Origin of the sequence: Novosphingobium profundi (assembly GCF_018491765.1) — a bacterium.
In the GTDB taxonomy this organism is placed as follows: Bacteria; Pseudomonadota; Alphaproteobacteria; order Sphingomonadales; family Sphingomonadaceae; genus Novosphingobium; species Novosphingobium profundi.
The window spans coordinates 114,616-171,911 of sequence record NZ_JABWCU010000007.1; the positions used below are offsets into that span (position 1 = coordinate 114,616).

The window sequence follows — 57,296 nt, forward strand, 5'->3', positions numbered from 1 at the left end:
CGCAAAAGCGGAACCGGAGGAAATGGAAGAGCTCGAAGTCGAGTTCTGAAAGCCGCGACCCCGCCAGGATAGCCCGACAACGCTCTGACATCCCAACGCACATCGGCCACCAAGAAAGGGGCCGGACTGGATCCGGCCCCTTTCCCCTGCTTCCTCGGTGGGAGGAAAGTGTTACATCCCTGATCCGGGACCGTAGGTGATTTCCACACGACGGTTCTGGAGTTCGCGCACCCCGTCGGCGGTGGGGACACGCTGGTTGTCTTCGCCGAAGCCCTGGCTGGAAATCGCCGAACCCGGGATGCCGTGCGAGGTCAGATAGCCCTGGACGCTGTCGTTGCGCCGCTCGGACAGTCCCAGGTTGTAGGTCTTGGCACCCGAGGAGTCGGTATAGCCGGCGAGCATGATCGGCACGTTGTCGCAGTTGCCGTAAGCCGTGATCGCGCTATCGAGGACGGTGGCCGCCTCGGGCGTGAGGTCCGCGCTATCCCAGTCGAAGAACACGATATAGGGCCCCTTGTTGCAGACCACCTCGGGTGGCGGCGGCGGCGGAGGAGGCGGCGGAGGCGGTGGCGGGGGCGGCAGCGGCTCCGCCTTGGGGCCGAAGTTGAAGCCCAGCGTCGCCATAAGCGAATGAGAAGTCCAGTCGCTGTCGTAGCGGGTATCGTAGCTATTTATACGATAGTCCGGGACGTTGAAGTAGCGATACTTGATGCCCAGATCGACCGTGTCACCCAGAGGGAAGCGCAGGCCAGCCAGAATCTGCCAGGCGAAATCCCAGGTGTCACCGCTGATCAGATTGGCCGATCCTGACGTGGTGTCGACCCGGACGAAATGGTCGACACGGGCCGTGCCCACACCACCGCCCGCGAAAATCTGTATCCCGTCGTCCTTGCCAAAGTCCAACAGCGCGTTGCCCATGAAGCTCAACGCGGACGAGTGGCCATCAAGCTCGTCGCTGCCGTAGATCGGAGAAAGCGCATCGGCCGCCCCGAACTTCTTGTTGCCAAGACTTCGAAAGCTCCCTTCGGCCTCGATGCGGAACCCGCCGAAGTCGTAGCCGAGAACCCCGCCGACGTCATAGCCGGTATCTGACTCGAGCCGCGCGTTGCCAAGTCCCGGATAGTCAACCGGATCAAACTTGAAGTCGTCCGAGATAACGGCGCCGCCATCGATTTCGAGATAGACGCTGTCGTCACGGGCCCAGGCGCTGGTCGCCAGGATCGAAGACGACAGGGCCATCGCAAGCGTGATTTTCTTCACGGTTTACCCCTGCCTATTGAACGGTCAGGTATAGTTCCCATGAGCGCTCAGCCGAGACAATCGCGGTGCCCCCTAGTTCTCAATGTAAAAGTACCTATGCAGCTCACCCCGAGGATGAAACCACCTGCCTCATGGACGAATAGCTCCTCAGTATATTGAACATGTTCGAAACGACGATACATTTTTTCGATAATACAACCTGATAAGAACCTGGTTCGGGAGAAACCGCGCGCCTCCACACACCGCGATGCCATCGGTCGGCCGAGGCCTGTGAAACCGGCAGGCTGGCTCGTTCCCGAGGAATTTCCCCCTCCCCGAGCAGCCCCACGCGCCACCCGCTGACCACACTTGCATTGACCTTGACGAGTCGCGCAAAGGCGTGAAGCGGGCACGTGACCTCGGATTGCCTGCGATGGACCGCCACCGCCGCACCGACAGCAAGTCACTTGCATTTGGCCCGCAATCGGCTAAAGGCGCCGCTTCCCGCACGTCCGCAACGGATTCGCACAGGATACTTGAAGAAAGCCGGAGGGGCCCCGCAATGGTGCGGCAAGCCAGCGATCGGTTAGACAGATAAAGGATGCAGCAAGTGCCGCTTTACGAGCACGTGTTCCTGGCACGCCAGGATCTGAGCCAGGCGCAGGTTGATGCGCTGGCCGCCGCCGCCACCGAGATCGTCGAGAACCACGAGGGCAAGGTCACCAAGACCGAGACCTGGGGTCTCAAGAACCTCGCCTACAAGATCAAGCGCAACCGCAAGGCGCACTTCGTGATGCTGAACATCGAGTGCCCCGGCGACACCATCGCCGAGCTCGAGCGCCAGACGCAGATCAACGAAGACGTCATCCGCTACATGACCATCAAGGTCGAAGAGCACGAGGGTGGCCCCTCGGTGATGATGCGCAAGAACGACCGCGACCAGCGTCGCCGTCGCGACCGGGAGAACTGATCCATGGCACGTGCATTCTTCCGCCGCCGCAAGTCCTGCCCGTTCTCGGGCAAGAACGCGCCGAAGATCGATTACAAGGACGTCCGTCTGCTCCAGGGCTTCATGTCCGAGCGTGGCAAGATCGTCCCCAGCCGCATCACCGCGGTGTCCGCCAAGAAGCAGCGTGAGCTGGGCCAGGCTATCAAGCGCGCCCGTCACATCGGCCTGCTGCCCTTCATCGTCAAGTAAGGGAGGCTCAGTCTCATGGATATCATCCTCCTCGAACGCGTCGAGAAGCTCGGCAACATCGGCGACGTCGTTTCCGTCAAGGACGGTTTCGCACGCAACTACCTTCTTCCCAACAAGAAGGCCCTGCGCGCCAACGAAGCCAACAAGAAGGTCTTCGAAGCCAACCGCGCCAAGATCGAAGCCGACAACGCTGAAAAGCGCACGGCCGCCCAGGCTCACTCGAGCAACGTCGAAGGCAAGCAGGTCGTCCTGATCCGCGCCTCGTCGAACTCGGGCCAGCTTTACGGCTCGGTTTCGGTCCGCGACATTGCCGAGGCCCTCAACGCCGAAGGCGCTGAAGTCGGCAAGCAGATGATCGTGCTCGAGCGCCCGATCAAGACGCTCGGCGTGTTCGACGTTCGCGTCACCCTGCACCCCGAAGTCACCGTCACCGTCCAGGTCAACGTTGCACGTTCGACCGACGAGGCCGAACTGCAGGCCCAGGGCGTCGACGTCATGGCTGAAATGTTCGAAGCCGACACCACCGGCTTCACCGAGGCCTACGATCCCAATGCCGAACCCGGCGAGATCGTGACCGAAGACGCCGACGAAGGCGTCGAGGACAGCGAAGAGCAGGCCTGAGCCACTCTTTCCTGACCGACAGGAACACGAAAAGCCCCCGCCCGGATATCCGCGCGGGGGCTTTTTCGTGCCTTCGGTCCGTCAACTCTGACGACAACGGAACAAGCCTCCATGCTCTCCACGCCCCCTGCATCCGACAGCCCCATCGACCTCAAGGGCGCACTACGCAAGGACGCCGCCCTCGCAGAGACCCTCCTGCACCTCAACAACCTGCATGCCCGCGAACTTTCGTGGCTCGACGGCCCGACACTCACCCGACTGATTGACGAGGCCTTCCTGGCCGCCCGGATCGGACATATCGACGCCGCGATCATCGTCCTGGACCAGGATGCGCCTTACGATAGCCCGAATTTCCGCTGGTTCGCCGAACGCCACACGCGGTTCGCCTACATCGATAGGGTCGTTGTTGCTACTCGCGCACGCGGACGCGGCCTGGCCCGCCGCCTCTATGCGCATGCCTGTGACGCCGCACGCATCGCAGGCCACGACAGGCTCGTCTGCGAGATCAACGCCGACCCGCCCAATCCGGCCAGCCTCGCCTTTCACGAAGCGCTGGGCTTTCGCCGCGTCGGCACGGCACGTCTCTCGGCCGACAAGACCGTCGACTATTTCGAGATCCGTATCTGACGCCCGGCCCCATACACCAGAACCTGCCCAGAACCTGCAGGGCCGCTCCGCGTGGTGATCGTATTCCCTGCCCTTGCACTGCAACACAGATTGCGTAATTACAGGCGATGGAAAACAGAATAGATCACATCCATGCGGAATTGGTCCGCATCTACGAAACCGCCGTTGCCTGCCTCAAGGCCGACATTTCCGCCTTCATCGAGCACGGCACCCTCCCCCCCGCCGAACGTCGCACTGCAAATCTCTGGACGTATCCCGAGCTGACGGTGCGTTACCGCGGCAACGAGCGCGACGTCGTGTTCGGCCGCGCCTTTGGACGGCTGGTCGAACCGGGCACTTACGCCACCACGATCACCCGGCCTCACCTTTTCGCCGATTACCTGAAGGAACAGCTCGCCCTCCTCGACGCGGAGTACGAGATCGAAATCGAGGTCTCGCGCTCGACCCAGGAAATCCCCTTCCCCTACGTCCTCGACGGCCTGGGCATGGGCACGGTCACGCCGCAGGAACTTGCGACCCACTTCCCCAGCACCGATCTCGCGATGATCGGCGACGAGATCGCCGACGGGCTGATGATCTTTGCCGAGAACGACCCCAAGCCGCTGGCGCTGTTCGACGGGTTGCGCACCGACTTCAGCCTCGCGCGCCTCGCCCACTACACCGGCACGAGCCCGGACCACTGCCAGAAGTTCATTCTCTTCACGAACTACCACCGCTATGTCGACGAATTCGTGGACTGGGCCGGAGAACAGATCGGCAAGGACGGCTATGTCGCGCTTGCCGGCGCGGGCGGCCTCTATCTCGATGAGGCTGCGCCCAACGCTCGCGCGCGGCTCTCGGACACGGCCTGGCGCCGCCACCAGATGCCCGCCTACCACCTCGTGCGAGAGGACCGGTCGGGCATCACTCTCGTCAATATCGGCGTGGGACCATCGAACGCAAAGACGATCACCGACCACCTCGCGGTGCTGCGCCCCGAGGCCTGGCTGATGATCGGCCATTGCGGCGGCCTTCGCGAGACGCAGCGGATCGGCGACTTCGTCCTTGCCCACGCCTACTTGCGCGACGACAAGGTGCTCGACCCGGTCCTGCCACCCGAAATTCCCTTGCCCGCCATCGCCGAAGTGCAGCAGGCCCTGGCCGAAGCCGCCGGGATCGTCAGCGGCGACAGCGGCGCGAACCTCAAGAAGCGCATGCGCACCGGAACGGTCGTCACCACCGATGATCGCAACTGGGAATTGCGCTACACCGCCTCGGCGCACCGCTTCAGCCTGTCACGCGCGATCGCGATCGAGATGGAAAGTGCCACCATCAGCGCGCAGGGGTACCGCTTCCGCGTCCCCTATGGCACGCTGCTGTGCGTTTCGGACAAGCCGCTCCACGGCGAACTGAAGCTCCCGGGCCAGGCGAACCGTTTCTATGAAGAAGCCATCGCGGGCCACCTCAAGATCGGCCTGCGCGCCTGCGAGATGCTACGCGCCGAGGGCGACAGCCTTCACAGCCGCAAGCTGCGCGCTTTCGACGAGCCTCCGTTCCGCTGAGATTCGGACACACCAGCCTGCATCGACGAGGGGCGATGCGATCGAGACTCGGCACCGCCGAACTCCCGGTCGCACCGCCCCTTTCCTTTGGCCGGAACTCCGATTTCAGAGATATAAAATTTCCGATTTTCATAACAAATTATGGATTCCGGGTATATTTTTGACCATATTGAAAAATATACAAATGCACATAGGCGTTAATAATTGCATTTCTGCCTAATTTGCAACCACAAGGCAGGCGCGAGCCACCCCGGAATAATCCATCGGCCCAAGCCAACCCCCTATATTCTTCCATTGACCTCGCAATACTATTAATCCAATAATAAATTGATATTCTCGCGTAGACACGCCCAGAAATATAAATTGCAAAAAATTCTCAGCTTTTGCTCCTATCATTTTGCAGGAAGATTTCATCTAAATTTCACCTTAACTACATGAAATTTCATATTGTTTCATAATTAGTCTTATATTGGCCACACAGCCCGATTAAATAGGAACATTCGGAACTTTTGACTGGCTAAGCGAGCAGTCGAGGCTCAGTTCCCTGCCCATCCCTCACCCCGGGTCGCATCCGGCTGAGGTCTCACAGCAGGGAGTACCACTCTATATGCGTATCAAGCGCATCCTTCTGGCCAGCACGCTGCTGACCATCGTGCCCGTCGCCGCCCAGGCGCAGGACACCGCCCCGAGCGACGACACCGCAACCGCTGCGGATGCGCCGGGCAACGCGATCATCGTCACGGGCTCGCGCCTCACCAATCCCAACCTCGAACAGGCCGCGCCGATCATGGCCGTGACCTCGAAGGACCTCGAGCTGACCGGACAGGTCAACATCGAGAGCGTCCTCAAGGATCTCCCGCAGCTGCTTCCCGGCTCGACGGCGGCTTCGAACAACCCCGGCGGCGGCGTGTCGACCGCGAACCTGCGCGGCCTCGGCGCCCAGCGCACGCTGGTCCTGGTCAACGGCCGCCGCTACGTCTCGTACGACACGAACCAGGTCGTCGACCTCAACACGATTCCTTCCGCGCTGCTCGAACGCGTGGACGTCGTCACCGGCGGCAAGTCGACCGTCTACGGTTCGGACGCCGTCACCGGTGTCGTGAACTTCGTGACCAAGCAGGACTTCGAGGGTCTCCAGGCCAATGGCAACTATCGCCTCACCGGCTACGGCGATGGCGCGCAGTATTCCGGCGGCATCCTTGCCGGCAAGAACTTTGCCGACGGACGCGGCAACATCACGATCTATGGCGACTACATGCGCCGTGACGCGATCCTCCAGTCGGCCCGCAAGTACACGGCGACGACGCAGACCGACGACGGCAGCGGCGGCCTGACCTCCGGCGGTTCGAGCTACACGCCCGCCGGTTCGATCTCGCTTGACGGCACGCGCTACAAGTTCGACCAGAACGGCGACTACTCGAACTACACCTCGTCCGACGCCTACAACTACGCCTCGGAAAACTACCTGCAGGTTCCGCAGAAGCGCGAACTTCTCTTCGCTCAGGGCCATTTCGACGTCAGCGACCACCTGACGATATACACCGAAGGCCAGTACATCCATAACCGGGTGAAGAACCAGCTCGCGCCGACGCCGCTTTCGGGCAGCTACGCGCTCGACACCGATTCCTCGTACCTCTCGAGCTCCAGCCAGTCGCTGCTCTCGGGCTACGACACCGATGGCGACGGCTACACCACCGCCTCGGTCTACCGCCGCCTGACCGAAGTGGGCGATCGTATCTCGGTCATGGACAGCAAGGCCTACCGCGGCCTTCTCGGTGCCCGTGGCAACATCTCGGGTGACTGGGACTACGACGCCTACTACAGCTTCGCGCGTACCAAGCAGACCGAATACCAGTATGGTAACGTGTCGGCCAGCCGCGTGGCCCAGGCTCTCAAGACGACTTACGATTCCGACGGCAACCTGGTCTGCTCGGACACCAGCAACGGCTGCGTCCCGCTCAACATCTATGGCGAAGGCAACATCAGCCAGGCAGCCGCCGACTTCATCTCGATCGATACGGTCAACCACTCGACCATCACCGAGCAGGTGGCTTCGGGCGCGATCACCAACCAGAACCTGTTCGATCTGGGCGCTGGCCCGGCCGGTATCGCGCTGGGTGGGGAATACCGCAACGAGCGCGGCACCTACAACCCCGACGAGGCGCTCGTCTCGGGCGACGTGATCGGCTTCAACGCCAGCGACGCCACCTCGGGTGGCTGGAACGTGTGGGAACTGTTCGGCGAAATCAACGTGCCGCTGCTGGCGGACATGCCCTTCGTCGATCACCTCGATTTCAACGGTTCGGCCCGCTATTCGAAGTACTCGACCTCCACCGGCGCAGTCGGCACGTATTCGGCCGGCCTCGTCTACGCTCCGGTCAAGGACATCGCGCTGCGCGGCCAGTTCTCGCGTGCGGTGCGTGCACCGACCGTGCACGATCTCTACAGCGGAAGCTCGGAAGGCTATGAGACGGCCAGCGATCCGTGCACCACGGACGCCGCACTCACCAACTCGAGCCTGAACGCGAGCTGCCTCGCCTCGGGCGTTCCCTCGGGCAAGATCGGCACCGAATACAACGGTGGCGACACGCAGATCGACAGCTATGTCGGTGGCAACAGCTCGCTGCGCGAAGAGACGGCGGACACCTGGACCGTGGGCGCCGTGCTTACGCCCAGCTTCCTGCCGGGCTTCTCGTTCACGGCCGACTACTACCACATCAAGATCAAGAACTACATCACCTCGGTCGGCACCTCGAACATCATCGCAGCGTGCTACGGCACCGCTTCGAATGGCTGGACGCCCTACGACAGCAGCTACTGCTCGCTGCTGCCGCGTGACGAGACCAGTTACACGATCACCGGCGCGGTCGACAACCTGTCGAACTCGGGCGGCGTGACCACCGATGGCGTGGACTTCCAGGCCAGCTACACCCACGAGCTCGGCTTCCTCGCCGATCGCGACGGTCGCCTCGACCTCAGCTTCGCGGGCAGCTACCTCAACAGCTTCGACTTCAACCCGTTCTCGTCGATCCCCTCGCTGGCCTACAACTGCGCGGGCAAGTTCGGGCTGCTGTGCGGCAACGTCTACGCCAAGTGGAGGCTCAACGGCCGCGCCACGGTTTCGACCGACAAGGCCACCGTCTCGCTGGCCTGGCGTCACCTCTCGCCGGTGGGCGACGACGATGTCTCGACCGACTACAGCGTCGAGCGCATCAAGGCCTACGACTACTTCGACCTCTCGGGCCAGTTCCAGATCGGCGACAAGCTCACCTGGACGCTGGGCATGAACAACATGTTCAACAAGAAGCCCCCGATCCTGGGCGACAACCAGGAGCAGTCGAACACCTATCCCTCGACCTACGACGTCTACGGACGCACGTTCTTCACGAGCATGAAGGTGAACTTCTTCTGATAGGGCTGCCGGAGAGGGACCGACCACCTCGCCCTCTCCGCCCCGAACCCGAATGTCCTACAAGGACGTCCACGTCATGGCCCGGCCGCGCTTGCGTGTCCGGGCCATCGGCGTTTCGCACAGCTGTCGTGGGCGAACCCTTGCCCTTCTCCACCATTGAATCCCGTCCGAAGACAATGCATACTTGCTAATGATATTCGCTCGCATTAGCAGACGTGCGCGACGAAAGATAACGGGGTTTTATGAAAACGACAGCAACCGCCCTCGGCCTGGTGCTCGCAGCACTGGCCTCGCCGGCTTTCGCGGACGACAATGCCGCCGCCGCAAATTCGGCCGCGGACAGCGGTGACCGCATCATCGTGACGGCCACGGGCTACTCCTCCGCGACCTCGACGACCAAGACCGACTCGCCGATCATCGAATCGCCCCAGGCGATCTCGATCATCAGCGCCGAAGAGATCGACTTGCGCGCCTCGCCCAACATTGCCGACGCCCTCGCCTATACCGCCGGTGTCCAGGCCGAGCCTTCGGGCCAGGACAGCCGCACCGACGAGATTTCCGTGCGCGGGTTCGGTGCAGGCGGCTTCTCGTCGAACAACAGCTTCGTGGATGGTTTGCGCCTGCCGACCGGCGGCCAGTGGACGCGCACCGGCTTCGACACGTTCGCCCTCCAGCAGATCGAGGTCCTCAAGGGCCCCTCGGGCGCGCTCTACGGCCAGACCGCACCGGGCGGCGTGGTCAACCTCGTGACCAAGAAGCCGACCGACAGCTTCCAGGCGCAGTTCATGCTTCAGGCGATCGGCACGACCGACCTTGGCAACTGGAACTACGAAGCCGCCGCCGACGTGTCCGGGCCGATCACCTCGACCTTGTCGGGCCGTGTCGTCGCGCTCTCCCGCTACGGCGGCACGCAGATCGATGGGGTGGACCAGGGGCGCCAGTACATCTCGCCGAGCCTGACCTGGAAGCCCGACACGGACACCACCTGGACGCTGCTGGGCCAGTACCAGCGCGACGAAGGCGGCTCGACTTTCCAGTTCCTGCCCTCGACCGGTTCGCTCTACGCGAGCAACGGCAAGTACATCGCCAACGACGCCTTCATCGGCGAGCCCGACTGGAACACCTTCGACCGCAACCAGTACCTGGCGGCGAGCTTCTTCGAGCACCGCTTCGGCACCAGCGGCCTCACCTTGCGCAACAACACGCGCTACACCCACATCGACACGCTCTACCGCGCGGTGGTGCTATCGGGCGATACGTACACCACCTGCCCCTCGACCATCAGCGGCTGCATCGCGGGCCAGACCATCGGCCGCCGCGCCGTCCAAGGCGACGGCTGGAGCGACGGCTGGGCGACCGACACCCAGCTGCAGTTCGACACCACCACCGGTTCGGTCGAGCACACCCTGCTGGCCGGCGTCGACTACTTCCACACCGACTGGACGCACTACCGCGATCTCGTCACCTCCTCGCTGGTCCTGCCCGTGCTCGACATCTTCGATCCGCAATCGCGCGGTTCGGACGGCTTTGCCGACAACCTGAACGCACAGGTCTACTCGTCCTCGGTCAGCAAGCAGACCGGCGTCTACCTCCAGGACCAGATCTCGGCGGGCAACCTGCACGTCACCCTCGGCGGGCGCTACGACTGGGCGAAGACCTCGACGACCGATCTCACCGACTTGTCCTCCTTCACCAACAAGGACGACAAGTTCACCTGGCGCGCGGGCGCGGTCTATCTGTTCGACAGCGGGCTCGCTTTCTACGCCAGCTACGCGCAATCGTTTCTGCCCGACACGACGGACCCCGATTCGACGCTCGGTGGCGAGCCATTCGAGGCCCTGACCGGCGACCAGTACGAAGCCGGCATCCGCTACCAGTCGGGCGACAGCCTCTACCTCACGCTGGGCGCCTACCAGATCACCCAGCAGAACATGTCGACCCCCGATCCTTCGGGCACGCTGTGCGGCAGCCGCACCTGCTACGTGCAGACCGGTGAGGGCCGCGTGCGCGGCATCGAGTTCGAAGGCAAGGGCTCGCTGCCCTGGGGCACGGCCGTGATCGCCGCGCTGACGTATACCGACAGCGAGGTGACCAAGGACAACACGACCTACACCGTCGATGGCGAGACGCTGAGCGTGGTGGGCAACAAGCTCGCCCAAGTGCCCGACTGGATGGCTTCGCTCTTCGTCAACCACACCTTCCGCGGCGGCGCGCTCGAGGGGCTCTCGCTGGGCGGCGGGGTGCGCTACACCGGGGTCAGCTACGGCACCACCACCAATGTGCTCGAGATCCCCGACTACACGCTCTACGATGCCTTCGTGCGCTATGACTTCGGCAATGGCGTGCGTGCCTCGATCAACGGGCGCAACATCGCCGACAAGCGCTACGTGGCCACCTGCACGGCGGCTTCGGCCTGCTACTACGGTCAAGGCCGCAGCGTGACGGCGCGCGTGGACTTTCGCTGGTAACATGGCGATCCGGTTCGGCCTGCTGGCCCCCCTGGCCCTTTTCGCCGCCCCACTGGCGGCCGAACCCTGGGCGCTGCCCCGTTCCGACGTGGTCGAGACGGCCGCGCCGGACGGGCACGTCTACCGCGTGCTCGTCGCCTGGCCCGAAGGACCGCCTCCGCGCGAGGGCTGGCCGGTCCTTTGGGTTCTCGACGGCGTGGACAACTTTGCCGTCGCCACCGTGACCGCGCGGCGCCTCGCGCAAGCCGGGAAACGCAGCGGAGTGGAGAACGGCGTGATCGTCGCACTCGATTCCGGCTCACTCGCCCGGCGCATAACCGATTATACCCCGCACGTACCCGGCTACGTCATCGCCCCAGGCAAACCCGCGCACGGCTTTGCGCTGGGAGGGGCCGATCGCTTCCTCGACTTCATCGATGCACGGCTGCGCCCGATGCTGGCCGAGCGCCTGCCGATCGATCCGCGACGCCAGACCCTCGCCGGTCACAGCTTTGGCGGCCTCCTCGCGCTGCACGCGGCGCGACAGGGCCGCAACTACAGCGGCTTTGCCGCCGTGAGCCCCTCGCTCTGGTACGGCGATGGCGAATTCCCCGCCCATCCCCCCACAAGCGCCGCGCGCCGCGCCTCACGCCTGCTCGTCGCCATCTCTCCCGAAGCCGGAGACGCAGGACAGGCAGGACGAGACGTCGCCCGCGATCTGGCCGGCGACTGGCAAGCCGCCGGCTACGACACCCAGTTCCTCGACTTGCCCGGGCAGGATCACGGCTCCACCATGCTTGCGGCGATGTCCGCCATCATCAAGACCGCCTTTTCCAGCGAGGAAACGCCATGCTGCTAGTCTGGACCGGCCTTTTCGCCACGCTGGCGGGCACGATCGCCCTCTACGGCGCCGCGCCCCACCAGAAACTCCTGCCCCGACGCCCCCGCCCCGCACCCTGGCTGTGGAGCGGGATAGCGGGCTGCGGCCTCGGCCTTGCCCTCCTGCTGGGTTGGGCGGGTCCGGCCACCGCCATCTTCATGTGGCTGACCACCGCCATGACGAGCTGGTCGCTGGTGCCGCTGCTGTGCGCCTGGCTTCGCCACCGCAAGGAGAACGCATCATGAGCCCGCCCGAACTCACCAGTCGCAACTGGCTGGGCAAGGCCGCCGCCGGCGCGATCCTGGGCTATGTCCTGGCGCTCGGCATCTCAGGTCTTTGCTATTGGGCACTGGGCGCTGCGGGCCAGGGCCTGTCCACCCGCGCGCAATTCACCATGTGGCTCATCTCGCCGATCTGGTGCCTGATCCTGAGCTTCTGCTTTCTGTTCCGAAGCGGCCTGCGCGCCTGGGCGGTGCTTAGCCTGTGCTGCGCGCCCGTCTGGCTTGCGCTCTACGCTACGGGAGCGCTGTCATGAAACTGCGCACCGACATCGTGAAGATGTACAAGGAGATCCACGGCTGGGTCGGGATCATCTCCGGGCTGTGCCTGTTCGTCGCCTTCTACGCAGGCGCGATCACCATGTTCGAGCACTCGCTCCAGCGTTGGGCGAGCCCGGCCAGCACCCTGCCCGCCCCGGTCGCGCTCGAACGCGTTCCCGAACTGGTCGACAAGGTGATCGCCGCCGATCCGCGCGCGGCAAAAGCCTATACCGTCCACCTCCAGACGGGCACCGAAGAGCCCGCACGCGTCTCGTGGAGCATCGCCAGCGACAAGCGCGACGAGCACGCCCCGCAGACGACCTTCTACGGCGCGCTCGATGCCAAGGGTCAACTCGTCGTCCAGAGCGCAGGTCCCTCGCCGGTCGGAGGCTTCATCGACCAGCTCCACCAGCAGGCGGGCCTGATGATCGGGACCGAGCCCGGCCTGCTCCTGATGGGCGTCGTCTCGCTGCTCTATGCGATCGCGCTCGTCTCGGGTGTGATCGTCCTTCTGCCGAGCCTGGTGAAGGACCTCTTCGCCACGCGCCTTGGCCGCAATGCGAAGCGCATGTGGCTCGACCTGCACAACGTGCTCGGCCTGTTCAGCCTGCCCTTCCACATCATCATGGCGCTGACCGCCGTGGTCTTCGCCTTCCACGATCCGTTCTACGCCAGCCAGGGTGCGACCTTCTCGAACGCGATGGAGCGCCCGGCGCGCCCCGCCGGAAAGCCGCCCACCCCACCGGGCCCACCGCCTGCCCCGGTTTCACCGGCCACGGTGGTGGCATCGCTCGCGCACGAACTTCCGGGCTTCACCCCCAAGGAGCTGCGCTATGGCACGGCCCCCAATGGCACGCCCTCGCTGCAGGTGCGCGGCGAAGACCCGCGCTACGGCAACCGGGGCCCGAACTTCACCGTGGCGATCCTCGATCCCGCGACGGGCACGGTGACCGGGCCCGACTATCTCGGTGGGCAGCAGGACGGCTGGGGCGCGCTTCTCACCGGCTTCTTCACGCTGCACTTCGGCAGCTTCGGCGGCATCGCGATCCGCTGGGCCTATTTCGTGATGGGACTGGCCGGCGCCTTCCTGTTCTACACCGGGAACCTGCTCTGGGTGGAAAGCCGCCGCAAGCGCGAGCGGCGCCAGTCCGGCCCGGTCGTGCAAAGCCGCGCGACACGCATCCTGGGTGCGCTGACCGTGGGGGCGCCGCTGGGCTGCGTTGCCGGAAGCGCGGTGACGATCGCGGCCGCCAAGCCCTTGGCCGCGGTGGCCACGCTCGGCCTTCACAGCGCGATCTACCACGCGGTGTTCTTCGGCTTCGTCGCCTGGGCCCTCGTTCGCGGAAGCGCCCGCGCCGCGATCGAACTCCTGCCCGGCGCCGCACTTGCCCTGCTCACCATCCCGCTCGCCAGCCTTGCCTTTTCGGCGCGCTTCGAAACAAGCGTCCCCGCGCTCGATGCCATAGCGGTGGTCGCTTGCGGACTTCTGGTGCTGATCTGGCGCGCGACGCTCACCCGCGTGCGCCAGGGGCCCCGAGACAGCGTCTGGAGCCTCGAGGCTGCGACGCCGCAAGGCCCGGCCCCGCGCGAGGAAACCGCGCAGTAGTTTGGTAGCCATCCATTCCCCTCGGTGGTGGAGGGGATCGCCGGGAGCGCTGCACTACGCAGGCTCCCGGCGATTTCGGGCGTGGACCTCTCCCGGGGCCTTATACCAAGGCGCCGAGATGCCGACGCATCACACCTTGGAATTGCTCAAGCCCCGCACGGGCTCAACCAAAGAGCGATGAGTCGAACTCATCGCTCTTTGGTATTACCAGCCCGCCTTCTCGCCCTTGTTCTGCGCATCGAGCCAGGCCTTGAGCGGCGCGAAGTACGCGAGCATCGGCTTGGCGCTCATCTTCGAGGAGCCGGTAAAGGCCTTGAGTGCCTCGGGCCAGGGCTTGGACATGCCCATCGAGAGCATCGCGTCGAGGTTCTTGCCCACCGTCTTGTTCCCGTAGAAGCTGCAACGGTGCAGCGGCCCCTTCCAGCCCGCCTGCTTGCAGGCAGCCTCATAGAACTGGAACTGCAGGATGCGCGCGAGGAAGTAGCGGGTGTAGGGCGTGTTGCCCGGAATGTGGTACTTGGCGCCCGCATCGAAACCATCGGCGGGACGCTCGACCGGCGGGACCACGCCCTGGTAGTCAAGCCGCATCTTGGTCCAGGCCGTGTTGTAGTCGGCCGGCTTGATCGAGCCGTCGAAGATGCCCCAGCGGTAGCGATCGATCATCAGGCCAAAGGGCAGGAACGCGACCTTGTCCATCGCCTGGCGCAGGAGCAGACCGATGTCCTTGTCGGCGCTCGGCACCTTGGCGGGATCGAGCAACCCGATCTGGACGAGGTACTGCGGCGTGATCGAAAGCGCGATGAAGTCGCCGATCGCCTCGTGGAAGCCGTCGTTCGCACCGTTGAGGTAGAGGTAGGGCTGCTTGTTGTAGGCGCGCTGGTAGTAGTTGTGGCCCAGCTCGTGGTGGATCGTCACGAAGTCGCCCGAGTCCACCTTGGTGCACATCTTGATGCGGATGTCGTCCACATTGTCGACGTCCCAGGCCGAGGCGTGGCAGATCACCTCGCGGTCGGCGGGCTTGGTGATCATCGAGCGCGTCCAGAACGTGCCCGGCAAGGGATCAAAGCCGAGCGAGGAATAGAAGCCCTCGCCCGCCTTCACCATGTCGAGCGGGGTCTTGCCCTGCGCCTTCAGGAGATCGCCGATGTCGTAGCCAAGGTCGCCCGCGCCCTTGGGGGCGACGATCGGGTAGATCGTGCCCCATTCCTGCGCCCACATGTTGCCCAGAAGGTCCGCCCGGATCGGTCCAGTATCGGGCTGCACCTCGGCGCCGTATTTCTCGCTGAGCTTATGGCGCACATAAGTATGAAGTGCGAGGTAGAGCGGCTTCACTTCCTGCCACAGCCGCTCGGTCTCGGCCGCGAATTCCTCGGGGCTCATGTCGTAGCCCGAGCGCCACATCGCGCCAACGTCGGCATAACCCAGCTCGCGCGCGCCCGCGTTGCCGATATCGACCATGCGCACGTAGTCCGGCTTCATCGGCGCACCGACGTTGTCGTGCCAGCTCGCCCACATCTCGGCGAACTCGGCCGGTGTGTGCGATAGGTTGCCCATCTCGGCCTCGATGTCCGAACCACCGATCGCCTTGCCGTCCAGCGTCCCACGCCCCTTGCCGTAGGCGGCCGAAAGATCGGCGGTGATCGTGCCCAGCTCGTCCGCCGCGCCCGGCGTCGTGGGTGCGGGCATGACGATGCTCTGGCTCAGGATACCCAGCTTGCGCACGACGTCAGAGTCGAGCCCGGAGAGGTCCTTGAAGCGCGCCGCCTCGACCGCATAGTGCACCTGCTTTTCGGTCAGCTGCGCGTTCGACCTCGCCACCAGCGCGTTGGTGTCGTCGGTGATGTAGGTGTAGTTGACCCAGTTGATCCGGTTGTTCTCGATCGAGAACGTACCGAGATCCTTTTCGGCATCGGCCACGAACGCCTTCGCGCCCTCGGGGGTGTGCGGATAGGCGGCGGGGGCCTCCTCGGCATGGCTGACCGGCGCGGCTGCCAGGCAAAGGCCCGCCGCCAGCGCGGCCAGAGCCGTCGTTGCAAATTTCATCGGGGATGTCGCCTCATTATGTTTTCGATGCGCGCAAGATTAGCCTTGCGAGCCGCACCGTCAACGCGCCAGGCCGCGCCGCCCCAAACCCTCGGGCAGGCGCCTCAGGACAGAAGGAATTCCGCCATGGCGCGGCCCATGTCCTTGAAGGTGACCGAGGACATGTGGTTGCCCGGCGTCTGCGCATAGTGGCCATCAGGCAACGCCTCGGCGAGCTCGCGCGCGTTGCCATTGTCGAAATCGTCCCCGCCGCACACGCACAACGTGGGCATGGTGATCTTCACCAGTTCACCGGGCGCGGTGTCGTCGACCGAACCAAGCAACAGGCGCGCAGCCTCGCGATCGATCTTCATCGTCTTCATGAAGGCCTGCGCGACAAAGGCCGGGTCCCCTCGCTCGATCGACCCGAAGCGGTCGATCGCGTCAACGAAGTGTGCCGAACGCCGGGCCCACCCGGCAAGCCCCGAAAGCCCCATACCCGCAAGGATCAGGCGGCGCGGTTTCAGCCCGGCCAGGACCCCGCGCGCAGCGGTGCGCGAACCGAGCGAAAAGCCACCGAGATCATAGTCCCTGAGCTCCAGTTCGGCGATCGTGCTCTTGAGGTCCTCGACCAGCACATCTTCGGGATAGGCGCGCGGATCATGCGGGGCCTCACTCTCGCCGTGCGCGCGCAAGTCGGGCATGTAGAGCGTGAAACCGGCATCCACGAGCAGTTGCGCGTTGCCGTACTTCACCCAGTTGACGTGCGCGCTCGAGAACAGCCCGTGCAGCAGCACCAGCGGACGTCCGCCCGGCTCCCCCATGCAATGGATGGCCAGCCGGGTATCGGCAAAGCCTTCGATGGTCCGGGTCTCGATCTCGTGCACGCGCTTGCCCTTTCTGACGCCAGGCGAGGCGGGATGCGCATTCTGGCGAACGCACAGGCTTCCTCGTGCCGCCGTCCTTGGCGGCGTGCGCGCGAACTTGCAAGGTCAGGTGGAGGCTTTCTCGTTCCACTGGTCGAAGGCCTCGAGCGCCTGCGCGGCGTACATCGCCGAAGGCCCCGCGCCCATGTAGACCGCAAGCCCCATCGCCTCGGCGATCTCCTCGCGGCTGGCTCCGGCCTTCTGCGCGCCCGACGCGTGGTAGGTGATGCAGGGCCCGCAACGCACCGCGACGCCGATCGCGAGCGCGATCAGCTCCTTCGTCTTCGTGTCGAGCGCGCCCGGCGCCAGAGCCGCCTTGCCCATCTCGGAAAAGGCCTGCATCGGCCCCGGCGTACTGCGCCGCAGCTCCCCGATCGCGGGATTTAGATCCTTGGCCATCTGCGGCCAATCGTGGAAATTGCTCTTCGACATGGGCTCGGCTCCTCTTCGCTCCCACCATGCGCCCTCCCCGCCACTCCTGCCTTGTGCGCGATCAAAAGCGGGCGCGGAACGCACCGGGTCGCGTCATGCTGCCCGCCGCGCCCCTCCCTCGCCATCCGGGTCTTCCCCCAGGAAGCTTTGCCCCCATACGCAAGAACCCCCGCCAGACGCGCTGGCGGGGGTTCTTCGATGCGTCGTTCGCCGGAGCGATCGTCGTGCGATCAGGCCTTCTTGAGGTGACGGCGACCCAGCAGCTCGGCAATCTGCACCGCGTTGAGCGCGGCGCCCTTGCGCAAGTTGTCCGAGACGCACCACAGCGCCAGACCGTTGTCGATGGTCGAATCCTCGCGCACGCGGCTGATGTAGGTCGCGCCGTCGCCCACGCACTCGACCGGGGTCACGTAGCCACCGTCCTCGCGCTTGTCGACGAGCATCACGCCCGGCGCCTCGCGCAGGATGTCCTGCGCTTCCTTCGCCGAAACGTCCTTCTCGAACTCGATGTTGAGCGATTCCGAGTGGCCCACGAAGACCGGCACGCGCACGCAAGTCGCCTGCACCTTGACCTTGGGGTCGAGGATCTTCTTGGTCTCGACCACCATCTTCCACTCTTCCTTGGTCGAACCATCGTCAAGGAAGACGTCGATGTGCGGGATCACGTTGAAAGCGATCTGCTTGGTGAACTTCCTGGGTTCGACCTGGTCACCCACGAAGATCGCGCGGCTCTGTTCGAACAGCTCGTCCATGCCCGCCTTGCCCGCGCCGGACACCGACTGATAGGTCGATACCACCACGCGCTTGATCGTGAAGGCGTCGTGCAGCGGCTTGAGCGCCACGACCATCTGCGCGGTCGAGCAGTTGGGGTTGGCGATGATGTTGCGCTGCGTGTAGCCGTCGATCGCCTCGGGGTTCACCTCGGGCACGATCAACGGAACGTCGGGCTCCATGCGATAGAGCGAGGAGTTGTCGATCACCACGCAGCCCTGCGAGGCGGCCTTGGGCGCGTAGATCGCCGTCGGGCCCGAGCCGGCCGCGAAGAGCGCGATGTCCCAGCCCGTGAAATCGAAGTGCTCGATGTTCTTGACCTTGAGTTTCTTGCCGGTCTCGCCGAAATCAATCTCCATGCCGGTCGAACGCGACGAAGCGACCGCTGCGATTTCGTCGCAGGGGAACTCGCGCTCGGCAAGGATGTTCAGCATTTCGCGGCCGACATTTCCGGTCGCGCCGACGACGGCTACCCGGTAACCCATTTCAAGATCCTTCTTGGCTAACCGCGCGAAACGGACATCCGATCGCGCGAACGCGGGCCGATACAGGCTGCGCGTGCGCATGGCAAGACGCTATATCCGATGCTTGCGCAATTTGGCGCAATGGCGGGCCAAAAATTACGCCGCCACCTAGTCGAGGTGCATGGATATGACCGGAAACAACCTTGCCTCACGCAAATTCCTCGTGCCCGCCCAAGCAGTTGCTTGCGTTGCCAACCAAAGCAAGAGAGGCGACGAACAGGGTGTTCGCCGCCTCTTCGAATGCACTCCCGCGCGGAGCGGTTCAGATCAGTGTGCGGTCGCCGCGCTCACGGTGCCCTGCGCCGGAGGCGCCGCTGCGAGTTCGTCGGCCTCGGTCCATTCGATCGCGGTCAGCGGTTCGGTGAGCGCGCGCGCGAGCACTTCGTCGACATGGGCGACCGGGATGATCTCGAGATCCTGCTTCGCGTTCTCGGGAATTTCGGCGAGGTCCTTGCGGTTGTCCTCGGGAATGAGGACCGTGGTGATGCCGCCGCGAAGCGCGGCAAGCAGCTTTTCCTTGAGCCCGCCGATCGGCAGCACGCGCCCGCGCAGCGTTACTTCGCCGGTCATCGCAACATCCTTGCGCACCGGCACGCCGGTCAGCGTCGAGACGATCGAGGTGACCATACCGATGCCGGCCGAAGGTCCGTCCTTGGGCACGGCGCCCTCGGGAAGGTGGATGTGGATGTCCCGCTTGTTGAACACGCTCGGCTTGATGCCATAGGCAGGCGAGCGCGCCTTCACGAAGCTCCAGGCGGTCTGGATCGACTCGTTCATCACTTCGCCGAGCTTGCCCGTCGCCTTGATCTGGCCCTTGCCGGGAACCGTCACGCTTTCGATCGTCAGCAATTCGCCGCCCACTTCGGTCCAGGCAAGGCCGGTCACGGCCCCAACCTGGTTTTCCTCTTCCGAGGCACCGTGGCGGTACTTCTGGACGCCCGCGTATTCGGCGAGGTTTTCCGGCGTGATCGTCACGCTCTTGACCTTGCCCTCGAGGATCTGGCGCAGCGACTTGCGCGCGAGACGCGCGATCTCGCGCTCGAGCGTGCGTACGCCGGCTTCCCGGGTGTAATAGCGAATGAGGTCGCGCAGGCCCTCCTGGGTCAGCGTGAATTCACCGTCCTTGAGACCGTGCACGTCGATCTGCTTGGCGATCAGGTGACGCTCGGAAATCTCGACCTTCTCATCCTCGGTATAGCCCTCGAGGCGGATGATCTCCATGCGGTCGAGCAGCGCCTGCGGCAGGTTGAGGCTGTTCGCGGTGCACACGAACATCACGTCCGACAGGTCGATGTCGAGTTCGAGGTAGTGATCCTGGAACTTGGCGTTCTGCTCGGGATCGAGCACCTCGAGCAGGGCCGAGGCCGGATCGCCGCGGAAATCCTGGCCCAGCTTGTCGATCTCGTCGAGCAGGAACAGCGGGTTCGACTTGCCTGCCTTGCGCAAGTTGGTGACGATCTTGCCCGGCAGCGAGCCGATGTAGGTGCGGCGATGGCCGCGAATTTCGGCCTCGTCGCGCACGCCGCCCAGCGACTGGCGGATGAACTCGCGCCCGGTCGCCTTGGCGATCGACTTGCCCAGCGAGGTCTTGCCAACGCCGGGCGGGCCGACGAGGCACAGGATCGGCCCCTTCAGCTTGTTGGTGCGCGCCTGGACAGCCAGATACTCGATGATCCGGTCCTTGACCTTGTCGAGCGCGTAGTGATCAGCGTCGAGCACGTCCTGCGCGGTCGAAATGTCGCGCTTGAGCTTGCTCTTCTTGCCCCAGGGCAGGCCGAGCAGGACATCGAGGTAGTTGCGAACAACCGTCGCCTCGGCGCTCATCGGCTGCATCGAGCGCAGCTTCTTGAGTTCGGCGTTGGCCTTCTCGCGCGCTTCCTTGGAGAGCTTGGTCTTCTCGATCTTGTCCTGGAGCTCCTGCAGCTCGTTGGCATCGTCGCCATCGCTGCCGCCGAGCTCGGACTGGATCGCCTTGAGCTGTTCGTTGAGGTAGTACTCGCGCTGGGTCTTTTCCATCTGGCGCTTCACGCGCCCACGGATCTTGCGCTCGACCTGCAGGACGCCGAGCTCGCCTTCCATGAAGGAATAGACCATCTCGAGGCGCTTGAGCGGATCGTCCTCGGAAAGCACTGCCTGCTTGTCCGAAACCTTGGCCGAGAGCTGCGCGGCGACAGTGTCGGCGAGCTTGGCGGGGTCCTCGATGTCGTCGAGCTGGTCGCCCGCGTCCTGGCTCAGCTTCTTGTTGAGCTTGGCGTATTCGTTGAACTGGTCGACCACCGAGCGCATCATCGCGGAAACTTCGGTCCCATCCGCTTCGGCCGGTTCGATCTTCTCGACTTCGGCGATCAGCATCTCGCCATCGTTCGTCTGTTCGGCGCGAAGGCGCTCGAGCTTGGCGCGCTCCTGACCTTCAACCAGCACGCGCACGGTGCCGTCGGGGAGCTTCAGGAGCTGGAGGACACTGGCGATGACGCCGGTATCGTAGAGATCATCCCGGTCCGGATCGTCACAGCCCGGATCGAGCTGCGCGAGCAGGAAGATGTCCTTGTCACCCGCCATGGCGGCTTCGAGAGCTGCCACGGATTTCTCACGGCCGACGAACAACGGCACGACCATGCCGGGAAAAACGACGATGTCGCGAAGCGGAAGGAGGGGCAGCAGGTTCAAGGGCATTTCCATCTGGTATTGTTCGGGAGAGACTTGGCCGGTCTCTCTCTTATAGAGTGTTCCACGATATGGGGGCGAATTACCATTGCGCAATGGACCTAAGCCGCAAACCCTCTCGAAGTGCTTCCACCGCGCAACGGCAGTTCCACCTAGGCCGCGCGCCCGGAAAACGGGCCGGAACGACCGGGCTTTGGACGATCCGGCCGATTCCCATCAGAACGGCATCTTGAAGCCCGGGGGCAGGCCCATGCCCTGCTGCGCCTTGCCCATTTCCTCATTGGCGACCGAATCCGCCTTGACCCGCGCGTCGTTGTAGGCCGCCGCGACAAGATCCTCGAGCATGCCCTTCTCGCTGGGCTGCATGAGGCTGTCGTCGATCGCGACGCCGATCACCCGGCCCTTGGCCGAGCAGCGGATCTTGACCAGACCGCCGCCCGAAAGCCCTTCGACTTCCATCGCATCGAGCTTGGCCTGAGTCTCGGTCATCTGCTTCTGGATCGTTTCGGCGGCCTGCTGGGCCGCCTGGATCATCTCTTCCATCGACTTCATCTTATCGTCTCCAGTTGCGGCCACCGCCGCCGATGGCGACGGGCCGTTCATCCTCAATCAGTTCGGCGCCCGGAAACGCCGCCAGGGTCGCTTCGACCAGCGGCGCGGCGCGCAAGGCCTGCGAGGCCGCGACCTGGTCCGCTTCGGCGCGCTCGACGATCGTCGGCGCCCCCCCGCTCGCCACGCGTTCGACCTGCCAGCGCTGTCCCGTGGCCTTTGCAAGGCCATCGCGCAAGATCGCGCTGATGTCTTCGCGAAATCCGGGAGCCAGTTCGTACTTCAGGTCACCTGCCGCCAGTTCAACGACGCGTACCTGCATGCGCATGATGTTCGCAATCGTCGGGCCGCCGGAATGCTCCACCTCGTCGACGAGGCTGTCCCAGCGCGCCGTGCTCATTTCGGGCGCGGGGGCCACGCTCGCCTGCTCCGCCCCGGACGACGGAGCCGGGGCCGGCGCGACCGGAGCGGCGGGCGCGCGGGCCATCAGGTCCTCGAGCTTGCGCACCAGCGAACCGGGATCGGGCATATCGGTCGCGTGCATGATCCGCAGCAGTGCCATCTGCGCCGCGACGAGCGGGTCGGGCGCCGACTTCACTTCCTCGAAACCCTTGAGCAGAAGCTGCCACAAACGGTGGACCTGCCCGGCGCCGAGCGTCCCCGCCCAGTTCTCGATCGCCTCGCGCTCCTCGCTCGAATGGGCATCGGGCGCGGAACCCGAGACTTGCGCGAGCGCGATGCGGTGCGCCAGGTCCATCTGCCCGCGCACGAGCGCGATCGGCTCGACCCCCAGCGAGAACTGGCGCGCGACAATTTCGAGCACGCCCGGACCATCGCCTGCGAGAAGCTTGGCCAAGAGGTGACGCTGCACGCTCTTGTCCGAGAGGCCAAGCATGTCGCGCACCTTCTCCGCGCGGACTTGTCCCTCGCCGTCGAGATCGGCATGGGCGATCGCCTGGTCGAGAATCGAGAGGCCATCGCGCACCGAGCCCTCGGCGGCGGCGGCCACCATCGCGAGCGCCTCGGCCTCGGCCGCCACGCCCTCGAGCGAGCAGACCTTGGCGAAGTGCTCGGCAAGCATGGGTCCCGGGATGCGGCGCAGATCGAAGCGCTGGCAGCGCGAGAGCACGGTGACCGGCAGCTTGTCCACTTCGGTGGTCGCGAACAGGAACTTCACATGCGCTGGCGGTTCCTCAAGCGTCTTGAGCAAGGCGTTGAACGCGTTGCGCGAGAGCATGTGGACTTCGTCGATGATGTAGATCTTGTAGCGCGCCGAGACGGCGGCGTAGCGCACCGCCTCGATGATCTCGCGCACGTCGTCGACGCCGGTGTGGCTGGCAGCGTCCATCTCGATCACGTCGATATGGCGCCCCTCCGCAATCGCACGGCACGGCTCGCACTGGCCGCAAGGGTGGATGGTGGGGCCGCCCTGCCCATCGGGCCCGATGCAGTTCAGCGCCTTGGCGATGAGGCGCGCGGTCGAGGTCTTGCCGACCCCGCGCACGCCGGTCATCAGGAAGGCATGGGCCAGACGGTCGCGCTTGATCGCGTTGGCGAGGGTGCGCACCATCGCCTCCTGCCCGATCAGTTCATCGAACGTCTGCGGGCGGTACTTGCGCGCGAGCACGCGATAGGGCTGCGCGGCCGCGGAAGGCGCTGCGGCCGGAGCCGCGGCGCGAGGCGCTGGTGGCACGTCCGCAGGCGCCGAATCGGTCGCCGCCGACGGCACGGGGGCATCGCCGAACATCGACGACTGCCCCGCAGCTTCGAGATCGGCCGCGCTCGGCGCCTCATCCTCGGGGTCGGTGTCCCAGGGGAGACCATCGCCGGACGTATCGTGTGAATCGCTCATCGCCGGGGAGATTAGGCGCTGGCTGCGCGAATGTCAGGCCCGAACCGCCATGCTCCACAGTCTGGAACCGGTCCGGTCGCACAAATGCGGCCGGCCGAAACAAAAACAGCGCCCGTAAGGCGCTGTTTTCAATAGGAGCCGAATGACCCGCCGCAATCCGTTGTGGCTGCTTCCTTCCGGACCTGACCAAGTTGGCGAACGCAAACGTCCATCCGACTCCCGGCGCGCCCTATGGCAATGGTTTCGAAGGAATGCAACCCCGGGGACCATCGCGACGCGAACAAAACGCGCCGAACGTCCCCGGCGAAAACGATCAGCGGAAATTGTCGGCGTAAGCCTGGATCTTGAGGCGGCGCGGGGGCGTCGCGTGCACTTCGACCGCGATGCCGTAGCGATCGGCATAGGCCTTGGCTTCCTCGGCGGTGGCGAAGCGCAGCTGGAGCTGCTGCTTCATGTCGCCCGACCCGGCCCATCCCATGAGCGGATCGGGCTTCTTGGCCTCGGCGGGTTCGAACTCGAGGACCCACTGGTCCAGGAGGGCCTTGCCCGACTGCATGGCGTTCTTCGGGCGCTGATAGATGCGTGCACTCATGGAAAAGCCCTTTGCCTCCGAATCGCGCCTAAAAGCAAGCCGAAATCACGCCTTTCCGGACCGTTCGAACGCGTTTTTGGTCTTGAGGCTGGGGTCCTCGTTCCACGGCTCGTCGGGCCAGCGGTGGCGGGGATAGCGTCCTTTCATGTCGCGCTGCACGTCCTTCCAGCTTCCGCGCCAGAAGCCGGGAAGGTCGCGCGTGGTCTGGATCGGGCGCCCGGCGGGCGAAGTCAGCTTGAGCAGCAGGGGGCTTTCCGGCTGGCCGTAGCCCGGGTGCCGGTCGAGCCCGAACAGAGCCTGGACGCGCACCTCGACGCTGGGGCCGCCCTCGTCCTCGTAGTCGATGGCATGGTGCGTGCCCGCCGGACTTCGAAACTCCGCCGGAGCGAGTCGTTCAAGCGCCTTCTGATCGTCCCAGGTCAGCCGCCCCTGCAGCGCGGCGTGAAGCGCGGACTTGTCGATCGCCTCGAGCCTGCGGCCAAGCACCGGCCCCAGCCAGTCCTCGAGCTCATCAAGCAGTTCCTCCTCGCCCAGAGCGGAAATCGCAGCGTAGCGCGCCCGGCGCAGCAGCGCCTGCGACGCCTTTCCGAAAGGCACCAGATCAAGGCCCTTGGCGCGCACCCGCGCGACCAGAAAAGCCCGGATGGCCTCGGCATCGGGCGCGGGATCGGGACCGCTCGCCAGGACGATGGCGCCGATCCGCCGCTCGAGCCGCGCCTCGACGCGCCCTTCCGGCTCGTTCCAGTGCAATCGCGAGGCCCGCACGATCCGCTCGGACAGGCCCTGTTCGACCTCGCTCGCAGCAAGCGGGATTCCCGAGAGGATGCGCGCGCCGCGCGCCTGGCCCTGGGCGTCACCGATCACCATCCATTCGCTGGCGGCAAGCGGCGAGACCGGGTCGAGCACATAGCCGCGCCCGCCCGCCGAGAGCCACTGTTCGCCGCGCGCATCGCGCCGGCGGGCCAGCATGTCCGGCTGCCCCATCGCCAGGACCACGCCGAGCGGAACGCCGTGATCCGATCCGGACCTGGTTTCCCCAACCAGCGAGCGGGCCTTGCGCGCCCAGCCCAAGGCGAGCTTGCGCGCGGCGTCCGCCCTCCCCGAGCGATCCGCGTTCCAGCGCGCGAGCCTTTGCGAGAGATCCTCGCTGCGCCCGCCCAACCCACGCTCCTGCAGCAGCAAGGCGAGACGCGCAGCCTCCTCTTCGTGGCCCACCGCGCAGGCCTGCAGGATCATCGCAGCGTGTGCCGGGGACATCGGCAGACGGGCGACCTGCCGCCCGAACGGCGTGATCCGCCCTTGCGGGTCGAGCGCGCCGAGTTCGACCAACTGGGCCCGTGCCGTCGCCAACCCGGCTTCGGGCGGGGCATCGATCCAGGCCATCTGCGCCGGATCGCCCGCCCCCCACTGCGCCAGCGAAAGCGTCAGCGGTGCAAGGTCGCTCACCTTGATTTCGGGCGCGTCGAACGCAGGGCGCCCCGCATGCGCGGCTTCTTCCCACAACCGATAGGCGACGCCAGGCCCCTGGCGCGCGGCGCGCCCGGCCCGCTGCACCGCCGAAGCCTGACTGGCGGCCTGGGTGACGAGCCGCGTGACACCGGCCGCCTTGTCGAATTCCGCCCGACGCGAGAGTCCGGCATCGACCACCACGCTCACCCCGTCCAGCGTCAGCGAGGTCTCGGCGATGGCGGTTGCCAGTACGATACGTCGGCGCCCTTCAGGATCGCGACGGATGGCGGCGCGCTGCGCGGCCGGATCACACTGTCCGTGCAGGGCATGGACGAGCGCCGAGGGGAGGCGCTCACCAAGCCGCTCGGCGACGCGCTCGATCTCGCGAACGCCCGGCAGGAAGGCCAGGATGTCGCCCCGCTCCTCGTTCCAGGCCAGTGTGATCGCCGAAGCCATCGCATCCTCTATGCGCTGCTCGGCCGAACGCCCCAGCCAGCGATGCGCGAGCGGCCAGGCCCGCCCTTCGCTCTCGATTACCGGGGTATCTTCGCCCAGCAAGGCGGCGAAGCGACTGCCATCGAGCGTTGCCGACATGACGAGCACGCGCAAATCCTCGCGCAGGACAGCGCGGCTTTCGAGCGCCAACGCAAGCCCCAGATCGCTGTCGAGATGGCGCTCGTGCGCCTCGTCGAAGAGCACGGCCGAAACCCCTGCCAGCTCGGGATCGGAAAGGATCGTTGCGACGAAGATCGCCTCGGTCATGACCAACACCCGCGTTCGCGCCGAGCGCCGGCTGTCGAGACGCGTCACGTAACCGATCGTCTCCCCGGCCTTCTCGCCGAGTGACTGCGCCATGCGCTCGGCGGCGGCACGCGCCGCAACACGGCGGGGCGAAAGGAGAATGACCAGGCCATCGCACCAGTCCTGCTCCAGCAGGGCGGGCGCAATGGCGGTGGTCTTGCCCGCTCCGGGCGGCGCGATCAGCACGGCGCCGGTGCCGCGTCGCAAAGCCTCCAGGAGTGGCTCCAGGACCGCGAACACGGGAAGCATGCTCATGACGAGGCCCCCAGCGCAGCTCGGCTGTGGCACGAGCGGAAACCACACGCGCGCAACGAGGGTTCAGGCACGAAGTATAGAAAAGCTTTTTCGCTAAACACGCTCAACACCGTGATAAGGATAACGCGCAATGATTTCACCCTTGCCTACACTTCGTAAATCATTGTCCATTAACCAGGTCGCCGGAGACCCAAGATTTGCCACGCAAGACCGCTCCTAACCTCATTATCGGCAAGGCCGGTCAGCATCCGCTGATCGTCGCGCAGTACTTGCGCCTGCGCCAGCAGATTCCAGCGCTCTACAGCCTTCTCTCGGCCAACACGCTGATCCTTGCCTATACCCACCGGCATCTGGCTCCGTTGGCGCTCACGCTGGCCATCCCCGCCTTCCTGATCGCCACGTCGCTCGTGCGCATGCTGGTCTGGATGCGCCCGGTCAAGGCCGAATCCTACGTCCCCTCGCTCATCGCCAGCAAGCTCCGGGCCACCACGGCACTCTCGATCGCCTTTTCGCTCTGCTTCGTCGCCTGGGCCTTTACTCTCGACCAATACGGCGGTCCCTACGAGCACGGGCATGTCGCGATCTTCGTGGCGGTCACCTTGCTCGGCTGCGTCTATTGCCTCAGCTTCCTGCCGCAGGCAGCCGAAGGCGTATGCCTGACGGTCACCGGTGCCTTCCTGATCTACGCACTCTATATCGGGACGGAAATCTACATCGCCGTGGCGGTGAACCTCGCGCTCGTCGCGGCCGTAATTCTCAAGCTGACCAACGATTCCTACAACGCCTTCGTCGAGCTCGAGGTCTCGCAGCGCGCGCTCAACAGCGAGCGGCGCCAGGCCCACGTGCTGGGCGAGGAAAACGCGATCCTCGCGCAGACCGACGCGCTGACGGGCCTGCCCAACCGGCGCTACTTCTTCGCCACCCTGGAGAGCCTCCTGGTCAGCGACGGCCCTCGCCAACCGTTCTGTATCGGCCTGATCGACCTCGACCGTTTCAAACCCGTGAACGACACTTACGGCCATGCCAATGGCGACCGGCTGCTGAAGATCCTGGGCGAGCGCATGTCCAAGGCCGCGCCCAGCGACGCCATTCTCGCGCGGCTTGGCGGCGACGAGTTCGGATTGATCGTGATGGGCGATCTCGATCACGCCGAAGACGTCACCCAGGTTCTCTTCGACCAGATCTGCAAGCCCGGGCGGCTCGGCGACGTCGTCGTCTCGGTCGGGTGCTCGGCCGGCCTCGCCGGCTTCCCCGACGCGGCGACAAGCGCCAACCTGCTGTACGATCGCGCCGATTTCGCGCTTTACCACGCCAAGAATCACAAGCGCGGACAATGCGTGCGCTTCACCGAGGAACTCGAGGATCTCATCCGTTCGGAGCAGACGCTGGACACCGCGCTTCAGGCGGCCAATCTGGAGGCGGAGCTCTCGCTCGCGTTCCAGCCGATCGTCGAGACCTCGGACCTGCACATGGTGGGTGTCGAATGCCTCGCACGCTGGACCACGCCCCTCCTCGGCCCCGTCGCTCCCGAGCAGCTGATCGCGACCGGTGAGCGGCTCGGCAAGGCGCGCGAAGTCACTCTTACCTTGTTCGGCAAGGCGCTCGAAGCGATTTGCGAGCTTCCCGAGAGCCTGCGCATGTCGTTCAACCTGTCGGGACGCGACTTGTGCGACACCGCCACGATCGCCGAACTTCTCGAGCGCATCGACACGATGGAGTGTTCGCCCTCGCGCCTCGTCTTCGAAATCACCGAAACTTCGCTCATTGCCGAGCTGGAGACCGCGCGCGGCGCGCTCGAACGCCTGCGTCAGACCGGCGCGAAAATCGCGCTCGACGATTTCGGAACGGGCTATTCCAGCTTGTCCTCGCTGCACCAGTTGCCGCTCGACATGGTCAAGATCGACCGCAGCTTCGCCTCGCAACTTGAGGAGGCGGCCGGGCGACGCCTGATCACCGCGATCCGCAACCTCGCGCGCTCGCTGACGCTGGAATGCGTAATCGAGGGCATCGAAACCGACAACCAGCTGATCAGCGCACGCCTCGCCGGGTTCCCGCTCGCGCAGGGCTACCTGATCGCCAAGCCGATGCCCCTCACCGCACTTCTCACCTCGCTCAAGGGCGAGCCCAGCACGACAGGACAGGCCACGCGCTGATCAGAGCCGGCGCACCCCATAGTCGATCCGGATCCGCACCCAGACGCCAAGTTGCGCCTTGCCATTGATCTGCGGCGCCTTGACGCGAAACTGCCAGGCCGCGTTCAGCACCGCCAGGCCCAGGCCCGAACCGCGCGGCGATTCGCCCAGGATCTGGCAATTCTCGACCCGGTTATCGGCAATCGTCTGGCAGGCAATCAGGCCATAGCCCTCATCGGGGCGGCCGGGCGGAAGGTACGTTGCCAGTTCCGCATCGGTCGGCCGGCGATACCAGTCGGCGTTGTAGAGAACCGCACCGCCGGGACCTTCGCCCGGGCCATACGTCTTTCCGCCGCCGGCCTCGGCCCCGGTCGGCGCCGTGCTGGACATCTTGCCGATGTCGGCCGAAGCCATGTCGTTGCGCGACATCTTGAGAAACGTGAAGGCCGGCTTCTCGGCGGGCGCCTTGGGCGTATCCACCTTGGGCGTTTCCACCGGAGCCACGAAGCGCTCGGGCTTCGTCTGCTCCTTCTTTTCTGCCTTCGCGGGCTTCTTGTCCTCCGACTTCTTGTCGCCCTTCTCGTGCTGGTCGCCCTGCACGTCGAAGCTCGTCACCGTTTGCGCCGGCTTTTCCAGACGGGGCGCGATCTGGGTCTGGTAGATCGCCGCCAGCAGGACAAGCAGGACCACGGCGGCCGACAGGCCGGCCGAAAACGCACGCTGCCGGCGCGAGCCGGGTTGGTAACCAGTGGTAACGCGAAACGCAGCTTCACTCATCGCCGGAGCCTTACCGCGCTCGCCAGCGCATCGCAATCGGCGCGGCCGTCGCGAATTGTCGCCATCAGAGCCATGAGCCGACCCGTAGCGCTACAATGCCGAAATGCCGGTTCGCCCGCGCCGGTCAGTAGCGACGGGCCACGGCGAACTGCACCGCCTCGCCCATCGCGTCACGCGCGGCTCCGGCGGGGAAGATCGACAGGGAATCAATGGCGCGCTGCGCGTAAAGACGCGCCCGCTCGCGCGTCGCCTCGACGCAGCCGTACTTGTTGATCAGTGTCACCGCGTGCGCGAGATCCTCGTCCTCGCAGCGGAAGCCCGCGATCGCCTCTTCCCAGAACTTGCGCTCCTCGGCATTGCCGCGCGCATAGGCAAGGATGACCGGGAGGGTCATCTTGCCCTCGCGAAAATCGTCGCCCTTGTCCTTGCCCGATTCGGCGACTTCGGAATCGTAGTCGATCGCATCGTCCACGAGCTGGAAGGCGATCCCGAGATTGCGACCATACGCGTCGAGCGCCAGCTCCTCGGCCTCGGACTTCTCGGCGACGATGCCCGAGATGCGCGTGGCCGCAGCGAACAGCGCCGCCGTCTTGGAGCCGATGATCTGGAGATAGTGCTCCTCGCTCGTCTCGATCCGGCGCTGCGCGGTCAACTGGTCGACTTCACCTTCGGCGATGATCGAACTCGCCTTCGAGAAGACCTTGAGCACCTTGAGGCTGCCGTCCTCGACCATCAGTTCGAAGGCACGGGTAAACAAGAAGTCGCCGACGAGAACCGTCGCCGGGTTGCCGAAGACGATGTTTGCGGCCGCCTTGCCGCGGCGCATGTCCGAACCGTCGACAACGTCGTCGTGCAGCAGCGTCGCGGTGTGGAGGAATTCGACCGCCGCCGCCAGCTTGTGGTGGCGCGTACCCTGGTAGCCACACAGCTCGGCGGCGGCGACCATCAACATCGGGCGCATGCGCTTGCCGCCACCTGCAATCAGGTGGCCAGCGAGAGCCGGAATGAGGGGAATCTCGCTCTGCATCCGGTCGAGGATGACGGAGTTGACACTGTTCATGCCGGGAGCCGTCAAGGCCAGCATCGGCGCCAGGGAGGGCTGCGACCCGCGTTCACGCAAGGATATGACTTCTGCACTCATCCAGCGCGCAATGGGGTCTCGCGCGCTCCGACGCAAGTGCAAAAAGGGCCGCGTCGGCAGCATCGAGCGACTGGCAGAACCGCTCCAGCCATGCTAGCGCGCCCGCACGATGACCAAGGATACGCCCGCTCCCGATCCGGTTCTTGCCGGTTTCCGCTCGAGCATCGACAACATCGATGCCGCTCTCATCCACATGCTCGCCGAGCGCTTTCGGATCACCCAGGCCGTGGGCGCCTACAAGGCTCAGCACGACCTGCCCGCCTCCGACCCGGGCCGTGAGCAAACCCAGATCGAGCGCCTGCGCAAGCTGGCCGAGGACGCCAATCTCGATCCCGATTTCGGCGAGAAGTTCCTGCGCTTCATCATCGAGGAAGTGATCCGCCACCACGAACAGGCCAAGAGCGCCTGATCGATGCAAAAATGCCGCCGCGATCGCGGCGGCATCATGCCATGCACCAAGCCTGTGCGGCCGGGCCGATCCGACCAGGGCTCGGGACCGCGATGACCCGACGGCTTACTCGGGAACGTATTCCTGCAGCTTGGCCATCAGGGTCTGGATGCGCGTCGCCGCGTCATTGAAGGTCTTCATTTCGTCGCGGTTACCCGAGGACTTGGCTTCCTTGGAGGATTCCAGATAGCCTTCCAGGTCCACTTCCAGCGCATCGACCAGCATTGCGATTTCGTCGCTCGTCAGGGTCAGGGTGATATCGTCGTTCATGTCGGCTCCTCGCCTCGTACCGGTGTGGAAATATGGGCGCCGACATAAGCCTTCGCGCCCGCGCTGCAACCGCCCGCCCGCCACCTTTCCCCGAAAGCCGCGCCGACGATCAACGGCAAGGCATCAAACCGCCGCACGCGGAAGCCGCAGCTTGACGAGCAATCCGCCCATGTCCTCGCTCTCGGCAAGCGCGATCGTCCCGCCGTAGATCTCCACCACATCGCGCACGATCGCAAGTCCCAGCCCCGTCCCGGGCTTGCCGGTATCGAGCCGCGCACCGCGATCGAAGATGCGGGGACGCTCCTCCTCCGGAATGCCCATGCCATCGTCCTCGATCCAGATTTCGCACATGTTCGCAGGCGCCTTGCCCGCGCTCGCCGGATTGACCGTCACGAACACGCTACCCCCACCATACTTGGCTGCGTTCTCGATGAGGTTGCCGAGCAGTTCCTCGAGATCCTGCTTCTCGACCGCGACGGTGGCGCCGTGATCGCCGTCGAGATCGAAGCGGGTGGTGTCGTAGAGGCGCTCGACCGCGCGGAACACCGCCTCGAGGCTCGGCCAGACCTCGGCGCGCGCCATGCCCGCCGAGCGGCGCCCGACGGCGCGCGCGCGCGCCAGATGGTGGTCGACGTGGCGGCGCATGTTGCCCACTTCGCGGATCACGGTCTTGTCGAGGTCGGGCTCCTTGGCGGTCGCGGCGTTGGTGACCACCGTCAGCGGGGTCTTGAGCGCATGGGCAAGGTTGCCCGCATGGGTGCGCGCCTCCTCGGCCTGGTTCTCGGTGTGCGCAAGCAGCGCGTTCAGTTCCTCGACCAGCGGCGCCACTTCGAGCGGCAGCGGATCGCTGACACGCGAGACGCCCGTGGTGCGCAATTTCTGGATTGCCCGGCGCACGTGGCGCAGCGGGAACAGGCCGTACCAGGTCTGCATCCCCGCCATCAGCAGGAGACCCACGCCCAGCACCAGGAAGCTGTAGATCAGGATCGAGCGGAAGGTCTTGATCTGGTCGTCGAGTTCCTCCCGGCTCGCCGCGACGGTGAACATCCACTGCGTGTCGCTGCCCGGAAGAATAACCGCGCGCTCCATGATGCGCAGCGGCTCGTTGGGAAACTGGTTGGAATTGTAGACGTGAGGCTTGGCATCGTAGTGGTCGGCCGGCACGTCGATGCTGAGGTCCCACAAGGAGCGCGAGGAGAAGTCCTCGTGCCCCTTGGCGCGGATCTGCCAGTAGAGGCCCGAATTGGGCTCGAGAAAGCGCTGGTCGCCGAGCGGGCGGTTGAAATAGACCTCGCCGTCGGGGGCGATTTCGGCCGAACCGATCATGCCCAGCAGCATGTAGCTGAGCTGCTCGTCGAAATTGCGCGTGACGAGGCCGGTCAGCGCGCTGTCGAGCGCGAGACCGCCCACCAGCAGGAGGATCGATATCCAGCCCGCCGCGATCAGCATCATGCGCCTTGCCAGCGAACCCGTATGGGGCGGCTTCACGGCGGTTATCTTCGCGTTCCCGGCCACACCGGCCTCGCCTTGCGCGCCGCGCTCAGGAGCGCGTGGGCTCGGCGGGATCGTCGAGACTGTAGCCCAAGCCCCGGATCGTGGTGATGACGTCCGCGCCCAGCTTCTTGCGGATGCGGGTAACGAAGACCTCGATCGTATTCGAATCGCGGTCGAAATCCTGATCGTAGATGTGCTCGATCAGTTCGGTGCGGCTGACCACCTTGCCCTTGTGGTGCATCAGATAGGACAGGAGCTTGTACTCCTGCGCGGTCAGCTTGACCGGCTCGCCGGCAAGTGTGACGCGGCCCGAACGCGTGTCGAGGCGCACCGGCCCGGCGGTCAGTTCGCTCGACGTGTTGCCCGAGGCGCGGCGGATCAGCGCGCGCAGGCGGGCAATCAGCTCCTCGGTCTGGAAAGGCTTGGCCAGATAATCGTCCGCGCCCGCGTCGAGCCCGGCAACCTTGTCCGACCAGGAATCGCGCGCGGTCAGCACCAGCACGGGGAAATTGCGGTTTTCCTTGCGCCACATGCCCAGGACCGTGAGGCCGTCGATCTCGGGGAGGCCGAGGTCGAGCACGACTGCGTCGTAGTCTTCGGTCGAGCCGAGGAAATGGCCGTCCTCGCCGTCGACCGAAAGATCGACCGCATAGCCGTTCTGTTCCAGCGTGGATTTAAGCTGGGTGCCGAGTGTAGGTTCATCCTCGACGATCAGGATGCGCAAGTCAGGTTCTCCCTTTGGGGTCTCGAACGAAATGGGCTCAATACGACACAGCGTCAAGCGACGGGAACCTCCAAGGTTCCCGGCAACGCCCGGTGCGTGCCCGACAATTCTAGCGTGATTCGCCGATTATCCGCCCGGTGCGGGCATCGACGTCGACGTAGTAGACCTTGCCCTTGTCGATGAACTTGAGGCGATAGGCCATGGCCGCCGGATCGTACTCGGGCCCGAGGTACTGCATTCCGTTCATGCGCGGCAGAACGATCTTCTCGATCTGCCGGCTGGAAAGGATATTGCCCGCCTTGCGCTCCTTGCGGACCTGCCCCTGTTCGCCGCTCTGCGCTTCGGCTGCGAAGGGCAGCGCGAGGATCGGTGCGGTCATCAGGCCGAGGGCCAGTGCGGCCAGTGCCTTCGAGGAAAAAGATAACTGTTTCATCACGGTCTGGTTGCCTAAGGCCGAAGGATTGAACAAGCCCTGAATGTGGCACGAAGATGGCACAAGGCAGCAGGTGATGCACGCGGGGCACACCTCGTCCGGGCGCGCCCGCACCTTACCGTCGTCACGCGCGCGAGGACGCTTGCCAGCCCCCTGCCCGCGCCTGTAGGGCGCTGGGATTATGGCAACTGCACCTATCCTGAGCTGGGAAGGCCTCGGCCTGATCCAGGGCACCGGCTGGCTTTTCCGGGACCTCGATATCAATATCGCGCCGCGCGACCGCCTCGCCCTGATCGGACGCAACGGCGCGGGCAAGACCACCTTGCTCAAGCTCATCGCCGGGATCGTCGAGAGCGACGCGGGCAAGCGCTCGATCCAGCCCGGCACGCGCGTGGTCACGCTCGAGCAGGATCCCTTCTTCACCGGCTACGACACCCTGCTCGACTTCGCGATCCACGGCGAGGACGGCCCGCAGCGCCACGAAGTCGAAGCGATCGCCGACCAGCTCGGCATCGACCTCTCGCGCGAGGCCAAGAGCGCGAGCGGCGGCGAGCGCCGCCGCGCCGCCTTGTGCCGTGCACTGGCCTCCGAGCCCGACCTGCTGCTGCTCGACGAGCCGACCAATCACCTTGACCTTGCCGCGATCGAATGGCTGGAATCCTGGCTCCAGCGCTACAACGGCGCTTTCGTGGTGATCAGCCACGACCGCACCTTCCTGACCCGCCTGACCAAGGCGACGCTGTGGCTCGACCGCGGATCACTGCGCCGCAAGGAGGTGGGCTTCGGCGGCTTCGAGGCCTGGGAAGAGGAAGTCCAGAAGGAAGAGACGCGCGCGGCCGAAAAGCTCGACGCCAAGCTCAAGATCGAGGCGCACTGGCTGGAGCGCGGCGTGACCGCGCGGCGCAAGCGCAACCAGGGCCGTCTTGCCAAGCTGTGGGAAATGCGCGCCGAACGCGCCGCGATGATGAGCCCCACCGGCACCGCCAAACTCGCGGTCGCGGGCGACGGGGCCAAGACCAAGTCGGTCATCGTCGCCGAGCACGTCACCAAGACGTTCGGGACTGGTGATGCCGAGCGCACCGTGATCAAGGACTTTTCGCTGCGCATCCAGCGCGGCGACCGCATCGGCATCGTCGGCTCGAACGGTTCGGGCAAGTCCACCCTTCTCAAGCTGCTGACCGGCGAAATGGCGCCGGACGAAGGCACCGTGACGCAGGCGCAGACGATGACCAGCATCGTGCTCGACCAGCAGCGCAGCTTCCTCAAGCCCGACATGCAACTGCGCGACGTGATCGCCGAGGGCAGCGACTGGGTCGATGTGCGCGGCGTGCGCAAGCACGTCCAAGGCTACCTCAAGGACTTCCTGTTCGACCCCTCGCTGATCGACGCCAAGGTCGGCACGCTCTCGGGCGGCGAACAGTCGCGCCTGCTGATGGCGCGCGAATTCGCGCGCCCCTCGAACCTGCTCGTGCTCGACGAGCCGACCAACGACCTTGATCTCGAGACGCTCGACCTGCTCCAGGAGGTCATCTCGGACTACGATGGCACCGTGCTCATCGTCAGCCACGACCGCGACTTCCTCGACCGCACGGTCAATCTCACACTGGGTCTTGACGGTTCGGGCCATATCGACGTGATCGCGGGTGGCTATGCCGACTGGGAAGCCAAGCGCCGCGAACGCACGAGCGCGGGCAAGGCGCGCGCCCGGACCGACGCGGACACCCCGCCCCCGCCGCCCAAGCCCAAGAGCACGAAGCTCTCCTACAAGGACCAGCGCGACTACGACCTCCTGCCCGGCCGGATCGAGGAGCTCGAAACCGCCATCGAACGCGATGAGGCCGCGCTCAGTGATCCCGAGCTCTACACCAAGAACCCGGACCGTTTCGCCGCGCTCAGCGCCGCCATCGAGAAGGCCCGCGCCGACAAGGAAGCCGCCGAGGAACGCTGGCTCGAACTGGCCGAACAAGTCGAGGGTTGAGCCCGGCGGCCAACAAAGGCGCTTGCCATATCGGTAATCACGCGTGAAAATGGAGAGCCAATCCGGTTAAACGCAGGCTCTCTTCGCATGATCGACCGTATCCGCGCCATTCGCCAGCAAAAGGGCCTCACCCTTGCCGACGTGGCCGCCGCCTGTTCGCCGCCCACCACTGCGCAGACGATCGGGCGGCTCGAGACCGGCGCGCGCACGCTTTCGCTCGACTGGCTGAACCGGATCGCAGCCGCGCTGGGCGTCGAGCCGGGCAGCCTCGTGCGCGAGGAGACCCGAACGCCCGCGCGTGTCATCGCCCAGCTTGGCCCAAGCGGGCTCGTCGCGCTTTCGGCCCCCCACGACATTCTCCTGCCCAACGAGATCGACCCGCTCGCTCGCTGGGTGGTTCTACGTGTCGAGAGCGCCTGGGGTGAATATCGCGCCGGAGACCAGCTCTGGATGCGCCATCTTGACTGGGGGGCGGTGCCCGTCGCGGCCAGCAAGCTCATCAACCGCGAGATGATCGTGCCCTTGCCGGGCGGACGCCTCGCGCTGGGCCGCCTGATCGCGATCACGCCCGAGACTCTCGAGGACGAGCACGCGGTCTCGCTCCTGCCCTCGCTCGACAACAAGCCGCCGATGCGGATCGAGGGCCCCGCCTGGATCGCCCTTGCCGAAATGCTCGTGCGCCCACTCTAGCGCATTGCGGAACTTGCGCCCGGGCGGTTGGTTGCCGCCCTACCCTCCCGAATGAAAGTGATCGATGCGCATACTTTCCATCGCAACGCTCTTCCCCAACCCGATCCGGCCCGGCTTCGGCATCTTCGTGGGCAACCAGATGCGCGCGGTGGCCGCGCGCGGCGATGTCGAACTCACCATGCTCAGCCCGATCGGGATACCGCCCTGGCCGCTAAGCACCCGCGCGCCCTACAGGGCCCTGAACGCCGTGCCCGCGCATAGCGCAGAAGTCGGCATCCCGACCTACTACCCCAAGTTCACCACGATCCCCAAGCTCGGGTCCGACAGCAACCCGCGTCGTATTGCCCGCGCCATCCTGCCGCTAGTCCGCAGGCTCCACGCGGAAAAGCCGTTCGAGCTCGTCGACGCACAGTTCTTCTTCCCCGACGGGCCCGCCGCCGCAATCGTCGCGCGCGAACTGGGACTGCCGCTCACCATCAAATCGCGCGGGGCCGACATCCACTACTGGGGCCGGCGCGAAACCGCCCTCGCCCAGATGCAGCAGGCCGCCCAGCAGGCGGCCGCGCTGCTCGCGGTCAGCCAGTCCTTGCGCGAGGACATGATCGCGCTCGGCATGCCCGGCGAACGCATCGGCGTGCACTACACCGGGCTCGACCGCGAACGCTTCCGCCCCATCGAACGCCGCGCCGCGCGGACGCTCGTCTCGGCGATGCCCGGGCTCGAGATCTGGAGCAAGGGACCGCTCATCGTCACCCCCGGAGCGCTGATCCCACGCAAAGGCCAGCAACTCGTGCTGCAGGCGCTGATCCACTTGCCCGAAGCGCGCCTCGCGCTCGCCGGAGCAGGCGAGGACGAGGCCCGGCTCAAGGCCGAGGCGGCGATCCTGGGGGTCGCGGACCGGGTCCATTTCCTCGGCCAGGTCGACCACGACACCCTGCCCACGCTCCTGTGCGCGGCCGACGTCATGGTCCTGCCCTCGGCCAGCGAGGGGCTCGCCAACGTCTGGATCGAGGCGCTCGCCTCGGGCACCCCGATCGTCATTCCCGACATCGGCGGCGCGCGCGAGGTCGTGAAGGACGACACTGCGGGACGCATCGCCGAACGCACCCCCGAGGCGATCGCGGCGGCCATCGCCGACATTCTCGACCATCCTCCCGCGCAGGCCGAAGTCGCCATGCTCGTCAGCGACTTCAGTTGGGGCGAGAACGCGCAGAACATGGTGCGTTTCTGGAGCGACGTGCTCGAGGGGCGGCCGGTCCACACCGGCGTCTGACCGACTGCTCTTCGCGGCCCATGAAAAAAGGGGGCGCCCTGTGGGCACCCCCTTTCGTGTTTTCAAATTCGCATAGCAACCGCGTTACGGCTTGGCCGCACGCTCACGCGCGAGGCGCTCCTGGCGATCGATCTCCGATTCGGTCGGGATGAAGCTCTCGCCCGAGACGCCCAGCCAGATCAGGATCGGCGCGGCCATGTAGATCGAGCTGTAGGTACCCACGAAAATACCCAGCGTGATCGCCGCGACCAGGCCGAACAGGCTTTCAGGCCCGAAGAACAGGAGCGGGATCAGCGCAACCAGCAGCGTGGCCGAAGTCATCACCGTACGCGCCAGCGTCTCGTTGACCGACATGTCGAGCAGTTCGGGCAGCGGCATCTTGCGGTACTTCTTCAGGTCCTCGCGGATACGGTCGTAGACGACGATCGTATCGTTCAGCGAATAGCCGATGATGGCCAGGATCGCCGCGATGATCTGGAGCGAGAACTCCATCTGGAACAGCGCGAACATGCCCAAGGTCAGCGAGACGTCGTGGAACAGCGCGAAGAGGCCGCCGACACCGAACTGCCACTCGAAGCGGATCCAGATGTAGATCGAGATCGCCAGCATGGCCGCACCGAGCGCATAGATCGCCATCTCGCGGAATTCGCCCGAGACCTTGCCCGAAACCGTGCTCACGCCTTCGATGCGCACGTCGGGATAGGCCTTGGTGATGGCGCTCGTGACCTGCTTGGAGATCTTCTCGGCCGCCCCCGGATTGCCCTCGGCCTCGGCCGGCAGCTTCGAGCGGATCGAGACTTCGTTGGCCGCGCCGAAACGCTGGATGACCGGTTCGCCGTAGCCCAGGCCCTCGACCAGGTCGCGCAGCTCGGCCACGGGAGCCTCGCCATGCTTGGTGAAGGTCGCCTGGATTTCCTGGCCGCCGGCGAAGTCGATGCCGTAGTTCAGGCCCTTGGTCAGCACGAGACCCCAGCTGGCCGCGATCAGCAGACAGCTGATGACGTAGAAGGGAACCCTCCAGCGCAGGAAGTGGATGTTGGTGTTGTCGGGGACGAGTTTGATGAGGCGCATGGGATCAGCCTTCAGATGTTCAGGTCTGCGGGACGCTTGCGGCGCAGCCAGCCGGCTACCCACATGCGGGTCATCGCAACGCCGGTGAAGACGCTGGTGAACAGGCCGATGATGAGAACCACCGCGAAGCCACGGACCGGGCCCGAGCCGAACGCGAAGAGCAGCACACCGGCGATGAAGTTGGTGATGTTCGCGTCATAGATGGCGCGGCTCGCCTCCTTGTAGCCGTTCTCGACCGCGGTGATGACCCGGCGGCCCCGCTTTCGCTCCTCGCGGATGCGCTCGTAGATCAGCACGTTGGCGTCGACCGCGGCACCGATGGTGAGAACGAAGCCGGCGATGCCCGGCAGGGTCAGCGTGGTGCCGATCTGCGCCATGATCCCCAGGATCATGAGCACGTTGATGACCAGCGCCAGCGTCGCATAGATGCCGAAGCGGCCATACGAACCGATCATCAGCAGAACGACGAGCAGCGAACCGATGCCCATCGCGATCAGGCCCTTGCGGATCGAGTCGGCGCCAAGATCGGGGCCAACCGTGCGTTCTTCGACGACCGTGAGATCGACCGGAAGCGCACCCGAACGCAGCGCGATCGCGAGCTGGGTTGCCGATTCGACCGTGAAGCTGCCCGAAATCTGCGCGCTACCACCCAGGATCGGCTCGTTGATGGCGGGCGCGGACAGCACCTTGCCGTCAAGGATGATCGCAAAGCGCTTGTTGACGTTCTGCTGGGTCAGTTCAGCGAACTTGGCGCCGCCCTGCTGGTTGAAGGTGATCGTGACAACCGGGCGGTTGGTCTGCTGTTCGAAGCCCTGCTTGGCGTTCGTCAGCTGGTCGCCCTTGATGCCGCCCAGGCGCTTGACCGCCAGCGCCTTGACGCCGCCGACTTCGCTGCCTTCGGCGTAGGGGACGATCTCGTCGCCCGGAGGGGCGATGCCTTGCGCGACGTCGTTGGGCGCCGCGTTGTCGTCGACCAGCTTGAACTCGAGCTTCGCGGTCTGGCCGATCAGCTTCTTGAGCGAATCGGGATTATCGAGCCCGGGCACCTGGACGACGATGCGGTTCGCACCCTGGCGGATGATCGTGGGCTCACGCGTGCCGAGCGCGTCGATGCGCTTGCGCACCACTTCGACGGCCGAATCCATTGCGTCGGAAACCGCCTGGTCGAGGCCTTCCTGCGTGGGCGTGAGAATGAAGCGGTTGCCGTCCTCGACCCGGATGTCCCAGTCGCGCTGGCCGGTGAGCCCCGCGCCATTGGTGAGGTTGACCAGTTCGTCGCGCGCGGCGTCGACCTGGGTCTTGTCCTTGAGCATGAACGAGAGGCGACCGTTGGTGCGCGAAATGTCACCGATCGCGATCGCCGGATCGGCGGCCTTGAAGCGGCCGCGCACGCTTTCTTCCATGTTCTCGATGCGCTGCTGGGCCACCTGCCCATCGTCCGCTTCGAGCAGGATATGGCTGCCGCCCGCGAGGTCGAGACCCAGGTTGACCTGCGGATGGGGAAGCGCCGAGGGCCAGGGCAGACCGGCAACCGAAAACAGCGAAGGCAGTGCCAGGGCCGCGCAGACGAGCGCGATCCCCCAGAACCAGACCTTCTTCCAGATAGGAAAATCAAGCATTGCCTTGTGCTCTACTCCGAAGGGGCGATGCAACGTCGCGATTGCCCGCGCCGGATGCGCAGGCAATCGGCATCCGGTCAGTCGTTCGCGGGCTTCTTGCCGGCGGGCGGGATCACGTCGCTGATGGTCGACTTGACCGCCTTGACGATCATGCCCTTGGCGATCTCGACCTCGACGTAGTGCTCGTCGACCTTGACGACCTTGCCGACGAAACCACCGCCGGTCAGGACCTCGTCACCGCGCTTGATCGCCTCGAGCTTGGAGCGGTGCTCCTTCTGCTGCTTCATCTGCGGGCGCAGGATCAGGAACCAGAAGATCAGGGCCATCGCCACGAAGGGCAGGTACTGCATCCAGGCGGGCATCGCCCCGGCCGGTGCGGCGGCAAGCTGGTTGAGAATCGAGCTGTTCATGAAACGTCAGAAGCCTTCTATGTCGTCACCCGCGATGCGCGCCGCGGCTCCCGCCTGAAGAGGCGGACGCCCGGCGCCGCATGAGGGCGCTGCCCTCGCGGGCTTTACCGGATGCGGGCGGTTAGCAACAAAGCGCCCCGCTGGCAACGAACCAGCCGAAACTCACCCCGACCCGGCGCGCGAAATAGGAACGCGCCCTCGCACTTCCAAGGCCGGATCAGGCTCTTGCGAACAAACCTTGCCGATCATGTCGATACAGGGTTGCGCTGTCGAAATTACCTGCCTATAGGGCGCCCTCCGGTCGGGACGTAGCGCAGCCTGGTAGCGCATCACACTGGGGGTGTGGGGGTCGGAGGTTCGAATCCTCTCGTCCCGACCAATTTGGAAAAGACATCGCAAGATGCCGTCGAACGGGCCGCTTACGCGGCCCGTTTGTCGTTGTGGCCAGCGCACACGCCATTTGCCCCCCCGAGAAGCACGCGTAAGGTTCCGCTAAGTGTTTCGACATAGGCTCTGCCAAATCAGGAGATTCGCCGCAGCCTGGGAACGAGTGCAAATGCCCTGTACCGACGTTCGCCGCCTGCTGCCCTGCCTTGCCTGCGGTCTCGCGCTGGCCCTGAGCCTCACCGCCTGCGGTTCGAGCGAACGCGACGCGCAAGCCCGCTTGCAGGCCGAACAGCGCCAACAAGCTGCCGAAGCGCAAGCGCGACGCACAGCCGCCGCCCGCGAGGCTCTTATCCGCCAAGAGGAGCAGAGGCAGGCCGAACTCGATCGTTTCTACGCGGGCGAGGAAGGCTCGCAGCAGGCCGCTCCGGCACCTTCCCCCGATGCCTTGCCCGAACTCGTCCCGATGGTGCCTGCGACCGCCCCCTCGCCCACCGGGACCGATACGGTCACCTTCCGCGTGAACCCCGCAGCCGGCGCCCACCACTAGCATCCAGGCGCGGCACGCCGCGACCACTGCCCGGCCGACACCGCGCGGCATCCGTGAACCGGAAATTCCTGCTCAGATCGATTGCGCGGCCCCCTCTCGGGCGCGTATTGGACGTCGGCGAAGCGCACGACACCAGGTGGCCTTCAACGAAAACAACAAGGAAATTCGACGCCTATGACCTCGAAGCACATCTACGTCCTCAACGGACCGAACCTGAACCGCCTGGGCAAGCGCGAGCCCGGCATCTACGGGTCGCAGACGCTCGAGGACATCGGCGCCCTGCTCACCAAGCGCGCGCAGGCACTGGGGTGCACGGTCGAGATGCGTCAGTCCAACCATGAGGGCCATCTCGTCGACTGGCTCCACGAGGCCGAAGACAAGGGCGCGCACGCGGTTCTGCTGAATGCCGGCGCCTTCACGCACACTTCGATCGCGCTGCTCGACGCAATCCGCGCGATCACGGCGCCGGTGATCGAGGTGCACCTCTCCAACCCCCACACGCGCGAGCATTTCCGCCACCAGAGCTGGGTTGGACAGGCCGCCAAGGGCACGATTGCCGGCTTTGGCGCGAACAGCTACCTGCTGGCCCTCGAGGCTGCAGCCACGCTCTAGGAGCGCTCCTCGCACGCAACGCGCGCACCGTCGTCGGCGCGCACCGAAACGATGCGATGAACGGGGACACGAAAGTCCCCGTTCTCATCCGCCGGGTCTGCGTCCTGGTGGACCGCGACGCCGCAAATGCCACTGCGCGCCAGCGACAGCAACATGCGGCGCATGTCGCCCGGTGACGCGGCCTGCGGAAGGTTCACCGCCAGGAAACGGTGCAAGGGTTCGGCACCTTTCGCGTCGACCGGCCTGAGAAGGCCCAGCTCCCGCAGGTTCGCGACCACCTGCCCATCGACGCGCCATTCGCCACGATCCACATCGAAGCGGGGCAGATGCGCAGCAGCCGAAGCAGAAAGGGTGAGCGCCTCGTCGGCGACCTTGCCCAGCTCGAAATCCGGCGCAGGCGCTGGCTCGCTCCGGGTGAACCACCAGATATTGCCTGCGACGAGGAGCGCCGCGACGCCAAGCAGCCCGGCGCGCCGGCCCCTGCGGGAGATCGCCATGGAGTCCGGCTCAGACCTCGAGCGGAACGCCCGGGATATTCTTGGACGTGCGGATCGTCAGCGAAGTCTTGACGCTGTCGACGTTGGGCGCAGGCGTCAGCTTGCTGGTCAGAAATTCCTGGAAGCTCTGCAGGTCGCGGCTGACGATCTTCAGGATGAAGTCGATCTCGCCGTTGAGCATGTGGCATTCGCGCACTTCGGGCAGGCCCTTCATGTGGTCCTCGAAGGCGCGCAGCGCTTCCTCGGCCTGGCTCTTGAGGCTGACCAGCGCGAAAACGGTGATGGTGAAACCCAGCTTCGAGGAATCGAGATCGGCATGGTAGCCCTGGATGATCCCCGCCTCCTCGAGGCTGCGCACCCGGCGAAGGCACGGCGGCGCCGTCAGGCCGACTCGCTGTGCGAGTTCGACGTTGGTAATGCGCCCCTCATCCTGCAATTCGGCCAGCAGCCGACGATCGATTTCATCCAGATTGATCATGTCAGAATCCCGCAATCACCTTATGCACTTCGTTTACTGCCCCACGCCTAACGGAAACGCACGCAAAACGACACTACGCTGAAATATTATTATCCCTTAGCGTAATCGTCCCGCTTTGCAACGCTTTCCGAGCGGTCACTTTTACGAAACGGTTGGTTTGCTAGGGAAATCCACCCCGCAAAATGCACAAGGACGTGCTAGGGGAAACCGACAGCCCTTTTCCGGGACCGGCTCCCTCCGGCCCCACCCTGGAGCCGAATGCACTTCGACGACCGCCTATCCACGGTTTTGCGCCATTCCGCGAACAGCGGAACCCTTGCGCGCATCCAGTTCCGGCAGTTGGTCGACATCCTGGCCCAAGCGCCTGCGGACCTGTCGTCCGAGCTCGCCGAGGAAGGTTATGCGCGTCTCGATTCGCTTTGCACGGCGATTCGCACGCCCGAACAGGTCGACCTGATTCGCCAATCCCTCCTGCGACTCACCAATCCGCGCCTGTTGGCCCAGCTCGCCGCCATCGACCCCAAGGTCGCCAGCGTGGCCCTCGCCAAGACGCGGCTCGACGAGGACGCGTGGCTGGCCCTGATTCCCGCCCTTCCCGTGCACGCGCGCGGCATCCTGCGCCACCGCCGCGACCTGCCGTCCCGCGTGAACGATCTTCTCGAGCGTCTTGGCATCGGCGATCGTGCGCTTCCGCCTGCAGCTCCGCTCGAGGCCGTCTCGCAACCGCCGCGCGAGGACGCCATCGCCTGTGCGCCGACGCGGCATGACCCAGGCATCCTGGACACCGCGCAGGTGCAGGCGCCCCCGTGCGAAGTCCGCCAGCCGAGGACCGAGGCCGAAGTCGAGGAACTGGTGCTGACGACCCTGCTCGGCAGCGAAGATCCCGCCCCGCACATGCCCCCCCACCGCGTCGCTTCGGCAGGCGCGGCGACGCCGGTTTCACCCTCGGGCCTCGGCGCAGGGCCGCCTCCCCCTCCGCGCTCTCCCGACACCTCGGGGTCGCCCGCACATGCCGTTCCCACCTCGCTGCGCGAATGGGCTCGCCTGCGCGCCGCCGGTACGATCGCTCCGCCCCCCGACCCGCTCCAGTCGACCAGTCGCGGCGATCCCGGGATCGGCGCGATCGTGCGTCGGATCGAAGAATTCCGCCGCAATCGCCAGAAGCCCCGCCCCCCCGAGCCGGCCAACGATTCGCCGCGGCTGCCACTCGGCGATGCCCCCGGAGAGGTTGCAAGCGGCCCTGCCACGATCGATTTCGCGACTGACTCCGAAGGCCGCATCAATTGGGCAGACGGGCCCTTCGCACCCGCGGTGACCGGCTTCAGTCTGCCCGCCCACGAAAGCCTCGAAAGCGACATCGCCGCCGCCGTACGCCAGCGCCTGCCGATCCGCGGTGCCCTGATCGCACTTGCCGGCCCCAGCGCGATCAGCGGATTGTGGCAAGTCGACGCGGCCGCCTGCTTCGACCAGAGCACTGGCCGGTTCACCGGACATTGCGGCCGCCTGCGCCGCCCGCGCACGAGCTCGCCCGAAATTCCCGCTGGCGCGGCAAGCGCGGAGGCCGACCGCATGCGCCAGGTCCTCCATGAACTGCGCACGCCCGCCAATGCCATCCAGGTTGCCGCCGAGATCATCCAGCAGCAGCTCTATGGGCCCGCCCCCCACGAATACCGGGCCCTGGCCGCCTCGATCGCGGGTGACTGCGCGCATATCCTTGCCGGTTTCGAAGAACTCGATCGGCTGGTGAAGCTCGAGACGGGCGCACTCCAGCTCGACCCGGGCCTGTCGAACCTCGCGCGCATCACCGCCCAGACGATTCGCCGGCTCGGTGGCTGGACGGGCCCGCGCAACAGCGGGTTCGCCCCCTCGCCCGATCTCGATGGCGCGGACCTGCCGATCGCGCTTGCGCATGACGAAGCCGAGCGTCTGGTCTGGCGCCTCCTGGCAGCGCTGGCGGGAGCGTCGGTCAGCGACGAGCGACTGGCGCTCGAATGGAGCGACGAAGGCCCGTTCGTGCGCATGCGCCTCGCGCTTCCGGCCGCACTGGCCGAGCGCGAAGGCGATGCGCTCTTCGCCATCGGCGAGGCGGGGCGCGGACAAGCCCTCAGCGCGGGCGTATTCGGCGTCGGCTTCACGCTGCGGCTCGCCTGCGCCGAAGCGGCCTCATGCGGTGGCAGCCTTCAACGCATTGCAAATGATCTTGTGCTTACGCTACCATTGTCCCGAGAAGCGAACGACATAGCCCCCGTAGCGGACCATCGCCCCTAGAGAATTGCACCCTTGGCGAACGGTGCCGGTTCAGACAGAGGAATACCAAGGCCGTGCCCGATCCCAATTTGCTCGACCCGCCTCAGGCGGGCAGCCGAGCCCGTTTCGCGGACGGATTCGGGCAGCGCTTCCTGGTGACCGTCGACACCGAGGAGGAATTCGACTGGGACAAGCCGCTCGATCGCGAAGGCCACACGCTGCTGACCGTCCCGGCGCTGCGCAAGTTTCAGGAATTCTGCGAAGGTTTCGGGGTCGTGCCGGTCTACATGGTCGACTATCCGATCGTGAGCACCCCGTTCGCAGACCAGGCGATCGGCGAAGCGGTCCGGGCCGGGCGCGCCGAAATCGGCATCCAGCTCCACCCTTGGGTCAATCCGCCCTTCGAAGAGGACGTGACCGCCTTCAACAGTTTCGTAGGCAACCTTCCCCGCCCGCTGGAAGAGGAGAAGCTGCGCCGCCTCAAGGCCCGCATCGAGGACGTGTTCGGCGTAACTCCAGTGATTTACCGAGCCGGGCGCTACGGACTCGGCCCCCGGACCGCCGCGATCCTGCAGGACAACGGCATCGCGATCGACACCTCGGTGCGCACGCATTTCGACTATGCCAGCGAAGGCGGCCCCAATTACCGGTCGCACCCGCTGCATCCCTATTGGGTGGGCGCGGAAAGGCGGTTGCTCGAACTGCCGCTCACCACGCTCTACTGGGGTCTGCTGCGCCAGCTCGGCAATCTTATCTACCCCCGCCTCTGGCGTGTCCCCCCGGTGCGCGGCATGCTCGCACGTCTCGGACTTCTCGAACGTATCCCGCTCACCCCCGAAGGCATCACTCCGCAGGAAGCCATGCGCGGCGTGGACATCGCGATCGACGAGGGACTGCCGGTTCTCGTCTTCTCGTTCCACAGCCCCTCGCTCGCGCCGGGTCATACTCCCTATGTACGCAACGAAGACGATCTCGATGCCTTGTACGACTGGTGGCGCACCCTTTTCGGCTATCTGGCCCAGCGTGACGTCGCGCCGACGAGCGTTCGCGAGATCATGTCCAGCGTGACGTTGGCCTAAAACAGTACGCGAAGAGAATTTTTGCGCATTGCGACGCTTGCCTAGCCGACCCGGCCAAGCTAACGCGGGCGTCGCCGGGCGATGCCGATATCGCCGGGCGGCACGGTTGGGGCCTGTAGCTCAGCGGTTAGAGCTGGCCGCTCATAACGGCTAGGTCGCGGGTTCGAATCCTGCCGGGCCCACCACCTTCGCCACCGCTGGCGACGGCGTGTGTCCAAAAATCGGCACCCGAAGGGTCGGGGAGTGGCGCAGTCCGGTAGCGCGCCTGCTTTGGGAGCAGGATGTCGCAGGTTCGAATCCTGTCTCCCCGACCAATTCGACAATTCCCGATATTGCGGATCAACAGCGCACCATGATCTCCATCTCAGTGGATCAGGTTCGGTGCTGCCGTACAGCGATTCGAAAATACGCACATTCGCGGCGCAAAGTGCGGGTCGCTGACAGGCAACTATAGGCAATTCCGGGGACGCCCGGTCGGACGAGTCCGGGAATAACTCAGACCAGCACAATCGGGTTCTTCAAGTTCACAATCGACATGGGCTGCGATCTTTGCCGCAAGAACGAGTTTAAAACAGAGGGCATCATCGCGGCCGACGCCAAGCTGACGGCGCGCACCAAACACTTGCCCGTCTGGGACGTGCTCTTAACCGAGCATAAGCTGCTCTGCGAAAACCAAGACATCGGCGCGGACACACGCCCTCCGGTCACCTAGGACTCGGGCGTAAACTCATAAAATTTCTTGAGGTTTGACGGCCATCCTGATTCAGAGCCCTGCATATCGGAGGGTTAGATGGCACGGCGACGTTACGAACTGACGGATCGGGAGTGGGCAATCATCGAGCCCTTGCTTCCCAACAAGCCGCGCGGCGTGGCGCGAGTAGACGATCGCCGGGTCCTCAACGGGATCATGTGGCGTTTCCGCTCTGGCGCCACCTGGGCCGAAGTGCCGGATCGCTATGGGCCCTCGACAACGTGCTACAACCGGTTCGTACGCTGGCGCAAAGCCGGCGTCTGGGACCGGCTGCTGTCAGCCGTCTCAGCCGACTACGAGGGTGATCTGGTCATGATCGATTCCACCTGTGTTCGCGTCCACCAGCATGGTGCGACGGGTAAAAGGGGGGATCCTGCGATCGTGGCATGGGACGTTCCCGGGGCGGCCTTACCAGCAAACTCCACGCTCTTGTCGATGCTCGCGGACGTCCTATCGGATTGCGACTGACCGGCGGGCAGGTCCACGACGCATGCGAGGCCGAGGCCCTGATCGAAGTCATTCCTGAAGGCGCCACTCTCCTGGGTGACAAGGGCTATGACAGCAATGCCATACGCGAGGCAGCCGCGGCTCGGGACATCTGGGCCAACATTCCCAACCGCTCCAACCGCAAAAAACGCTTCGGCTTCTCGCCGTGGCTCTACAAGCAGCGCAATCTGGTCGAACGCTTCTTTAATCGGATCAAGCAATTCCGGGGCATCGCGACGCGATACGACAAGTGCCCCGAAAACTACCTCGCCGCCATCAAGCTCGTCTGCGTACGCCTCTGGTGCGGGGCGTAATGAGTCTACGCGCTAGACCATTCGTTCACCTTCCAGGGCATCCAACGTGGACCGGCCGAGTAAGCTTTGCCGGCAATGCCCACCCCCGATTCCGGGCCGGATCGATCGAGCAGCCCCCGGTTTCGTGCGGAGAGCGGACTTGCAGCTAACGGCAGCAGAACGGGACGAGAAATGGCACGCGAAGGGCCAGCGGGCGCAGCCCGGCCGACAGGAGCGCGAGGAGTACCATGCCCAGTACCGAGGCCAGCTCGGCCGACGCGGCCGAGGCCGGTACAAAGCTGCGAAACAGCGGCTGCATCATGCTCATCGCCAACATCATGGCCAGGAACAGCAGTCCCGAACGCAGCGCGAACGTCGACCAGCGCGCGAGGATTTCCCAACGCGTGGGCTGCCCGCGGGCAAGGCCCGGCCACTGGCATACGAGCGCGACAAGCGCCATGATCGCGCTCGTCGCGGGCAAGAGCGCGAGATGGACCGCCACGCTGGCGAAAGGATCGAAGCCGGTGGACGAACAGATCGACTGCATCGTGAAATAGGCCAGAGCGCCATCGAGGCGCGCGCCGAGCACGGTTCCGCCCGCGCACAGGGCCATGTCGCGCAGCAGCCGCACCGCGGCGCTTTCGGTGCCCGCAGCGCGAAGGTCTTGCGCGAAGGAAACGTGTCCTGGCAGGAAGTTGCTCCCGTTGATCATCGCCCGTCTCTAGCCAAGCCCGCCCAGACTAGCTTTGACCCGGCGCAAAGGCCAGACAAAGCGCGGCTAATCGAGCCAGGCACGAAAAGCCGGATCGGGCACCAATGCGCCGCCGGTCGACCAGACGAGGTGGATCGCCCGCTCGCGCTCGGCGCCGATGCCGAGGCGCGCAAGCAGGGCCTCGCCCTCACCCGTGTGCAACAGGCGCACGGGACCCGAAAGACCTGCGGTTGCGGAAGGTTCGAGGCGCAGGCCCGCTTCGCGGTAAAGCCGCCGGACGTGACCAAGCAGAATGGCATCGGCTTCGGTCAGGATTCCGGCAAGATGGGTACGCATCATGTCCGCCACGAGCCGCGAGGCCTGCGTCACGGCGAGTCCGTCAGCGAGCGTCCGGCCATCGAGACCGAAATCGTAGACGCTGCGCGCCTCGTTCCTGCCGGCCAGCATCTGCACCAGCATGCAGGGCGCAGCGACTGGCTCCACGAAGAGGCAATGCACGTCCGCTCCGAAGGCCTGTCGCAGTCCCCAGGCGATGCCGCCCGGAGCCCCACCGATCCCGCATGGCAGATAGACGAAGAGCGGCCGGTCCGGCCCCACGGCCAGCCCCAGTGTCTCCAATTGTGCCTTAACTTCAGGAGCCGCTGCGGCATAGCCGAGGAAAAGTGCGGCCGAGCGCTCATCGTCAACGAAATGGGCCGCCGGATCGGCCTCGGCTTCGGCGGCGGCAAGGCGCACCGCGCTGATGTAGTCGCTCGCATGCTCGATCACCCGGGCGCCCGCCTGGCGAAGACGCTGCTTCTTCCAGGTCCTGGCATCGCGCGACATATGGACTTCGACCGAGAAACCCAGCGCCCGCCCGATCAGCCCCACGCTGAGCCCGAGGTTGCCGGTGCTGGCCACCAGCAGGCGGTGATGGCCAAGACAGACCCGCGCGCCCGCGCTGGCAAGCGCCGCGAAACCGTCGCCCGGGCGCGCCACGCCGGTCCGAATCGCCACCTCGTAGGCATGCTGCGCGACTTCATGGAAGCCACCGCGCGCCTTGACCGAACCGGCGACGGCGAGGCTGTCGTCGCGTTTGAGCACGAGCCTTGCCTCTCCGCCCAGCGTCGCCCCCGCCATCCCCGCATCCAGTTCCGTCAGCGGCGAGACGATCCCGTCCTCTCCAACGCTGTCGGGGAAGAGCGTCCGGAAGAGCGGTTGCATCGTGCGCCATCGCTCGCAGGCCTGCACGTAGTCGGAGCGCGAAAAGGCCTTCTCGCGGTCTGGAAATCCTGTGGCCTGGTAGTCCGGGTTGGCCCAGAGCACCGGGGCACTCTCGCGAATTCGGGTTTCGATCGTCACCTCGCCTACCTGCGCCAGCCCCGGCGCGAAGTCCACCAGCTTGCCCCGAGCCGGTGCGAGGCTCGTCAGCCAACGACAGGGAAACAGGCGCTCGCGACGAGATCATAAGGGAGAAAGGGCACCATCCGCTTCAGCGGAGAGGCCACGGCATGCGTGATCGTGACCGCATTGGCATTCGTATCGCCCTTGCACGTAGTGCCCGAAGCCACGCTCACCTCGCTTGTCGCGACCGTCACGCCATAGGCCGCGGCCCGCGCGACAGCGAAGGCGCGCTGCGCGTCGGAACTGGCGCAGGCGCTGTCCACCGACATGCAGCGCGCCGTCGAATAGGCGACTTCGTCGAGCGTGGACTTGGTCCAGTAGGTCAGCCCCGCCTGGATCAGACCGAAGAGAAGAACGAGGAAGACCGGCGCCACGAAGGCGAATTCGACGATCGTCGCGCCCCGCGCATCCCGTGCGAGACCACTCACGCGCCCTGGCAAGCGGATCAGTCGGTGGTTCTCGGTCCTCATGGCTATTGCAGACGCACCGTTGTCGCCTGCGACAGCCTGGCACCCGAAAGCAGGCTCTGCGGGACGAGCACCGGCGTGTAGCTCTGCGAAGCGCGGATCGTGAGGTAATAACCCGCTACCGAATTCGCGGTCACGTTGTTGCCGGTGCACGTCGCCCCGCAGGTAAACGAGGTATAGGTCGCATCGCTCCGCAGGCACGCGCAAGTCCGATTGGTATTGGTGCAAGCCCCCTCCTCCCCGTTGCACGAAACGCTGACCGCGAGGTCCTGGTTCTCGGCCATGTTGCGCACGTAGGCGGGAAGATTGGCGAAATCGACGTTTTCACCCGCGTTGAACGCGCGCACCGCCGCCGCCGAGATCGCCTCGTTGATCGAGCCGCGCGCGATGTAATACCCGCCGAAGTCGAGCGCGACCATGATCAGCACGAACAGGACGCTCGTCCAGGCCGCGAATTCGGTAAGCGCGATACCCGCATGATCATCGCGCAGGCGAACGAGCGCAGATCGCGCGTTGTCGATCCAAAGAGCCATCATTTCACCAGTTTGATCGCGCTGTTGCCACTGCCACTGTTGGCATCGATCACCGTCTGGCAGGCCGTGCCCGCCGCCGCGCCGCCGGTCATCTTGATGTAGTTGGCGATAAGCGTGAAACAGGCCCCCGAACCTGACGTCGAGTTGCCCCCGGCCATCTTGATCTGCGCATTGGGAAAGTGCACCGCGCCCTGGAAGTCGTTGGCGCTGCCCCCGGTCCAGTCAACGTTGTCGCCGGTGGTGCTGTCGATGAGGAGATCGGCAAGGTAGCTGCCCGAAAGCGTACTGGTCGATGCCACCAGCTTGGTCTTGGCGCCACCCGAAAGGCTGAAGGTGTCGTTGAGCACGAAGGTCACGTCGACGCCGGCCATGTCATATCCCGAGACCGAGACTCCTTCGAGGGTGTTGCCGTAGGTCTGCCCCGTCAGCGACGAGGTATAGGGCCAGGTCGTGCCGCCCGTGCCGTTCACGAAGGATCCGTCGATCGTATAGCGTCCCTTGCCGAACAGCGCCGAACCCGCGATCTTCATGTCGCCATTGATGTAGTGGTTCGCCGTCGCGCCGAAGACGATGCGGCTACCGCCCGCCGTCGTGATGTCGCCGTTGGCGCTGAACTTGCCATCGCCCATGATCATCACCGCCGAGCCCGACAGCGTGATCGCGTCGTCGGCGTTGTCCGGCCCGATATAGACATCGCCCGTGCCCAAGGCCATCGCGCTGCCACCGCCCACGCTGACGCCCTTGGTCGCGACGAACGTGCCCTCGCCCAGAAGCATGGTGCTGCCACCCGAAATCGCCACACTTGCAAACGTGTGCTTGCCCACCCCCATGGTCAGGGTCGAGCCGCCCGACAGGCTCAGATCGCCGTTGACCACGACATCGCCCGCGCCCTTGGTGTTGGTGCCGGCAAACTTGATCGTGTTGCTGGCCCCGATCCACAGCACGCCCTTGCCGATCGTCACCCCGCTCGACCCGGTGCTGAATCCGCCGTTCACGTAGAGATTGTCGTCACCGAAGGTGAGCGTGTTGCCGCTGTTGGACAGGCCCGAGTTGATGTAGATGTTCGAGCCGCTCGCGAACTTGACGGTAAGGCCGCCGCTGATCGAAAGGCTGCCGATGCAGTAGGTCCCGGCGGGCACCGTGTACGTTGCCGTGCTGGCGTTGAAATAGGAATAGTAGGGGCTGCTGGCGCTGGGGCTGTAGGTCAGCTTCCAGTCGACGGGCGTCCCGCATGTCGAGGTCGTCGGACTGCTCGGCGAAGGGATCGCATCGTAGCTGCCGAGCAAGGCGCGCGCCGCGTTGAGCGTGGCATCGTCGGCCCAGGGGTCGACGAGGGTCGTACTGGAATTGACGAGCTTGCTGGCGATATTCCCATTGTACGAGGGGTAGTTGTACGATCCGGCATAGCGCGCCGAATTGGCCGTGATGTACCCCCATGTCTGCGTGATGTCGCCGCCTCCCGCGATCACGTCGCTGGCGACGATCCCCGTCGATTCCATGTCGATCGAACCCACCGCCGCGACCGAACAGTTCGGCGCGTTGATCGAGGCGCCCCCGTTCATGGTTAGGGCATCGTCGTCGCTCGACAATGCGAGGAAGCAAGGCGCGGCCCAGTCGTTCTCTCTTGCGAGCGAGGCATAGGCGCTCGACGTCACCGCATATGTGCCCGTAAAGCCCAGTACGCGCGCCAACGTGAACGGCACGCGCGAGGTCACCGTCACCTTGACCGCACTATCACCCGAGGAAGGATAGTCGTCGATCACTTGCGCGGTGACTGTTGCCGTGCCGACCCCGTTGACGCGCCCCAGGTCGTCGGCCGTGGGTTGCAGCACCGCGACGTCCGGATCCGCCTTGTAGGCCATAGCCGCTGCGAGCGCGGCCATGTCGGCGGCGCGCTGGTTGACGATGCGCTCCTCGATGCCGCGATTGACGTCAAAGGCGAGCCCGATGCTGCCGAAGACGACCGGAAGCGACAGCCCGACGATGAGGCCGATGCCCCCTCGCCGATCCGTTCGCAGTCGCTTCAACCATCCTGCGCAGAGCCGCACCATCAAATCCATTCCAAACGCCAAAATTTTCAGAGCCCAAGTCGCATACAAAGGTTAATCAACATTTCATAAATCCCGGTACTTACCGAATTTTTGCGAATGGGGGCGACCGCACGCATACAATTTTACAACCGACCAACGACAAAGCGAAATTTCCCTGGAACCAAGCCCGGCACCGCGCGTTACCCGTCTCGATCTGATCAGCTGAAACCGGGTCCCTCCCGCGGTTCGAGGGCCTCTTGAGAGTATTTATGGCCATCGCGCGCGCACTGGATTCCCGCTCTTTCCTCTACACGATCCTAGGCATCATGCTGGCCGCGACTGCCGTCGCGGACTGCACGTTCCCGCTCGGCATGGCGATCTGGGTCCTCTACCTGATCCCCACGACGCTGTCCTATCTCGCGCCGAACCGCCTCGCCCCTCCGGTGGTGGCGATCGTCGCCTGCGTGCTCATCGTGGTCGGGTTCTCGCTCGCACCTGAGAACGCCTCGGACGACTTCGCCTTCGTCAATCGGACCCTTGCCTGCATCACCAACCTGCTGCTCGCAGGAATGGGCACCGCATTCATCTCGCTGCGCAACGCCAACCGTTTCGAGCAGCATTTGCGCGAGGCGGAGACCGAGCTTTCCCGCCTGCTCCAGGGCAACCTCTCGCTGGCGGACGTGGGCGGACGCACCCTCAACTTCCTCGCCCGCACTTTCGGGGCGAGCGCGGCAATCCTCTACGTCAACGACGACGGGGTCTATCGCCGCATCGCCAGCTACGCCGTGCCCGAGACGGCCGGCGTTCCCGACACCATCGAGCGTGGCGACGGACTGATGGGCGAAGTCATGGCCGACGGGCATCCGATCACCGTGACCCACATCCCGGCCGGGTACATCGCCTTCGGCTCCGCGCTCGGCGCCGCGCAGCCCGACCGGCTGGTGATCGGGGCGGCAACGATCGACGGACGCGTCAACGGCCTCATCGAGGCGGCCTTCCTCGACCAGCCCGGCTCGCTCTACGAGGAGGTCCCCGAGTTCCTCGAGCGCATCGCGGGCATGCTCGGCGTCGCGCTGCGCGCCGCGAAGTACCGCGCGCGGCTCGAGCACCTGCTTTCGGAGACCCAGCAGCAGGCCGAGGAGATGCAGAACCAGAGCGAGGAGCTGCGCGCCACCAACGACGAGCTCGAAGCGCAGACCAAGCTGCTCCAGACCTCGCAGGCCCAGCTCGAACAACAGCAGGCCGATCTCGAGCACTCGAACGCCCAGCTCGAGGAACAGACCGCTTCGCTCGAAGCCCAGCGCGACGAACTGACCCGCGCTCAGTCGCGCCTGCGCGGCCAGGCCAGGGAACTCGAACAGGCGAGCCGCTACAAGTCCGAATTCCTCGCCAACATGAGCCACGAATTGCGCACCCCGCTCAATTCGCTGCTGATCATGGCGCGCCTCCTCGCTGACAATCGCAGCGGCAATCTCCACGAAGAGCAGGTCCGCTTCGCGCAGACCATCGAGACCTCGGGCAACGACCTGCTGACGCTCATCAACGACGTGCTCGACATCGCCAAGATCGAGGCCGGCCGCATCGATCTCGAAGCGCGCCCGATCGCCATCGACGAGCTCCTTTCCAAGTTGCACAACACCTTTGCCACCTCGGCTTCGGAAAAGAGCCTCGCCTTGCGAGTCGAGCGCCAGCCTGGCGCGCCCGAGACGATCGAGACGGATTCGCTCCGCCTCGAACAGGTGCTCAAGAACTTCCTGTCGAACGCCATCAAGTTCACCGATGCGGGGGAAGTCACCCTCGAAGTCGCGCCGGCGCCGGACGATGGCCTGGCCTTTACCGTACGCGACACCGGCTCGGGTATTCCCGAAGACCAGCAGGACGCGGTCTTCGAAGCCTTTCGCCAGGCCGACGGCGGGATCGCCCGCAAGTACGGCGGCACCGGCCTTGGCCTTTCCATCTCGCGCGAACTGGCCATTCTCCTGGGCGGCACGATCACGCTGGAAAGCCAGCCCGGCAAGGGCAGCGCCTTCACGCTGACGGTGGGGCGCACGCTTCCCGAACAGCCGCAATCAGGCGCGCACACCCCTTCGGACAGCCACCGCGCGACCCGCGCATCGGGCATGGCCTTCCCCACGAGCAAGCCCGCCCCCGCGTCCGCCCCCGCGCTTGCCCCCAAGCCGCTGATCCCCGACGACCGCGAGACGCTCAGCGGTGATTCGCGCACCATCCTGGTGGTCGAGGACGACCCCGCCTTCGCACAGATCCTGGCCGACATCGCGCACGAAGTCGGCTTCCAGTGCCTGATCGCGGGCACCGCCGACGAAGGCGCCCTACTCGCGCGGCAATACCTGCCTCAGGCCGTCATCCTCGACATGCACCTGCCCGACCACACCGGGCTTTCGGTGCTCGACCGCATCAAGCGCGACACCCGCACCCGCCACATCCCGGTCCACATCGTCTCGGCTGACCACGACGACCACGACGCGCTAGCCAGCGGCGCGGTGGGATACCTGTTCAAGCCCGTCGCGCGCGAGACGCTGGTGACGATGCTCGAAGGCCTCGAGGCGCGCATGGCCCAGCGCCTGCGCCGCGTGCTGGTGGTCGAGGACGACGCTACCCAGGCCGACGCGATCCACCAGCTCCTCGCCAGCCGCGATGTCGAGACGGTCGATGTCCAGACCGCCGCGGACTGCCTCGAACGCCTCGGCAACGACACCTTCGACTGCATGGTGCTCGACCTTAATCTGCCCGACATGACCGGGCTCGACCTGCTCGAACGGCTCTCGCACGACGAGAGCGTCGGCTTCCCGCCGGTCATCGTCTACACCGGGCGCGACTTGTCCTCCGAGGAGGAGATGCGCCTGCGCCGCTATTCCAAGTCGATCATCATCAAGGGCGCCAAGAGCCCCGAGCGCCTGCTCGACGAGGTCACCCTGTTCCTCCACCAGGTCGTCTCCGACCTGCCCGACGAAAAGCAGAAGCTGCTCGCCCGCTCGCTCGGCCGCGATGCCGCGCTCGAAGGTCGCCAGATCCTCGTCGTCGAAGACGACATCCGCAACGTCTACGCGCTGACTTCGGTGCTCGAACCCCACGGCGTCAACGTGCGGATCGCGCGCAACGGCCTCGAGGCGCTCTCCGAACTGGCGCGTTCGGCCGATAGCGACGGGGCCCCGGTCGACCTCGTGCTGATGGACGTGATGATGCCCGAGATGGACGGCCTCACCTGCATGCGCGAGATCCGCAAGCAGGCCGAGTGGACCTCGCTCCCGATCATCGCGCTCACCGCCAAGGCGATGGAGCGCGACCACCGCGAGTGCCTCGATGCAGGCGCGAACGATTACCTGCCCAAGCCGCTCGACATCGACAAGCTGCTCAGCCTCGTGCGCG

At 65.3% G+C, this 57,296-nt stretch carries 50 protein-coding genes, 3 tRNA genes and 1 other RNA gene (2 of these 54 only partly in view); 27 read left to right on the forward strand and 27 right to left on the reverse strand.

Features of this window, described 5'->3' with window-relative positions:
• A protein-coding gene (locus tag HT136_RS08935) for a glutathione S-transferase (protein ID WP_214199419.1) crosses the window boundary here: on the forward strand, positions 1-49 show its 3' portion. 635 nt of this gene lie to the left of the window's left edge; the window shows 49 of its 684 coding nt (coding positions 636-684); the start codon falls outside the window, past its left edge; the stop codon is at positions 47-49.
• Positions 50-171: 122 nt separating this feature from the next.
• Here HT136_RS08935 and HT136_RS08940 read toward each other — a convergent pair whose 3' ends face one another.
• Positions 172-1,260, reverse strand: coding sequence for an OmpA family protein (locus HT136_RS08940; protein ID WP_214199420.1), 1,089 nt, complete (start codon positions 1,258-1,260; stop codon positions 172-174).
• 589 nt (positions 1,261-1,849) lie between these two features.
• On the opposite strand from HT136_RS08940, the gene rpsF reads away from it, so the two are divergent.
• From rpsF to HT136_RS08995, 11 genes are all read left to right on the forward strand, one after another.
• Positions 1,850-2,209, forward strand: a complete 360-nt coding sequence (rpsF, locus tag HT136_RS08945) for a 30S ribosomal protein S6 (protein ID WP_214199421.1) — start codon at positions 1,850-1,852, stop codon at positions 2,207-2,209.
• A gap of 3 nt (positions 2,210-2,212) precedes the next feature.
• Positions 2,213-2,437: a 30S ribosomal protein S18 gene (gene rpsR / locus HT136_RS08950; protein WP_007686754.1), complete on the forward strand. Its 225-nt coding sequence runs from the start codon at positions 2,213-2,215 to the stop codon at positions 2,435-2,437.
• A gap of 15 nt (positions 2,438-2,452) precedes the next feature.
• Positions 2,453-3,058, forward strand: coding sequence for a 50S ribosomal protein L9 (gene rplI, locus HT136_RS08955; RefSeq protein ID WP_214199422.1), 606 nt, complete (start codon positions 2,453-2,455; stop codon positions 3,056-3,058).
• A gap of 111 nt (positions 3,059-3,169) precedes the next feature.
• Complete coding sequence (locus HT136_RS08960) at positions 3,170-3,685, forward strand: GNAT family N-acetyltransferase (protein WP_214199423.1); 516 nt, start codon at positions 3,170-3,172, stop codon at positions 3,683-3,685.
• A 107-nt stretch (positions 3,686-3,792) separates the two neighbouring features.
• Entirely contained in the window at positions 3,793-5,226 is a 1,434-nt protein-coding gene (locus HT136_RS08965; RefSeq protein ID WP_214199424.1) for an AMP nucleosidase, read from the forward strand.
• 607 nt (positions 5,227-5,833) lie between these two features.
• On the forward strand, positions 5,834-8,638 hold the full coding sequence (locus HT136_RS08970) for a TonB-dependent receptor domain-containing protein (RefSeq protein ID WP_214199425.1): 2,805 nt from the start codon (positions 5,834-5,836) through the stop codon (positions 8,636-8,638).
• Between the two features lie 242 nt (positions 8,639-8,880).
• Positions 8,881-11,106 carry a TonB-dependent siderophore receptor gene (locus HT136_RS08975; RefSeq protein WP_214199426.1) on the forward strand — a complete coding sequence of 742 codons (2,226 nt, stop codon included), beginning with the start codon at positions 8,881-8,883 and terminating at the stop codon, positions 11,104-11,106.
• Position 11,107: 1 nt separating this feature from the next.
• Positions 11,108-11,944 carry an alpha/beta hydrolase gene (locus tag HT136_RS08980; protein ID WP_214199427.1) on the forward strand — a complete coding sequence of 279 codons (837 nt, stop codon included), beginning with the start codon at positions 11,108-11,110 and terminating at the stop codon, positions 11,942-11,944.
• Positions 11,935-12,210: a hypothetical protein gene (locus HT136_RS08985; RefSeq protein ID WP_214199428.1), complete on the forward strand. Its 276-nt coding sequence runs from the start codon at positions 11,935-11,937 to the stop codon at positions 12,208-12,210. Before HT136_RS08980 ends, HT136_RS08985 begins: the two co-directional genes overlap by 10 nt.
• Complete coding sequence (locus HT136_RS08990; protein ID WP_214199429.1) at positions 12,207-12,500, forward strand: hypothetical protein; 294 nt, start codon at positions 12,207-12,209, stop codon at positions 12,498-12,500. Before HT136_RS08985 ends, HT136_RS08990 begins: the two co-directional genes overlap by 4 nt.
• Positions 12,497-14,110, forward strand: a complete 1,614-nt coding sequence (locus HT136_RS08995; RefSeq protein WP_214199430.1) for a PepSY-associated TM helix domain-containing protein — start codon at positions 12,497-12,499, stop codon at positions 14,108-14,110. The genes HT136_RS08990 and HT136_RS08995 overlap by 4 nt, the downstream gene beginning before the upstream one ends.
• A gap of 204 nt (positions 14,111-14,314) precedes the next feature.
• Here HT136_RS08995 and HT136_RS09000 read toward each other — a convergent pair whose 3' ends face one another.
• From HT136_RS09000 to hrpB, 10 genes are all read right to left on the reverse strand, one after another.
• A complete protein-coding gene (locus tag HT136_RS09000) occupies positions 14,315-16,153 on the reverse strand; it encodes a M2 family metallopeptidase (protein WP_214199431.1) in 1,839 nt (612 codons plus the stop codon).
• 104 nt (positions 16,154-16,257) lie between these two features.
• Positions 16,258-16,956 (reverse strand): alpha/beta fold hydrolase, encoded by a 699-nt coding sequence (locus HT136_RS09005; RefSeq protein WP_214199580.1) that lies wholly within the window; start codon positions 16,954-16,956, stop codon positions 16,258-16,260.
• A gap of 168 nt (positions 16,957-17,124) precedes the next feature.
• Positions 17,125-17,490, reverse strand: coding sequence for a carboxymuconolactone decarboxylase family protein (locus tag HT136_RS09010; protein ID WP_246543496.1), 366 nt, complete (start codon positions 17,488-17,490; stop codon positions 17,125-17,127).
• Between the two features lie 230 nt (positions 17,491-17,720).
• Positions 17,721-18,746 carry an aspartate-semialdehyde dehydrogenase gene (locus HT136_RS09015; RefSeq protein WP_214199432.1) on the reverse strand — a complete coding sequence of 342 codons (1,026 nt, stop codon included), beginning with the start codon at positions 18,744-18,746 and terminating at the stop codon, positions 17,721-17,723.
• 306 nt (positions 18,747-19,052) lie between these two features.
• On the reverse strand, positions 19,053-21,458 hold the full coding sequence (gene lon / locus HT136_RS09020; RefSeq protein WP_246543497.1) for an endopeptidase La: 2,406 nt from the start codon (positions 21,456-21,458) through the stop codon (positions 19,053-19,055).
• Between the two features lie 207 nt (positions 21,459-21,665).
• The gene (locus HT136_RS09025) at positions 21,666-22,001 is read right to left on the reverse strand and encodes a YbaB/EbfC family nucleoid-associated protein (RefSeq protein ID WP_214199434.1); all 336 of its coding nucleotides are present in this window, start codon (positions 21,999-22,001) and stop codon (positions 21,666-21,668) included.
• A gap of 1 nt (position 22,002) precedes the next feature.
• Positions 22,003-23,850: a DNA polymerase III subunit gamma/tau gene (locus tag HT136_RS09030; protein ID WP_214199435.1), complete on the reverse strand. Its 1,848-nt coding sequence runs from the start codon at positions 23,848-23,850 to the stop codon at positions 22,003-22,005.
• A 128-nt stretch (positions 23,851-23,978) separates the two neighbouring features.
• Positions 23,979-24,073: signal recognition particle sRNA small type (gene ffs / locus HT136_RS09035), an RNA gene on the reverse strand.
• Positions 24,074-24,163: 90 nt separating this feature from the next.
• Positions 24,164-24,442, reverse strand: coding sequence for an ETC complex I subunit (locus HT136_RS09040; protein ID WP_214199436.1), 279 nt, complete (start codon positions 24,440-24,442; stop codon positions 24,164-24,166).
• Positions 24,443-24,487: 45 nt separating this feature from the next.
• On the reverse strand, positions 24,488-26,947 hold the full coding sequence (hrpB, locus tag HT136_RS09045; RefSeq protein WP_214199437.1) for an ATP-dependent helicase HrpB: 2,460 nt from the start codon (positions 26,945-26,947) through the stop codon (positions 24,488-24,490).
• 197 nt (positions 26,948-27,144) lie between these two features.
• Here hrpB and HT136_RS09050 point away from each other — a divergent pair, with 197 nt between their 5' ends.
• A complete protein-coding gene (locus tag HT136_RS09050) occupies positions 27,145-29,100 on the forward strand; it encodes a putative bifunctional diguanylate cyclase/phosphodiesterase (RefSeq protein ID WP_246543499.1) in 1,956 nt (651 codons plus the stop codon).
• Here the strand turns inward: HT136_RS09050 and HT136_RS09055 are convergent, their stop codons facing one another.
• Together HT136_RS09055 and HT136_RS09060 are read right to left on the reverse strand one after the other, a co-directional pair.
• Entirely contained in the window at positions 29,101-29,856 is a 756-nt protein-coding gene (locus tag HT136_RS09055) for an energy transducer TonB (protein ID WP_214199438.1), read from the reverse strand.
• 124 nt (positions 29,857-29,980) lie between these two features.
• On the reverse strand, positions 29,981-30,997 hold the full coding sequence (locus HT136_RS09060; RefSeq protein ID WP_214199439.1) for a polyprenyl synthetase family protein: 1,017 nt from the start codon (positions 30,995-30,997) through the stop codon (positions 29,981-29,983).
• 109 nt (positions 30,998-31,106) lie between these two features.
• On the opposite strand from HT136_RS09060, the gene HT136_RS09065 reads away from it, so the two are divergent.
• Positions 31,107-31,406 carry a chorismate mutase gene (locus HT136_RS09065; RefSeq protein WP_214199440.1) on the forward strand — a complete coding sequence of 100 codons (300 nt, stop codon included), beginning with the start codon at positions 31,107-31,109 and terminating at the stop codon, positions 31,404-31,406.
• Positions 31,407-31,511: 105 nt separating this feature from the next.
• Here HT136_RS09065 and HT136_RS09070 read toward each other — a convergent pair whose 3' ends face one another.
• From HT136_RS09070 to HT136_RS09085, 4 genes are all read right to left on the reverse strand, one after another.
• Entirely contained in the window at positions 31,512-31,715 is a 204-nt protein-coding gene (locus HT136_RS09070; protein WP_214199441.1) for a hypothetical protein, read from the reverse strand.
• A gap of 123 nt (positions 31,716-31,838) precedes the next feature.
• Positions 31,839-33,167: a sensor histidine kinase gene (locus tag HT136_RS09075; RefSeq protein WP_214199583.1), complete on the reverse strand. Its 1,329-nt coding sequence runs from the start codon at positions 33,165-33,167 to the stop codon at positions 31,839-31,841.
• An 88-nt stretch (positions 33,168-33,255) separates the two neighbouring features.
• The gene (locus HT136_RS09080; RefSeq protein ID WP_214199442.1) at positions 33,256-33,933 is read right to left on the reverse strand and encodes a response regulator transcription factor; all 678 of its coding nucleotides are present in this window, start codon (positions 33,931-33,933) and stop codon (positions 33,256-33,258) included.
• Between the two features lie 109 nt (positions 33,934-34,042).
• Entirely contained in the window at positions 34,043-34,366 is a 324-nt protein-coding gene (locus HT136_RS09085) for a PepSY domain-containing protein (RefSeq protein WP_214199443.1), read from the reverse strand.
• A 181-nt stretch (positions 34,367-34,547) separates the two neighbouring features.
• Between HT136_RS09085 and HT136_RS09090 the strand changes: the two genes are divergently transcribed.
• The 3 genes from HT136_RS09090 (at position 34,548) to HT136_RS09100 (ending at position 38,307) form a co-directional block, all read left to right on the forward strand.
• Positions 34,548-36,344: an ABC-F family ATP-binding cassette domain-containing protein gene (locus HT136_RS09090; RefSeq protein WP_214199444.1), complete on the forward strand. Its 1,797-nt coding sequence runs from the start codon at positions 34,548-34,550 to the stop codon at positions 36,342-36,344.
• A gap of 87 nt (positions 36,345-36,431) precedes the next feature.
• Entirely contained in the window at positions 36,432-37,034 is a 603-nt protein-coding gene (locus tag HT136_RS09095) for a helix-turn-helix domain-containing protein (protein ID WP_214199445.1), read from the forward strand.
• 64 nt (positions 37,035-37,098) lie between these two features.
• Complete coding sequence (locus HT136_RS09100) at positions 37,099-38,307, forward strand: glycosyltransferase (RefSeq protein ID WP_214199446.1); 1,209 nt, start codon at positions 37,099-37,101, stop codon at positions 38,305-38,307.
• 84 nt (positions 38,308-38,391) lie between these two features.
• Here HT136_RS09100 and secF read toward each other — a convergent pair whose 3' ends face one another.
• The 3 genes from secF to yajC form a co-directional block, all read right to left on the reverse strand.
• Positions 38,392-39,378 (reverse strand): protein translocase subunit SecF, encoded by a 987-nt coding sequence (secF, locus tag HT136_RS09105; protein ID WP_214199447.1) that lies wholly within the window; start codon positions 39,376-39,378, stop codon positions 38,392-38,394.
• 11 nt (positions 39,379-39,389) lie between these two features.
• Positions 39,390-40,997, reverse strand: a complete 1,608-nt coding sequence (gene secD, locus HT136_RS09110) for a protein translocase subunit SecD (protein WP_214199448.1) — start codon at positions 40,995-40,997, stop codon at positions 39,390-39,392.
• A 77-nt stretch (positions 40,998-41,074) separates the two neighbouring features.
• Positions 41,075-41,407 carry a preprotein translocase subunit YajC gene (gene yajC, locus HT136_RS09115; protein WP_214199449.1) on the reverse strand — a complete coding sequence of 111 codons (333 nt, stop codon included), beginning with the start codon at positions 41,405-41,407 and terminating at the stop codon, positions 41,075-41,077.
• 302 nt (positions 41,408-41,709) lie between these two features.
• On the opposite strand from yajC, the gene HT136_RS09120 reads away from it, so the two are divergent.
• The 3 genes from HT136_RS09120 to aroQ all read left to right on the forward strand — a co-directional run bounded on the left by HT136_RS09120 (position 41,710) and on the right by aroQ (position 42,953).
• Positions 41,710-41,786 (forward strand) — tRNA-Pro (locus tag HT136_RS09120).
• 177 nt (positions 41,787-41,963) lie between these two features.
• Complete coding sequence (locus HT136_RS09125) at positions 41,964-42,341, forward strand: hypothetical protein (RefSeq protein WP_214199450.1); 378 nt, start codon at positions 41,964-41,966, stop codon at positions 42,339-42,341.
• Between the two features lie 174 nt (positions 42,342-42,515).
• Entirely contained in the window at positions 42,516-42,953 is a 438-nt protein-coding gene (aroQ, locus tag HT136_RS09130; RefSeq protein WP_214199451.1) for a type II 3-dehydroquinate dehydratase, read from the forward strand.
• Here aroQ and HT136_RS09135 read toward each other — a convergent pair.
• On the reverse strand, positions 42,950-43,450 hold the full coding sequence (locus HT136_RS09135) for a hypothetical protein (protein ID WP_214199452.1): 501 nt from the start codon (positions 43,448-43,450) through the stop codon (positions 42,950-42,952). The two genes, aroQ and HT136_RS09135, sit on opposite strands and share 4 nt — an antisense overlap.
• Positions 43,451-43,460: 10 nt before the next feature.
• Positions 43,461-43,928 (reverse strand): Lrp/AsnC family transcriptional regulator, encoded by a 468-nt coding sequence (locus HT136_RS09140; RefSeq protein ID WP_214199453.1) that lies wholly within the window; start codon positions 43,926-43,928, stop codon positions 43,461-43,463.
• Positions 43,929-44,186: 258 nt separating this feature from the next.
• Here HT136_RS09140 and HT136_RS09145 point away from each other — a divergent pair, with 258 nt between their 5' ends.
• From HT136_RS09145 to HT136_RS09170, 6 genes are all read left to right on the forward strand, one after another.
• Entirely contained in the window at positions 44,187-46,196 is a 2,010-nt protein-coding gene (locus HT136_RS09145; protein WP_214199454.1) for an ATP-binding protein, read from the forward strand.
• Between the two features lie 53 nt (positions 46,197-46,249).
• On the forward strand, positions 46,250-47,254 hold the full coding sequence (locus HT136_RS09150; RefSeq protein ID WP_214199455.1) for a polysaccharide deacetylase family protein: 1,005 nt from the start codon (positions 46,250-46,252) through the stop codon (positions 47,252-47,254).
• A gap of 109 nt (positions 47,255-47,363) precedes the next feature.
• Positions 47,364-47,439, forward strand: a tRNA-Ile gene (locus HT136_RS09155).
• 52 nt (positions 47,440-47,491) lie between these two features.
• Positions 47,492-47,568, forward strand: a tRNA-Pro gene (locus HT136_RS09160).
• A 221-nt stretch (positions 47,569-47,789) separates the two neighbouring features.
• A complete protein-coding gene (locus tag HT136_RS09165) occupies positions 47,790-47,966 on the forward strand; it encodes a hypothetical protein (protein WP_214199456.1) in 177 nt (58 codons plus the stop codon).
• Positions 47,967-48,044: 78 nt separating this feature from the next.
• Positions 48,045-48,805, forward strand: a protein-coding gene (locus tag HT136_RS09170; protein WP_214199457.1) for an IS5 family transposase whose coding sequence is annotated in 2 segments (ribosomal slippage) — positions 48,045-48,381 and positions 48,381-48,805 — 762 coding nt in all. Because the reading frame shifts where the segments join, the coding sequence is not laid out codon by codon here.
• 145 nt (positions 48,806-48,950) lie between these two features.
• On the opposite strand, the gene HT136_RS09175 is transcribed toward HT136_RS09170, so the two are convergent.
• From HT136_RS09175 to HT136_RS09195, 5 genes are all read right to left on the reverse strand, one after another.
• Positions 48,951-49,496, reverse strand: coding sequence for a hypothetical protein (locus tag HT136_RS09175; RefSeq protein WP_214199458.1), 546 nt, complete (start codon positions 49,494-49,496; stop codon positions 48,951-48,953).
• Positions 49,497-49,562: 66 nt separating this feature from the next.
• The gene (dsdA, locus tag HT136_RS09180) at positions 49,563-50,837 is read right to left on the reverse strand and encodes a D-serine ammonia-lyase (protein ID WP_214199459.1); all 1,275 of its coding nucleotides are present in this window, start codon (positions 50,835-50,837) and stop codon (positions 49,563-49,565) included.
• 65 nt (positions 50,838-50,902) lie between these two features.
• The gene (locus HT136_RS09185) at positions 50,903-51,349 is read right to left on the reverse strand and encodes a TadE/TadG family type IV pilus assembly protein (protein WP_214199460.1); all 447 of its coding nucleotides are present in this window, start codon (positions 51,347-51,349) and stop codon (positions 50,903-50,905) included.
• 2 nt (positions 51,350-51,351) lie between these two features.
• On the reverse strand, positions 51,352-51,882 hold the full coding sequence (locus tag HT136_RS09190; protein ID WP_214199461.1) for a TadE/TadG family type IV pilus assembly protein: 531 nt from the start codon (positions 51,880-51,882) through the stop codon (positions 51,352-51,354).
• Positions 51,879-53,906: a pilus assembly protein TadG-related protein gene (locus tag HT136_RS09195; RefSeq protein ID WP_246543500.1), complete on the reverse strand. Its 2,028-nt coding sequence runs from the start codon at positions 53,904-53,906 to the stop codon at positions 51,879-51,881. Before HT136_RS09195 ends, HT136_RS09190 begins: the two co-directional genes overlap by 4 nt.
• A 272-nt stretch (positions 53,907-54,178) precedes the next feature.
• Here HT136_RS09195 and HT136_RS09200 point away from each other — a divergent pair, with 272 nt between their 5' ends.
• On the forward strand, positions 54,179-57,296 hold the 5' portion of the coding sequence (locus HT136_RS09200) for a response regulator (RefSeq protein ID WP_214199463.1). The gene runs 20 nt beyond the window's last position; 3,118 of the gene's 3,138 nt are visible here — the first part of the coding sequence; the start codon lies at positions 54,179-54,181; its stop codon lies beyond the right edge, outside the window.

Excerpts from the sequence above, each read along its gene's own strand:
- rpsR (WP_007686754.1), top strand. The coding sequence starts at position 2,213 with ATGGCACGTGCATTCTTCCGCCGCCGCAAGTCCTGCCCGTTCTCGGGC.
- rplI (WP_214199422.1), top strand. The coding sequence starts at position 2,453 with ATGGATATCATCCTCCTCGAACGCGTCGAGAAGCTCGGCAACATCGGC.
- HT136_RS08960 (WP_214199423.1), top strand. The coding sequence starts at position 3,170 with ATGCTCTCCACGCCCCCTGCATCCGACAGCCCCATCGACCTCAAGGGC.
- HT136_RS08965 (WP_214199424.1), top strand. The coding sequence starts at position 3,793 with ATGGAAAACAGAATAGATCACATCCATGCGGAATTGGTCCGCATCTAC.
- HT136_RS08970 (WP_214199425.1), top strand. The coding sequence starts at position 5,834 with ATGCGTATCAAGCGCATCCTTCTGGCCAGCACGCTGCTGACCATCGTG.
- HT136_RS08975 (WP_214199426.1), top strand. The coding sequence starts at position 8,881 with ATGAAAACGACAGCAACCGCCCTCGGCCTGGTGCTCGCAGCACTGGCC.
- HT136_RS08980 (WP_214199427.1), top strand. The coding sequence starts at position 11,108 with ATGGCGATCCGGTTCGGCCTGCTGGCCCCCCTGGCCCTTTTCGCCGCC.
- HT136_RS08985 (WP_214199428.1), top strand. The coding sequence starts at position 11,935 with ATGCTGCTAGTCTGGACCGGCCTTTTCGCCACGCTGGCGGGCACGATC.
- HT136_RS08990 (WP_214199429.1), top strand. The coding sequence starts at position 12,207 with ATGAGCCCGCCCGAACTCACCAGTCGCAACTGGCTGGGCAAGGCCGCC.
- HT136_RS08995 (WP_214199430.1), top strand. The coding sequence starts at position 12,497 with ATGAAACTGCGCACCGACATCGTGAAGATGTACAAGGAGATCCACGGC.
- HT136_RS09000 (WP_214199431.1), bottom strand. The coding sequence starts at position 16,153 with ATGAAATTTGCAACGACGGCTCTGGCCGCGCTGGCGGCGGGCCTTTGC.
- HT136_RS09005 (WP_214199580.1), bottom strand. The coding sequence starts at position 16,956 with ATGGGGGAGCCGGGCGGACGTCCGCTGGTGCTGCTGCACGGGCTGTTC.
- HT136_RS09010 (WP_246543496.1), bottom strand. The coding sequence starts at position 17,490 with ATGTCGAAGAGCAATTTCCACGATTGGCCGCAGATGGCCAAGGATCTA.
- HT136_RS09015 (WP_214199432.1), bottom strand. The coding sequence starts at position 18,746 with ATGGGTTACCGGGTAGCCGTCGTCGGCGCGACCGGAAATGTCGGCCGC.
- lon (WP_246543497.1), bottom strand. The coding sequence starts at position 21,458 with ATGCCCTTGAACCTGCTGCCCCTCCTTCCGCTTCGCGACATCGTCGTT.
- HT136_RS09025 (WP_214199434.1), bottom strand. The coding sequence starts at position 22,001 with ATGAAGTCGATGGAAGAGATGATCCAGGCGGCCCAGCAGGCCGCCGAA.
- HT136_RS09030 (WP_214199435.1), bottom strand. The coding sequence starts at position 23,850 with ATGAGCGATTCACACGATACGTCCGGCGATGGTCTCCCCTGGGACACC.
- HT136_RS09040 (WP_214199436.1), bottom strand. The coding sequence starts at position 24,442 with ATGAGTGCACGCATCTATCAGCGCCCGAAGAACGCCATGCAGTCGGGC.
- hrpB (WP_214199437.1), bottom strand. The coding sequence starts at position 26,947 with ATGAGCATGCTTCCCGTGTTCGCGGTCCTGGAGCCACTCCTGGAGGCT.
- HT136_RS09055 (WP_214199438.1), bottom strand. The coding sequence starts at position 29,856 with ATGAGTGAAGCTGCGTTTCGCGTTACCACTGGTTACCAACCCGGCTCG.
- HT136_RS09060 (WP_214199439.1), bottom strand. The coding sequence starts at position 30,997 with ATGAGTGCAGAAGTCATATCCTTGCGTGAACGCGGGTCGCAGCCCTCC.
- HT136_RS09065 (WP_214199440.1), top strand. The coding sequence starts at position 31,107 with ATGACCAAGGATACGCCCGCTCCCGATCCGGTTCTTGCCGGTTTCCGC.
- HT136_RS09070 (WP_214199441.1), bottom strand. The coding sequence starts at position 31,715 with ATGAACGACGATATCACCCTGACCCTGACGAGCGACGAAATCGCAATG.
- HT136_RS09075 (WP_214199583.1), bottom strand. The coding sequence starts at position 33,167 with ATGATGCTGATCGCGGCGGGCTGGATATCGATCCTCCTGCTGGTGGGC.
- HT136_RS09085 (WP_214199443.1), bottom strand. The coding sequence starts at position 34,366 with ATGAAACAGTTATCTTTTTCCTCGAAGGCACTGGCCGCACTGGCCCTC.
- HT136_RS09090 (WP_214199444.1), top strand. The coding sequence starts at position 34,548 with ATGGCAACTGCACCTATCCTGAGCTGGGAAGGCCTCGGCCTGATCCAG.
- HT136_RS09095 (WP_214199445.1), top strand. The coding sequence starts at position 36,432 with ATGATCGACCGTATCCGCGCCATTCGCCAGCAAAAGGGCCTCACCCTT.
- HT136_RS09100 (WP_214199446.1), top strand. The coding sequence starts at position 37,099 with ATGCGCATACTTTCCATCGCAACGCTCTTCCCCAACCCGATCCGGCCC.
- secF (WP_214199447.1), bottom strand. The coding sequence starts at position 39,378 with ATGCGCCTCATCAAACTCGTCCCCGACAACACCAACATCCACTTCCTG.
- secD (WP_214199448.1), bottom strand. The coding sequence starts at position 40,997 with ATGCTTGATTTTCCTATCTGGAAGAAGGTCTGGTTCTGGGGGATCGCG.
- yajC (WP_214199449.1), bottom strand. The coding sequence starts at position 41,407 with ATGAACAGCTCGATTCTCAACCAGCTTGCCGCCGCACCGGCCGGGGCG.
- HT136_RS09125 (WP_214199450.1), top strand. The coding sequence starts at position 41,964 with ATGCCCTGTACCGACGTTCGCCGCCTGCTGCCCTGCCTTGCCTGCGGT.
- aroQ (WP_214199451.1), top strand. The coding sequence starts at position 42,516 with ATGACCTCGAAGCACATCTACGTCCTCAACGGACCGAACCTGAACCGC.
- HT136_RS09135 (WP_214199452.1), bottom strand. The coding sequence starts at position 43,450 with ATGGCGATCTCCCGCAGGGGCCGGCGCGCCGGGCTGCTTGGCGTCGCG.
- HT136_RS09140 (WP_214199453.1), bottom strand. The coding sequence starts at position 43,928 with ATGATCAATCTGGATGAAATCGATCGTCGGCTGCTGGCCGAATTGCAG.
- HT136_RS09145 (WP_214199454.1), top strand. The coding sequence starts at position 44,187 with ATGCACTTCGACGACCGCCTATCCACGGTTTTGCGCCATTCCGCGAAC.
- HT136_RS09165 (WP_214199456.1), top strand. The coding sequence starts at position 47,790 with ATGGGCTGCGATCTTTGCCGCAAGAACGAGTTTAAAACAGAGGGCATC.
- HT136_RS09175 (WP_214199458.1), bottom strand. The coding sequence starts at position 49,496 with ATGATCAACGGGAGCAACTTCCTGCCAGGACACGTTTCCTTCGCGCAA.
- HT136_RS09185 (WP_214199460.1), bottom strand. The coding sequence starts at position 51,349 with ATGAGGACCGAGAACCACCGACTGATCCGCTTGCCAGGGCGCGTGAGT.
- HT136_RS09190 (WP_214199461.1), bottom strand. The coding sequence starts at position 51,882 with ATGATGGCTCTTTGGATCGACAACGCGCGATCTGCGCTCGTTCGCCTG.